General features: G+C 60.5%; 41 protein-coding genes and 2 tRNA genes. 16 read left to right on the forward strand and 27 right to left on the reverse strand.

The annotated features are described in order from the left end of the window. Positions 1–71 precede the first annotated feature (71 nt). The 8 genes from HMPREF2999_RS05460 to HMPREF2999_RS05490 all read right to left on the reverse strand — a co-directional run bounded on the left by HMPREF2999_RS05460 (position 72) and on the right by HMPREF2999_RS05490 (position 10,101). Positions 72–1,013, reverse strand: coding sequence for an inositol monophosphatase family protein (locus tag HMPREF2999_RS05460; protein ID WP_070676822.1), 942 nt, complete (start codon positions 1,011–1,013; stop codon positions 72–74). 80 nt (positions 1,014–1,093) lie between these two features. Then, on the reverse strand, positions 1,094–2,221 hold the full coding sequence (gene rsgA / locus HMPREF2999_RS05465) for a ribosome small subunit-dependent GTPase A (RefSeq protein ID WP_070676820.1): 1,128 nt from the start codon (positions 2,219–2,221) through the stop codon (positions 1,094–1,096). Beyond that, positions 2,222–3,727, reverse strand: coding sequence for a 3-phosphoshikimate 1-carboxyvinyltransferase (gene aroA / locus HMPREF2999_RS05470; RefSeq protein WP_070676818.1), 1,506 nt, complete (start codon positions 3,725–3,727; stop codon positions 2,222–2,224). It lies immediately after the preceding gene. A gap of 260 nt (positions 3,728–3,987) precedes the next feature. After that, the gene (rsrA, locus tag HMPREF2999_RS05475; protein WP_070676817.1) at positions 3,988–4,311 is read right to left on the reverse strand and encodes a mycothiol system anti-sigma-R factor; all 324 of its coding nucleotides are present in this window, start codon (positions 4,309–4,311) and stop codon (positions 3,988–3,990) included. 89 nt (positions 4,312–4,400) lie between these two features. Beyond that, positions 4,401–5,141: a sigma-70 family RNA polymerase sigma factor gene (locus tag HMPREF2999_RS05480; protein ID WP_070676815.1), complete on the reverse strand. Its 741-nt coding sequence runs from the start codon at positions 5,139–5,141 to the stop codon at positions 4,401–4,403. 157 nt (positions 5,142–5,298) lie between these two features. Next, positions 5,299–5,373: a 50S ribosomal protein bL37 gene (locus HMPREF2999_RS09675; RefSeq protein ID WP_095343185.1), complete on the reverse strand. Its 75-nt coding sequence runs from the start codon at positions 5,371–5,373 to the stop codon at positions 5,299–5,301. A 230-nt stretch (positions 5,374–5,603) separates the two neighbouring features. Next, positions 5,604–6,203 (reverse strand): GDSL-type esterase/lipase family protein, encoded by a 600-nt coding sequence (locus HMPREF2999_RS05485; protein ID WP_005505446.1) that lies wholly within the window; start codon positions 6,201–6,203, stop codon positions 5,604–5,606. A gap of 220 nt (positions 6,204–6,423) precedes the next feature. Continuing rightward, on the reverse strand, positions 6,424–10,101 hold the full coding sequence (locus HMPREF2999_RS05490) for a multifunctional oxoglutarate decarboxylase/oxoglutarate dehydrogenase thiamine pyrophosphate-binding subunit/dihydrolipoyllysine-residue succinyltransferase subunit (protein ID WP_070676813.1): 3,678 nt from the start codon (positions 10,099–10,101) through the stop codon (positions 6,424–6,426). A gap of 587 nt (positions 10,102–10,688) precedes the next feature. On the opposite strand from HMPREF2999_RS05490, the gene HMPREF2999_RS05500 reads away from it, so the two are divergent. The 5 genes from HMPREF2999_RS05500 (at position 10,689) to HMPREF2999_RS05520 (ending at position 16,273) form a co-directional block, all read left to right on the forward strand. Beyond that, on the forward strand, positions 10,689–12,023 hold the full coding sequence (locus tag HMPREF2999_RS05500; RefSeq protein ID WP_070676810.1) for a hemolysin family protein: 1,335 nt from the start codon (positions 10,689–10,691) through the stop codon (positions 12,021–12,023). Then, complete coding sequence (locus HMPREF2999_RS05505; protein WP_070676806.1) at positions 12,020–13,102, forward strand: hemolysin family protein; 1,083 nt, start codon at positions 12,020–12,022, stop codon at positions 13,100–13,102. The genes HMPREF2999_RS05500 and HMPREF2999_RS05505 overlap by 4 nt, the downstream gene beginning before the upstream one ends. A gap of 352 nt (positions 13,103–13,454) precedes the next feature. Continuing rightward, on the forward strand, positions 13,455–14,456 hold the full coding sequence (locus tag HMPREF2999_RS05510; protein ID WP_070676805.1) for a metal ABC transporter solute-binding protein, Zn/Mn family: 1,002 nt from the start codon (positions 13,455–13,457) through the stop codon (positions 14,454–14,456). Then, positions 14,457–15,356: a metal ABC transporter ATP-binding protein gene (locus HMPREF2999_RS05515; RefSeq protein ID WP_049327709.1), complete on the forward strand. Its 900-nt coding sequence runs from the start codon at positions 14,457–14,459 to the stop codon at positions 15,354–15,356. After that, positions 15,353–16,273, forward strand: a complete 921-nt coding sequence (locus HMPREF2999_RS05520) for a metal ABC transporter permease (RefSeq protein ID WP_070676803.1) — start codon at positions 15,353–15,355, stop codon at positions 16,271–16,273. The genes HMPREF2999_RS05515 and HMPREF2999_RS05520 overlap by 4 nt, the downstream gene beginning before the upstream one ends. Positions 16,274–16,538: 265 nt before the next feature. Here HMPREF2999_RS05520 and HMPREF2999_RS05525 read toward each other — a convergent pair whose 3' ends face one another. Next, positions 16,539–17,003: a Fur family transcriptional regulator gene (locus HMPREF2999_RS05525; protein WP_049327710.1), complete on the reverse strand. Its 465-nt coding sequence runs from the start codon at positions 17,001–17,003 to the stop codon at positions 16,539–16,541. Positions 17,004–17,160: 157 nt separating this feature from the next. On the opposite strand from HMPREF2999_RS05525, the gene HMPREF2999_RS05530 reads away from it, so the two are divergent. Continuing rightward, the gene (locus HMPREF2999_RS05530) at positions 17,161–17,838 is read left to right on the forward strand and encodes an MBL fold metallo-hydrolase (protein WP_070676801.1); all 678 of its coding nucleotides are present in this window, start codon (positions 17,161–17,163) and stop codon (positions 17,836–17,838) included. A gap of 53 nt (positions 17,839–17,891) precedes the next feature. After that, positions 17,892–18,320: an HIT family protein gene (locus HMPREF2999_RS05535; protein WP_070676800.1), complete on the forward strand. Its 429-nt coding sequence runs from the start codon at positions 17,892–17,894 to the stop codon at positions 18,318–18,320. A gap of 108 nt (positions 18,321–18,428) precedes the next feature. Here the strand turns inward: HMPREF2999_RS05535 and budA are convergent, their stop codons facing one another. Further along, the gene (gene budA, locus HMPREF2999_RS05540; RefSeq protein ID WP_049352570.1) at positions 18,429–19,178 is read right to left on the reverse strand and encodes an acetolactate decarboxylase; all 750 of its coding nucleotides are present in this window, start codon (positions 19,176–19,178) and stop codon (positions 18,429–18,431) included. A 296-nt stretch (positions 19,179–19,474) separates the two neighbouring features. Further along, positions 19,475–19,963 (reverse strand): GNAT family N-acetyltransferase, encoded by a 489-nt coding sequence (locus HMPREF2999_RS05545; RefSeq protein WP_070676799.1) that lies wholly within the window; start codon positions 19,961–19,963, stop codon positions 19,475–19,477. 234 nt (positions 19,964–20,197) lie between these two features. On the opposite strand from HMPREF2999_RS05545, the gene HMPREF2999_RS05550 reads away from it, so the two are divergent. Beyond that, positions 20,198–20,578: a PH domain-containing protein gene (locus HMPREF2999_RS05550; RefSeq protein ID WP_005505460.1), complete on the forward strand. Its 381-nt coding sequence runs from the start codon at positions 20,198–20,200 to the stop codon at positions 20,576–20,578. A gap of 292 nt (positions 20,579–20,870) precedes the next feature. Here HMPREF2999_RS05550 and glnA read toward each other — a convergent pair whose 3' ends face one another. The 4 genes from glnA to lipB form a co-directional block, all read right to left on the reverse strand. Beyond that, the gene (gene glnA / locus HMPREF2999_RS05555) at positions 20,871–22,295 is read right to left on the reverse strand and encodes a type I glutamate--ammonia ligase (RefSeq protein ID WP_060824576.1); all 1,425 of its coding nucleotides are present in this window, start codon (positions 22,293–22,295) and stop codon (positions 20,871–20,873) included. A gap of 349 nt (positions 22,296–22,644) precedes the next feature. Beyond that, complete coding sequence (locus HMPREF2999_RS05560; RefSeq protein ID WP_005505470.1) at positions 22,645–23,361, reverse strand: DUF4191 domain-containing protein; 717 nt, start codon at positions 23,359–23,361, stop codon at positions 22,645–22,647. Positions 23,362–23,570: 209 nt separating this feature from the next. After that, positions 23,571–24,578, reverse strand: a complete 1,008-nt coding sequence (lipA, locus tag HMPREF2999_RS05565) for a lipoyl synthase (RefSeq protein WP_005505472.1) — start codon at positions 24,576–24,578, stop codon at positions 23,571–23,573. A gap of 176 nt (positions 24,579–24,754) precedes the next feature. After that, positions 24,755–25,594 carry a lipoyl(octanoyl) transferase LipB gene (gene lipB, locus HMPREF2999_RS05570; protein ID WP_371325962.1) on the reverse strand — a complete coding sequence of 280 codons (840 nt, stop codon included), beginning with the start codon at positions 25,592–25,594 and terminating at the stop codon, positions 24,755–24,757. Positions 25,595–25,652: 58 nt separating this feature from the next. Here lipB and HMPREF2999_RS05575 point away from each other — a divergent pair, with 58 nt between their 5' ends. Then, on the forward strand, positions 25,653–27,311 hold the full coding sequence (locus tag HMPREF2999_RS05575; protein ID WP_070676794.1) for a peptidase: 1,659 nt from the start codon (positions 25,653–25,655) through the stop codon (positions 27,309–27,311). A gap of 192 nt (positions 27,312–27,503) precedes the next feature. Here HMPREF2999_RS05575 and sucB read toward each other — a convergent pair whose 3' ends face one another. From sucB to HMPREF2999_RS05590, 3 genes are all read right to left on the reverse strand, one after another. Then, positions 27,504–29,165: a 2-oxoglutarate dehydrogenase, E2 component, dihydrolipoamide succinyltransferase gene (gene sucB / locus HMPREF2999_RS05580; protein WP_070697739.1), complete on the reverse strand. Its 1,662-nt coding sequence runs from the start codon at positions 29,163–29,165 to the stop codon at positions 27,504–27,506. A 191-nt stretch (positions 29,166–29,356) separates the two neighbouring features. Then, a complete protein-coding gene (lpdA, locus tag HMPREF2999_RS05585) occupies positions 29,357–30,742 on the reverse strand; it encodes a dihydrolipoyl dehydrogenase (RefSeq protein WP_044145795.1) in 1,386 nt (461 codons plus the stop codon). Between the two features lie 460 nt (positions 30,743–31,202). Further along, positions 31,203–32,699, reverse strand: coding sequence for a leucyl aminopeptidase (locus tag HMPREF2999_RS05590; protein WP_070676790.1), 1,497 nt, complete (start codon positions 32,697–32,699; stop codon positions 31,203–31,205). Between the two features lie 420 nt (positions 32,700–33,119). On the opposite strand from HMPREF2999_RS05590, the gene HMPREF2999_RS05595 reads away from it, so the two are divergent. The 3 genes from HMPREF2999_RS05595 (at position 33,120) to HMPREF2999_RS05605 (ending at position 37,881) form a co-directional block, all read left to right on the forward strand. Then, a complete protein-coding gene (locus tag HMPREF2999_RS05595) occupies positions 33,120–34,025 on the forward strand; it encodes a PAC2 family protein (RefSeq protein ID WP_005508628.1) in 906 nt (301 codons plus the stop codon). Between the two features lie 214 nt (positions 34,026–34,239). Next, on the forward strand, positions 34,240–36,123 hold the full coding sequence (locus tag HMPREF2999_RS05600; RefSeq protein ID WP_070676788.1) for a metal-dependent hydrolase: 1,884 nt from the start codon (positions 34,240–34,242) through the stop codon (positions 36,121–36,123). Between the two features lie 387 nt (positions 36,124–36,510). Continuing rightward, positions 36,511–37,881 carry an RNA polymerase sigma factor gene (locus tag HMPREF2999_RS05605; RefSeq protein WP_070676786.1) on the forward strand — a complete coding sequence of 457 codons (1,371 nt, stop codon included), beginning with the start codon at positions 36,511–36,513 and terminating at the stop codon, positions 37,879–37,881. 493 nt (positions 37,882–38,374) lie between these two features. Here HMPREF2999_RS05605 and HMPREF2999_RS05610 read toward each other — a convergent pair whose 3' ends face one another. Continuing rightward, positions 38,375–39,511 carry an ADP-ribosylglycohydrolase family protein gene (locus tag HMPREF2999_RS05610; RefSeq protein ID WP_070676784.1) on the reverse strand — a complete coding sequence of 379 codons (1,137 nt, stop codon included), beginning with the start codon at positions 39,509–39,511 and terminating at the stop codon, positions 38,375–38,377. A 431-nt stretch (positions 39,512–39,942) separates the two neighbouring features. On the opposite strand from HMPREF2999_RS05610, the gene HMPREF2999_RS05615 reads away from it, so the two are divergent. The 3 genes from HMPREF2999_RS05615 (at position 39,943) to HMPREF2999_RS05625 (ending at position 46,072) form a co-directional block, all read left to right on the forward strand. After that, positions 39,943–41,139: an exonuclease SbcCD subunit D gene (locus tag HMPREF2999_RS05615; RefSeq protein ID WP_070676782.1), complete on the forward strand. Its 1,197-nt coding sequence runs from the start codon at positions 39,943–39,945 to the stop codon at positions 41,137–41,139. After that, positions 41,136–44,417, forward strand: a complete 3,282-nt coding sequence (locus HMPREF2999_RS05620; protein ID WP_070676781.1) for an AAA family ATPase — start codon at positions 41,136–41,138, stop codon at positions 44,415–44,417. The genes HMPREF2999_RS05615 and HMPREF2999_RS05620 overlap by 4 nt, the downstream gene beginning before the upstream one ends. Before the next feature lie 65 nt (positions 44,418–44,482). Continuing rightward, positions 44,483–46,072 (forward strand): MFS transporter, encoded by a 1,590-nt coding sequence (locus tag HMPREF2999_RS05625; RefSeq protein WP_246823090.1) that lies wholly within the window; start codon positions 44,483–44,485, stop codon positions 46,070–46,072. A 165-nt stretch (positions 46,073–46,237) separates the two neighbouring features. Here HMPREF2999_RS05625 and HMPREF2999_RS05630 read toward each other — a convergent pair whose 3' ends face one another. The 8 genes from HMPREF2999_RS05630 to bcp form a co-directional block, all read right to left on the reverse strand. Further along, positions 46,238–46,885 carry an MBL fold metallo-hydrolase gene (locus HMPREF2999_RS05630; RefSeq protein ID WP_005508635.1) on the reverse strand — a complete coding sequence of 216 codons (648 nt, stop codon included), beginning with the start codon at positions 46,883–46,885 and terminating at the stop codon, positions 46,238–46,240. Positions 46,886–46,894: 9 nt separating this feature from the next. Then, positions 46,895–47,986 (reverse strand): S-(hydroxymethyl)mycothiol dehydrogenase, encoded by a 1,092-nt coding sequence (locus HMPREF2999_RS05635; RefSeq protein WP_049354328.1) that lies wholly within the window; start codon positions 47,984–47,986, stop codon positions 46,895–46,897. A gap of 184 nt (positions 47,987–48,170) precedes the next feature. Further along, the gene (locus HMPREF2999_RS05640) at positions 48,171–49,208 is read right to left on the reverse strand and encodes an alpha/beta hydrolase (protein ID WP_070676779.1); all 1,038 of its coding nucleotides are present in this window, start codon (positions 49,206–49,208) and stop codon (positions 48,171–48,173) included. A 100-nt stretch (positions 49,209–49,308) separates the two neighbouring features. Next, entirely contained in the window at positions 49,309–50,700 is a 1,392-nt protein-coding gene (locus tag HMPREF2999_RS05645) for a YihY/virulence factor BrkB family protein (RefSeq protein WP_070676777.1), read from the reverse strand. 262 nt (positions 50,701–50,962) lie between these two features. After that, a complete protein-coding gene (locus HMPREF2999_RS05650) occupies positions 50,963–52,444 on the reverse strand; it encodes a malate:quinone oxidoreductase (RefSeq protein ID WP_070676774.1) in 1,482 nt (493 codons plus the stop codon). Positions 52,445–52,654: 210 nt separating this feature from the next. Beyond that, complete coding sequence (locus HMPREF2999_RS05655; RefSeq protein ID WP_070676772.1) at positions 52,655–54,853, reverse strand: ABC transporter substrate-binding protein; 2,199 nt, start codon at positions 54,851–54,853, stop codon at positions 52,655–52,657. A gap of 149 nt (positions 54,854–55,002) precedes the next feature. Further along, positions 55,003–55,084: transfer RNA gene (locus HMPREF2999_RS05660), tRNA-Leu, on the reverse strand. A 186-nt stretch (positions 55,085–55,270) separates the two neighbouring features. Continuing rightward, positions 55,271–55,747: a thioredoxin-dependent thiol peroxidase gene (bcp, locus tag HMPREF2999_RS05665; protein WP_070676770.1), complete on the reverse strand. Its 477-nt coding sequence runs from the start codon at positions 55,745–55,747 to the stop codon at positions 55,271–55,273. 235 nt (positions 55,748–55,982) lie between these two features. Here bcp and HMPREF2999_RS05670 point away from each other — a divergent pair. Then, a tRNA-Lys gene (locus HMPREF2999_RS05670) sits at positions 55,983–56,055 on the forward strand. The last annotated feature ends 145 nt before the right edge of the window (positions 56,056–56,200 follow it).

Here is a 56,200-nt window from a genome sequence, read left to right on the forward strand (position 1 = left end):
GGCGGCTTTCCACTTACGGGAAAGCCGCCGCCTCGCTATATTGTCACCGTCACAGGGGAGGGGAGTACAGACTAGGATTGGGGCGCGAGCGCCTCCAGCACCTGCTGCTGGACCGCCGCCGTATTACTTGCCACCAGGGACACCGGGTGCACGCCGGAGACTGAAACACCCGCGTGCTCGGGCAGGTCACCCTCCAGGGTGGAGGCGACGCCGCCAGCCTCACGGATCAGCGGCAGAAGCGCCGCCACCTCGTAGAACGACAGAGACGGATCCACGAGGGTATCCACGGCACCCTCAGCGAGCATACACGCCGCCCAGAACGAACCGTACGCACGGGAACGACCCACTGAGCCCAGAAGCTGTACAAGCTCGCCAGAGCGGTCCACAGGGCCTTCAGATGCCTCCTTCCAGGAGGAGAGGTCGGTGTACGCGGCAGATAGCTGATCCAGTTGAGTCAGCGAAGACACCTCAAGACGAGTAGCCTGCGCCAAGGACTTACCCGTGTACGCGCCCGAACCGCGAGCAGCCCACCAGCGGCGGCCCAGCGCGGGTGCAGATACCACACCCACCACCGGCTCACCCTGATCCAGCAGAGCAATCAGTGTCGCCCACACCGGCACGCCGCGGCGAAAATTATCCAGCTCAGCAATCGGCGCAATCACCCACTGGCGCGACGCCTGACCGTTATAGCCGGCATGCTCACCGGCAATACCGTCACGAGTACGCACACGCGACAGCTGCGCACGCAGAAGCTCCTCAACCTCCTGCGCCACACCCGAGGCGTAATCGGCAGGTTCCTGCTCCTGTACCTGCGGTTCTGCGGGCTGCTGAGTAGCCTGCTGCCACGGCGCCAACGTTACCGCGGCGGGTGCCGCCTCCGCGGGCTCTACCGCCTCGGAGATGGGGGAGAAGACCGGGCGATCACGAAAACGCATAGCGCTCACACGATTGACGCTATCGGCAAGAATATGCGCAAGACGCAAATCGTCGGTGTACTGCTGGGGACGGCTCATAGTAATGCTCTTCTTCAGTATCGGTGATGTAGTCAGCAAAAATGTGTGTGCGGGAGGGGCAGAGAACCCTGCAGAGAACCCTAGACGAGAGCGCCCAGTTCCTTCTCCGAATCGCCCTCTTCAGGAGTCAACAGCAGCAGCTTACGCAAGGACTCCAGGCGGTCAGGACCGCTCTGACCGGCGTGACCGGCAGCAACGTACGCCTCCAGACCGCACTCGGGAGCCTGCGCCGCGTGAGTACACGCCTTCGGGCAATCCGCCGCACCGGGTGCCAGATCCACGAACGCCTCCACGACGGTCTCCGGCGGCACATGCGCCAGACCGAAAGAACGAATACCCGGAGTGTCAATAATCCAGGTGCCCGGCTCCATCGGGTCGCCATTCGCATTCACCGGACGCAACGCCAACGCCGACGAGGACGTGTGGCGGCCACGGCCCGTCACCGCGTTCACATGACCGGTCGCACGCTCAGAGCCGGTCAGCGCATTCACCAGGGTCGACTTACCCACACCCGAATGGCCCAGAAGCACCGACACCTGACCCAACAGCTCCTGCAGAAGCTCCTGAACCGGTGCCGACTCCAAACCGGCAGCGCCCTCCTGGCTCGGCGCCAAACCATCCGAAGACGAAGACAGCACAATCTTCAAACCGCTCGCCGCATAGTAATCCAGCAGGTTCTGCGGGTACCGCACATCGGTCTTGGTAATGCACAGAATCGGCTCAATCCCGGCGTCAAATGCCGCCACCACGGCACGGTCAATGAAGCCGGTGCGCGGCTCCGGGTTCGCCGCAGCAACCACAATCACCAGCTGCTGAGCATTCGCCACGACCACACGCTCCGACGGGTCGGTGTCATCGGCGCTACGGCGCAGAATCGAGGTGCGCTCGCCCAGCCGCACAATGCGCGCCAGGGTATCCTTCGCGCCGGAGGTGTCACCCACCAGGTCCACAAAGTCACCGGTCACAATCGCGGTGCGGCGCAGCTCCTTAGCGCGCGCCGCAATGAGGGTACGCTCCTTCTCGGTACCCTCATCCACGACGACCGACCAGCGGCCACGGTCCACCGTAATGACCCTGCCACGAATCGCTTCTTTGAAGGTCGGGCGGTCCTTCGTGCGGGGGCGGGAGCCCTTCTTATTCGGGCGCACGCGCACATCCGACTCATCCCATTCGGAGAAATCGCGCACGTTCATGCGGGAAGAACCCATTTAGAAGACCTCCTGGTCGGCGGTAACGTCAGAGGTGGAAGCGCCGGCCTGCCATTGCGCCAGCATGTCCTCCCACATTGCGGTAAATTCGGGCATGGTCTTAGCCACGGTGGCTACGTTCTGCACCACCACATTGGGGCGGCGCAGACCAATAATCGCCGCGAAGGTTGCCATGCGGTGATCGTCGTAGGTGCGCGCCAGAACTGGCGCAGCCTCAGCGGCAGCGGGGATGGGCGCCTCAATCACCAGCGAATCGGCGGTGTCGCGGGCGGTACCTCCCAGGCGGTTAATCTCAGCGGCGAGCGCTGCGAGGCGGTCCGTCTCATGACCGCGCAGATGCGCAATGCCGGTCAGCTCAACGCGGCCCTTCACGAAAGCGCAGGCAGCTGCCATGGTCGGTGCCAGCTCACCACCGGCAGACAGATCAAAGGAGAAGTCACCCTCGGGAAGCTGCACCGGACCGGTCACTGTCAGACGGCCCTCAGCGTAGCGAACCTGCGCACCCAGCGCGGGCAGAAGCTCACGCCACATATCGCCCACCTGGGTCGTACCCGCCGAAGAATCAGCCGCGGGTGCAGGCCAGTGAGGAATAGTCACCGACTCGCCGGTAACCACGGCGGCAGCAAGGAACGGACCGGCATTCGAAAGGTCCGGCTCAATGGTCATCTCAAAGCCGGGGAAAGAACCGGGGTGAACCGTCCAACGGTACTCGCCGCCCTCTGCTTCATTGCCTTGGTTCGGGTAGTGCTCCTGCACCCGAATACCCATCTGGCGCAGCGCCTCCACGGTCATCTGAATGTGCGGGATGGACGGCACCGAAGAACCCTCGTGCACCAGCACCATACCCTGCGGTAGGCGAGGCGCCATCAGCAACAGAGCCGAAACGAACTGGGACGACGTGGAAGCATCAATACGAACCACGGGCGCCTCAGAAACACCCTCTACGCTCGCCAGACCGGGGGAGCGCAACACGAAGGGCAGAGCGTTCTCGCCCTGCTCACAATCCACCTGCACACCCAGCTGACGCAGACCCTCCAGAACCGGGCCCATCGGACGCTGACGAGCGTGCGGGTCACCGTCAAAAGCGAACTCACCCGGCAGCAGCGCCGCCAGGGCGGGCACAAAACGCATCACGGTACCGGCAAGACCGCACTCAATCGACACCGGCTGAGCGGAATCGGCCTGCGCCTGAGCAGAATGCGTTTCCACAAAGTTCAGGGGAGTGACCTTAACATCTGGACCGAACGGCGAATCGGTCGGAACCAGCTCAATACCCGCACCCAGCTGGCGCAACGCCTCAATCATCAGCGCCGAATCACGCGAATGCAGCGGCGCACGCAAATACGAGGGGGAATCAGCCAGAGCAGCAAGTAACAGATAACGGTTCGTGAGCGACTTAGAACCCGGAATATGCACCAGCGCGTTCTTGCCAGCGGCTTCGCTGGAGGCGGGTGCCAGGGGAGCGGGCCAATCACCGGGGGAAAGCTGCACTGCTGCGTCGCTCATACATCCTCTTCTGGTTCAAATCATGGGGAGGGCGCAGACTCAGAGACGCTGCGCCGGTTGACGTCTACCCCTATTCTACCGGTTGAGGGTTTGCGAGCCGCTGAGGACTCCAGCGGTGAGATAGGCAGCGCGAACCAGGCAACACGAACCAGACAGCGCGAACCAATCAATACGCGTGAAGGCGGCACACCGTCATTGGCGCACCGCCTTCACTCATCATCAGATGTCTATACCCCAGCGGGGCAACAGCTTGAGGCAGCTTAGAGGTTAGCCTCGGCGCAGAACTTCTGCACATCCTGCAACAGACGCGCCTTCAGCTGCTCGGGCGCCTGCTGAGCGCACGAAGAACGCATCTTCTCACGAATCATCAGCTCAAAGTCCTTCACATCCGCGCAGTCGGGGCAGGCATCCAGATGCGCCTGAACCGTGCGCAGCTGCTCGGGACTCAGCTCCCTATCGAGGAATTCGTAGAGGTGCTTGAGAGACGACGAGCAGGGCTGGCCGCCGCAATCCTCCAGCGGCTCAGAAGCCGCAGAGGCATCGGCGGCTTCGGGGACAGAAGAATTCTTGTCTGTGGTTGACATCGGGGTTCCTTTCACACGGAAGGTATAAAGCGTTAGGGGAGTCTAGCCCCAACCTGATGGGAGGCTAGCTCACGTGTAGAAGAGCGAAGCTAAGAATCCGCAGGCGCCTCGGAACGAGAGTCCGCCGGCGGGGACTTTACGCCCCTGGCCGCCTTAGTGCCCTTAGTAGCCTTTGCCGGCTGCCCCTTAGCGCTCGCCTTCGCGGCTGCCTTCGCCTCAGCCTTCGCTTCTACCTTTGCGATGGTCGACGGGCGCAGACCGTTCTCACGCGCATAATCGAGCAGCTTCTCACGCAGAATACGGCGGCCACGATGCAGACGAGACATCACCGTGCCCAGAGGGATATCCAGAATCTCCGCAATATCCTTGTACGCGAACCCCTCCACATCGGAGTAGTACACCACCATGCGGAAATCCTCAGACAGCTCGTTCAGAGCCTCACGAACCTCCGTATTCGGCAGGGCACTCAGCGCCTCCGCCTCAGCAGAACGCAGACCCACCGCATCATGCTCACCCGCCTGAGCCAGCTGCCAATCCTCCACCGTCTCACCCTGAGACTGCTGCGGCTCACGCTGACGCTTACGGTACAAATTGATGTACGTATTCGTCAGGATGCGGTACAGCCACGCCTTCAGGTTCGTACCCTCGGTGAACTGGTGGTACGAAGCAAAAGCCTTCATGTAGGTCTCTTGCACCAAGTCTTCAGCATCGGCAGAGTTGCGGCTCATCCGCAGGGCGGCAGCGTAGAGCTGATCCACGTACTGCATAGCGTCCGCGGTAAAGCGTTCGCGTAGCTCGCGGGTATCTGCCGCGGTGTTGGTTTCAGCCATGTTTCTCCTCTACAGGAACGCGCCAGGCGTTCACTTCCATAACGTAGAATTCTTCTCTTTATTCCGCAGAATGTGCACAAACATCTGCGGGTAAAGCAAAACCCCGGGTCCGAATAATATCCGAAACGCCGGGGTTTTAAAGTGTATGCAAGATACCTTATGCGTTGGGGCGCTTACCGTGGTTTGCGCCGCCCTTACGACGGTCCTTGCGCTTACGACCGCGCTTGCTCATCAGAGCCTCCTTATAGTGTTCATGGATGCACGCCCCACCTTCGCGGTGCGCGCTCCCTATTACCTGCCCTAGCAGAGGCGGTCACCGAAAACCGGTGCTCCACGCTATAAGGGCAACGCCGTCTATTTTTTCATAGAAACGGCATGATTGCATCTTGGAACCGGGATATGAGCTAAAAAACACGAACTTTCTTCGCATCAGCTCACAACCCCAGCGGGGAGAGCGGGCTCTTAGCCGTGCTCAGGAATGTTCAGCCAGTTGTACCAGCCTCGGTGCAGAACCAGCCACGCCATCAGACCGTAACCGGACTGACCCGGGCGACCGTCATTAGCGGCAAGGTCGTTGCGCCACTGCTCGTGGTGAAGCAGCGGGTTGAACGTATCCACGTACACGTGGTTACGGCGGGTCACCACATCTGCGTACGCCGCCGACAGGTCAGCGATACGGCGGTTACGCTCAGCGTCCAGGGTCGGCGGCGGACCAACAACCAGAACCTTAATGTTGTTCTGCGACGCCATGTCCACAATGTTCGCCAGGTTCAAACGCGAACGAGCGCTGGTCAGACCCAAATCAATGTCAAAGGTCGACGGAGCAATAATGAGGCGGTTATCAGCACCGGGAACGAAGCGGCGGCGCGCCTCCTCGAACCAGCGTGCATTCAACTGCTCGCTACCTTCATTGGGGGCGGCAAGGTTATATGCCGCAATGGATGCGGTGGTCTGCGGGGTGCGCGCCATAACACGGCCAAACCAGCCGAGAGTACGGGGATCGCCAACACCGGCGAGCAGGTCATCGCCGACTGCCACAATTCGAATATTGCGTTGCTCCACGGAATTCTTTCTTCTGCAGTATGCGCCCGCCGTGAGAGGCGGCAAGGCACGTGAGTAATAGTCTTTATATCTAGGATAAGCGCTTACCGGCCTCTTTTCGAACTTAATACCCTATCCGGTAAGTATCCGAGACTAAAAAACCCGTCTGCCCGCCAGAAACATCTGACGGGAAGACGGGTTTTGAAGAGCTAAATCATGAGCCAATCAGCTGTAGAAGACCTTAGCCTTCGAAGACCTGCTTGAGCAGAGCCTCAGCCTCAGCTGCGTGCAGCTTACCGGTACCAGCAGCCGGGGAAGCAGCTGCGGAGCGGGAAGCAAGACGCACGCGGCGGTCCAGCAGCGGCAGCAGGTTCACAGCCATGAACGGCCACTGACCCTGGTTAGCAGGCTCGTCCTGAGCCCACACAACGTCGGTAGCGTTCGAGTACAGAGCCAGCTGCTCCTTGATCTCCTGCTCGGGCAACGGGTACAGCTGCTCCACCGAGACAATAGCGGTCTTGGTGTCGCCGCGGCGCTCGCGCTCAGCTTCCAGATCGTAGTAGAGACGACCGGATACGAAGACCACACGCTCAACCTGAGCCGGGTTAATACCCGAACGGTCACCAATCACCGGCTGGAACGAACCCTCGGTGAAGTCCTCGATGGAGGACGCAGCAGCCTTCAGACGCAGCAGCTGCTTGGGGCTGATCACCACGAGCGGCTTGTACGGACGGTGCTGAGAGTGGCGACGCAGCAGGTGGAAGTGCGAAGCCGGAGTCGAGGGGCAAGCAACAGTCATGTTGTTCTCAGCGCACAGCTGCAGGTAACGCTCAACACGAGCCGAGGAGTGGTCAGGCCCCTGACCCTCGTAGCCGTGAGGAAGCAGCATAACCAGCGAGGAACGCTGGCCCCACTTCTGCTCGGAGGAAGACACGAACTCATCAATGATGGTCTGAGCGCCGTTTGCGAAGTCACCGAACTGAGCCTCCCACACCACGAGCGAGTCGGGGCGCTCTACCGAGTAGCCGTACTCGAAGCCGAGAACGCCGTACTCAGAGAGGAAGGAGTTGTAGATACGGAACTTGCCCTGGTCCTCAGAGAGGTGCTCCAGCGGCGACCACTCTTCATCAGTGATGTGGTCGTGCAGAACAGCATGACGCTGAACAAAGGTACCGCGCTGAACATCCTGACCGCTCATACGAACGTCGGTGCCCTCCATCAGCAGCGAACCGAAGGCGAGCAGTTCACCCATACCCCAGTTCACGTTGCCGGTGCGGCCCATCTCAACGCGCTGCTCCATGAGCTTCTTCAGCTTCTTGTGGACGGTGAAGCCCTCGGGCTCCTTACCGAACGCGTCAGCGATGTGCTGCAGAGTCTCACGGGAGATTGCAGTCTTACCGCCGTGAACGACCTCGGTGTTCTGCTGAGATGCGGGCAGTTCCAGACCGGAAACGTGCGCGCCAGCAGGAGCCGGTGCCGAAGACTGAGTCTCGACGAAGATAGCGTCCAGCTTCGAGTGGTAGGAGTCCAGAACTTCGTCTGCCTCTTCCTGAGAGACATCGCCGCGACCGACCAGGTCCTGTGCGTACAGGGTGCGGGTCGAGGGCAGGACGTCAATATCCTGGTACATCTTCGGCTGGGTCATCGACGGATCGTCAGCCTCGTTGTGACCGCGGCGGCGGTAGCAAATCAGGTCAATGACAACGTCGCGACCGAAGCGCTCACGGTACTCGAATGCCAGGCGTGCGGCGCGAACCACTGCATCCGGGTCATCAGCGTTGACGTGGAAGACCGGAGCCTTGGTCATACGCGCGATGTCGGAGGCGTGGGTTGCGGTGCGGCCGTCGTTCGGCAGGGTGGTGAAGCCAATCTGGTTGTTCACCACAACGTGCACGGTGCCGCCGGTGGTGTACGCCTTCAGGTCAGCCATCTGCAGGGTCTCCATGACGATGCCCTGGCCAGCGAATGCTGCGTCACCGTGAATCAGGATCGGCAGGACCGGATGGCCCTCAACGCCCTGCTCGTTGTAGACGTCCTGCTTAGCGCGGACGATACCCTCGAGCACGGTGTTTGCAGCCTCAAGGTGCGAGGGGTTAGCAGCCACGTAAACCTGGGTCTGCTTACCGGAATCGGAGGTGAATACACCCTCGGTACCGAGGTGGTACTTCACGTCACCGGAGCCACCCTCGTAGGGTGCTGCGGTGCCGGAGAACTCACGGAAAATCTGAGCGTAGGACTTGCCAGCAATGTTGGTCAGCACGTTCAGGCGACCGCGGTGTGCCATACCAATGGCAACGCCCTTCAGGTCGTTGTTAGCTGCCTTGTCCAGAACAGCGTCCAGCAGCGGAATCAGGGACTCGCCGCCCTCCAGGGAGAAGCGCTTCTGACCCAGGTACTTGGTCTGCAGGAAGTTCTCGAATGCCTCAGCCTCAACCAGCTTGGAGAGAACACGCAGCTGCTCCTCGCGGGTGGGCTTAGCAACGCCGCGCTCCAGGCGCTCCTGGAACCATGCGCGGACCTCGGGGTCCTCAGAGTACATGTACTCAACGGACAGAGAGCCGGAGTATGCCTCGTGCAGGCGCTCCAGGATGGTGCGCAGCGGCAGACGCTCGGAACCGCCGAAGCCACCGGTCGGGTAGACGCGGTCCAGATCCCACAGGGTCAGGCCGTAGTTCTCCAGCTTCAGGTCCGGGTGCGAACGCATCTTGTAACCAACGGGGTTGGTTGCTGCGGTCAGGTGGCCGTGTACGCGGTACGCGTGAATGAGCTGCTGGATACGTGCAACCTTGGAAATCTCGTGAGCGTCATCGACGTGGTTGTCGCGTGCCCAACGAACCGGCTCGAAAGGAACCTTCAGGTCGCGGAAGATTGCGTCGTAGAAGTCGTCGCCGCCGAGCAGGTAGTGCTCAACCAGCTTCAGGAATTCACCGGAACCTGCACCCTGAATGACGCGGTGGTCGTAGGTGCTGGTCAGGGTGATGATCTTGGACAGGCCCTGCTGGGTGATGAGCTTCTCGGACAGGCCACGGAACTCAGCCGGGTACTCCAGAGCACCCACACCGATGATGGCTGCCTGGCCCTTGGAGAGGCGGGGCACCGAGTGGACGGTACCAATACCACCGGGGTTGGTCAGCGAAACAGTGGTGCCGCGGAAGTCCTCAATGGTCAGCGCGCCGTTACGGCCACGCTTAACGATGTCGTTGTACGCATCCCAGAACTCGCGGAAGCTTAGCTGCTCAGCACCCTTGAGGTTCGGAACGACCAGGTTACGGGAACCATCGGGGCGGGGCAGGTCAATAGCCAGACCAAAGTTCACGTGTGCGTTGTGGATTGCAACGGGCTTGCCCTTCTCGTCCACACCGTAGGTCACGTTCATCGAAGGCATCGCTGCCACTGCACGAATCACAGCGTAACCAATGATGTGGGTGAAGGAGACCTTGCCGCCGCGGGTGCTTGCCAGGTACTTGTTGATGGCAGCACGGTTCTCAATGAGCAGCTTTGCGGGGACCGCACGAACGGTGGTTGCGGTGGGGACAGTCAGCGACTCTTCCATGGTCGTGACAACTGCCTTAGCAGGGCCGCGGAGGGGGACAATCTTGTCTTCAACAGGTTCCACAGGTTCAGCCTTCTTGGTAGCAGCGGGAGGGGTGGGGTTAGCAGGCGCAGCCGCAGGCTTCGGTGCCGCGGGGGCGGGAGTTGCTACAGGTGCGGCAGGTGCAGCCGGTGCGGCGGGTGCCGCAGCAGGAGCTGCACTAGCGGTACCGGCGCCTCCCAGCGCCTTGTCGATGGTCTCAAAAATGGGCCACCATGAAGGGTCCACGAGGTTCTTGTCCTTCTGGTAACGCTCGTACTGTTCTTCAACGAACCATTCGTTACCGGCAAATTCCTCAGGCACCAGATGTTCTGGCAGATTGGGCACGTTAAACGCCTCTTCCAATTAGTGTGAATTTATCCGTCGCGTCCGGGACTCTCCCCGGCATAGACGACCCGCGTCTTCGAGGGGCGAATCATCACGCTGAGCATGTGCGCATCGCCTAAGATGGTGGCCGTATGTGCGGGGTGTGCACCGTACAAACCTGCCTAGCGTGCCGTGAACGTCGGGGTTCATCCGCTTGCTTGGCGGCACACTCATGCTCCTATGTATAAGTGTAAAGAGAAGCACGGTGAACTTTCCAGCTCATCGCGCCATATCCGCAATGCAATTTTTCACTCTTACGGATTAGCAATGAGCCGCGTGCGCAACAAGTGCTGTCTTGCGCTTGTGAGCAGGCACTCTACAGCACCGAGAAGAGACGAAACCTTCGCTAAAATATGGGGTATGGATGACCCTTTGAGTAAGACTCTGACTACTAGCCAGCGCAGAATACTGCCCGCATACTCTGCGCAACACGGCACTGTAACACCCAAAAACACCACCTCCGATGCTCAGCATCTGGACAGCCTGGCTGCGGGGCTACCCCGCCAAGCCCAAGGCGCCGCACACCAGTCGATGGAGGCGGTGGCTGAGTGGATCTGATTCTCCTACTCATCGGCCTGCTCCTCATCCTAGGAACGGGCTTCTTCGTTGCCGTAGAGTTCTCTCTCGTGGCGCTCGAAACCGCCACCGTGCAGCAGGCAAAGGACTCCGGCGATAAAGCCGCCGACGCCGTCCTGCGCTGCCTCAAGACGCTCTCCACTCAGCTGTCCAGTTGCCAGATCGGCATCACCATCACCACGCTGCTGACCGGCTACACTCTCGATTCCGCCATCAAGGCGCTCACCACCGGTGTTATCAACAGCATGGGGCTGCCCAGCAGCGTGACCGACGTGCTCACCCTGCTGCTGGCGATGCTCATCGCAACCCTGCTCTCCATGGTCGTCGGCGAACTGCTGCCCAAGGGCCTCGCCATCGCCGAACCCTACGATGTGGCGCGTCGAGTCGCCCCCGCGCAGCTCGCCTTCACCCGCGTCATGTCCCCGCTCGTGCGCATCATGAACGGCTCCGCCAACTGGATTCTCGGACGGTTCGGCATGGAAGCCAAAGAAGAACTCTCCGCGGCACGCACCCCCGAAGAGCTCTCCTCCATGGTGCGTCGCTCCGCAGAAGAAGGCACCCTCGACTCCGACGCGGCACGCTTCGTGGACCGCACCCTGCGCTTCTCCGAGCTGACCGCCTCCGAAGTCATGACCCCGCGCGGTCAGGTCGCCATGCTCGAAGACACCGCACCCGTTGCCGAAGTCATCAAGCTGGCACGCTCCACCGGCCACTCCCGATTCCCGCTCTACAAGGGCGACCACGACAACATCGTGGGCGTCGTACACGTGAAGAAGGCGGTCGGCGTGCCCCCGGAGGTTCGCGAAACCCTCGAAGCCGGCGCCCTTGCAGAAGACGTGCTGCAGGTCCCCGAAACCCTGCACCTGGACGCACTGCTCACCCAGCTACGCCAGGGCGCCCTGCAGCTCGCCGTGGTCCTCGACGAATACGGCGGAACCGCAGGCATCGCAACCCTCGAAGACCTCGTCGAAGAAATCGTCGGCGAAGTCTCCGACGAACACGACCGCGGCCGCACCGAACGCCCCCTACGCTACGGCAACGGCGACTGGGTGTTCTCCGGACTGCGCCGCCCCGACGAAATCAACGCGCTCATCCCCGGACTCGAGGTTGATGAAAGCCCCGAATACGAAACCGTCGGCGGCTTCATGATGGAACGCCTCGGCCGCATCCCCGAAGTAGGCGACAGCGTCCCCGTACCCGGCGGCACCCTGCGCGTCGACACCCTCGAAGGCCGCCGCGTGGACCGCATCCGATTCACCCCCGCACCTAGCGCACAGGAACAGACCGAGAAGGGAGGCAACGCATGAACGACTGGGTAGCCATCGCACTGCTCGTCATCCTGCTCGCCGGAAACGCCTTCTTCGTCGCCGGTGAATTCGCCATCATGTCCACCCGACGAGCACAAATCGAACCGCTCGCCGAAGAAGGCAATAAGCGAGCACATACCGTCATCTACGCGCTAGAAAACGTCTCACTCATGCTCGCCACCTGCCAGCTGGGCATCACCATCTGCTCCCTGCTGATCCTGAACGTCTCAGAACCGGCACTGCACCACATGCTGGAGGTGCCCCTGCACCTGGTCGGCCTGCCCCACGCGATCGTGGACGTAATCGCCTTCGGTATCACCCTGATCCTGGTCACCTACCTGCACGTGATCTTCGGCGAGATGGTTCCCAAGAACGCCGCCGTGACCCTCGCCGCCCGCGGTGTGGCTCTCTGGATCGTGCCGACCCTGGTGACCTTCTCCAAGATTTTCGCCCCCGTGGTCGCCCTGCTGAACAACCTGTCCAACAAGCTGCTGGCGCTCATGAAGGTCGACGCAAAGGACGAAGTCGCCTCCACCTTCACCCTGGGCGAGCTGCAGACCATCGTGGCAACCTCAACCGCGGAAGGCACCGTGGAAGACGACGCCGGCGTGATTGAAAGCGCCCTCGAATTCACCGAGAAGGACGTCTACGAAATCATGGTGCCCGGCGATAAGCTCGTCACCCTGCCCTTCGGCAGCACCCCCGCCGAACTGGAACGCGCCGTGGCACGCAGCGGCTACTCCCGCTTCGTCATTACCGACAGCGACGGAACCTACATGGGCTACCTGCACGTGAAGGACGCCCTCGCCATCGCCCCCGAGCGGTTCGAAGAGCCCTTCCCCTGGTACAAGCTGCGTTCCCTGGACACGCTCACACCGACCACCGATATTGACGATGCGCTCGCCTCCATGCAGCGCAGCCGAACCCATATCGCACAGGTTATGGATGAACAGGGCATAACCCTCGGCGTGGTCTTCCTCGAAGACGTGCTGGAGGAGCTCGTCGGCGAAATCAACGACACCACCCAGGACGCGGTGCGTGAGCGTGTACGCCGACAGCAGGCGCGCGAAGCCCAGTAATAAGCCCAGTAGCCGCATCGTGAGATATCCCGAATAAAACAGGGAAATCTTGAACACACAGCCCGCCCGGTGCCCTCGTCAAAGAGGGCTAAGGGCGGGCTGTTTTGCGGTCAAAAACGGCTTATGGATGCACCCCAGGGGCACTCTCAGACGGCGGGATGAAGCGGCAGTATAAAGTAGCGGTGGGGGAGCGCAGTAGGCTGAGCTAACTATCCCTGTTGCATAAGCTACTGATAGGGAAAAGGGTTGCCTAACAGCACCCAAATGACACCAATAAAGAGTTGTTTATACGGGTGTGCGCATGATGTAGTTAAGGAACCTACAGACTAGAACGAACCGAAAGAGAGCCCTCATGTCGCACCCGAAGATCACCCGCAAGCACTTCCTCACCGCAATGGGCTCACTCGCCGCGTCCTCCCTGCTGTTGGCAGGCTGCGCAACCGAGAACAAGACCTCCGGTTCGTCCTCCTCGGCTGGCTCCAACGGCAAGGTGAAGGTCGTCGCCTCCACCGACGTCTACGCAGACATCGCCAAGCAGGTCGGCGGCGACTACATTGAGGTCACCGCGCTCATCTCCTCCACCAGCACCGACCCCCACTCCTACGAAGCCACCAGCGCCGACCGCCTCAAGGCAAAGGACGCATCCCTGATCGTCATCAACGGCGCAGGCTACGACCTGTTCCTCGAAGACCTCGCCGGCAAGGACAACACCTCCCAGAAGATCGTGAACGCGGTCAAGGTCAGCGGCAAGCTCACCGACGCCGAATACACCCACCTGGTCGAGGACCACCGCGGCGGCGAACACCACGAAGACGGCGGCGACCACGCCCACGCACACGAGTTCAACGAGCACCTCTGGTACGACTTCGAAACCATGAAGAAGGTCGCCCAGAAGATCGCTGAAAAGCTCGCAGGCCTCGACTCCGCACACGCTGAGGCGTTCCGCACCAACGCATCCACCTTCTCCAAGGAACTGGACGCACTGGACACCACCGCCAAGGCAATCGCCGGTGAAGGTAAGAAGTACCTGTCCACCGAGCCCGTGCCGGACTACCTGATTTCCTCCACCGGCGCAGAGAACGCAACCCCCAGCGAATTCGCTGAGGCGGCAGAAGCCGGCAACGACGTCCCCGCCCTCGTCCTGAAGGAAACCAAGGACATGGTCACCGAGAAGAAGGTCCAGCTGCTCGCCTACAACGAGCAGACCTCCACCTCCCAGACCAACGAGGTGCTGCAGGCAGCTAAGGACGCCTCGGTGAACTACGTATCCTTCACCGAAACCCTGCCGGAAAACACCAACTACCTGGCATGGATGAAGACCAACGTCAGCAACCTCGAAAAGGCGCTCTCCTAAGTGACTGACAACAATAACGGTGCCGCCCCCGCGATTTCCATTCGCGGGGGTAGCCTCGCTTTCGGGGCCCGCACCCTCTGGAAAGATCTAACCCTCGACATCGGCGCAGGCGAATACTTCGCCGTGCTTGGACCCAACGGCTCCGGCAAGTCCACCTTCCTCAAAGTCGTTCTCGGCCTGACCGGACTCAACGCCGGAGAAATCTCCGTGCTCGGCAAACCCGCACGCCTGGGCAACGCCGGCGTCGGCTACGTACCGCAGCAGAAGTCCATCCCCACCTCCACCCCGATGCGCGCCCGCGACCTCGTGGGACTTGGCGTGGACGGGCACCGCTGGGGCATCCGCCTGCACGGCCGCAAATACCGCGCCAAGGTTGATGAGCTCCTCGAAGCCGTCGGCGCGACCGAATACGCGAACGTGCCGGTGGGTCTGCTCTCCGGCGGTGAGCAACAACGCCTGCGTATCGCCCAGGCGCTCGCGAACGACCCGAAGATTCTGCTGGCTGACGAGGCGCTACTCTCCCTGGACCTCAACCACCAGTACGCGGTGGCTGAGCTGATTCACCGGTTCAACCGTGAACGCGGTGTGGCGGTGGTGTTCGTGACCCACGAAATCAACCCCATCATTGAGCATGTGGATCGCGTGCTCTACCTGGCGAACGGTCGTTTCACGGTCGGATCGGTGGAAGAGGTCATGACCAGTGAGACTCTCACCTCCCTGTACGGAACCCCGGTGAGCGTTCTCAAGTCTAATGGCCGTTACGTGGTGGTGGGTGAGACTCACGCCAGCGACCACTGCCATATTGAGGGCACCGACCAGAACATTCACGGCTCCCACCTGAAGTCTGGTCTCTCTGAACCGCAGCGCACTCTACACATTCCGGGAGGAACCACTCGATGACCATTCTTGCTTCCCTCCCTGCTCTGGCACCGGTTGCCGCCGCGCAGAACGATTTGCTTTCTCGTATCTTCGTGTTTGACCGCTACGGCGAGCTGCTGCACATGCTGCAGAACTCCATTTTTGCTGGCGCTGTGCTAGGCCTTATCGGTGGTTTCGTCGGTATTTTTGTGATGATGCGCGACCATGCCTTTGCGGTGCACGGCGTCTCTGAAATGTCTTTCGCGGGTGCCGCCCTTGCCCTGTTGCTCGGCTATGACGTGGTGACCGGCTCCATGGTCGGTTCGATTGCCTCGGCTCTGCTGATTGCCTTTCTGGGCTCTAAGGCGAGTAACTCGAACTCGGTGATTGGTGCGCTCATGCCGTTCGGTCTGGGCTTGGGCATTCTCTTCCTCTCCCTGTACCAGGGCCGTAGCGCGAATAAGTTCGGTCTGCTGACCGGTCAGATCGTGTCCGTGGATGCCGACCAGCTGCACACCATGATTATTGGTGCGGTGGTTATTATTTCCCTGCTGGTGATGGTGTGGCGTCCGCTGAGCTTCGCCTCCCTGGACCCGGAGGTCGCGCGCGCTAAGGGCGTGCCGATGCGCTTTTTGTCCCTGGTGTTCATGGTGATTCTGGGTATTGCTGTGGCGCTGTCGGTGCAGGTGGTCGGTTCGCTGCTGGTGCTGGCGCTGTTGATTACTCCGGCGGCTGCGGCGATGCAGGTGACTGCCTCTCCGGTGCGCACCCTGATCCTGTCGGTGCTGTTCGCGGAGGCTTCCATCGTGGGCGGTATTCTGCTGGCTCTTGCCGGTTCGCTGCCGATTAGCCCCTACGTGACCAGTATTTCCTTCCTGATTTACGTGGTGTGCCGTGTGATTGGTGGCGTGAAGCGCCGCCACAGCGCGTCGGGCCGCCAGCTGGCTGAGAAGGCATAAGACCTATAGAAAGAGCCCCACCTCGGGAATGAGGTGGGGCTCTTTCGTTGTCGTGCTGTGTTAGCGCTACGGGTCATGTACCCGGTGCGCAATGCGGGCTCAACCTGTGTGGCGTTGTGTTGCCCTGTCCAGATGCCCTGTGTGTCGTGCTGTAGTGGCGCCGAAGATCTTTGAAGGCGCCGTATCCTTCGTTGAGAAGGTTTTCCCCGGTGGGGGAGAGCTCCTCAGAATGAGGGGCTTAGAGGTTGCGACTTAGCCTGCAACGTTAGCGTGCAGCGCCGCCCTGCGATTCTTCCTCGCGACGTGCCAAAGTGCAGTCCGGGCAGTAACCGGTCACTTCAACCACGTGCTCCAGCTCCGAGAAGCCGTGCTGCTTACCCATCGCCAGTGCCCAGTCCTCAAGGGCGGGTGCTTCTAGCTCAATGGCGGTGCCGCATCGGCGGCAGAGCAGGTGGTGGTGATGGTCCTTGACCTGGCAGTGGCGGTACAGAGTCTCACCCTCAATGCCCTTGACCGAGTCGAGCTCACCGGCGTTAGCCAGCGACTGCAGCACACGGTAGGTGGTTGCGAGAGAGACCTGTTCCTTGCGGTTCGCGAGGGTCAGGTGCAGATCCTGTGCTGAGATGAAATCGCCGAGTTCTTCCATGGTCGCCTTGATGATGCGACGCTGGCGGGTATTTCGGGCTTCGGCGGGTTTCGTAATTCTCCGTACGGGAATATGAGTGTCCATTGCTGAACCTTTCGGGGTGGAAATCCGCCCCATTGTGTGGTCGATCTTGTCTTACGACTTTACACTAGAGGCGTTCAAAAGGTGGCTGATTTGCGGCTTATCTCAAAAGTTGAAGCCGCCGCCGGGCGGGTGTGGGGGTTCGCGGTAGACTAAAACTATGAAGATGACGAAGTACACCCACTCATGTATCCGCCTTGAGAATGAGGGGCGCACCCTCGTTCTTGACCCCGGCAATTTTGCTGCTGAAGGTGAGCATGCCACCGCGCTGGAAGGCGCCGATTACCTGTTCGTGACCCACGCGCATCCGGATCATTTTGATGGTCCGTCGGTGTTGCCGCTGATTGCTGAGCGTGCCGAGTCGCAGACCCCGTTGAAGATTTGGGCTCCCGAGGCTGTCGCCCAGACCATCAAGGAAGCTGTACCCGCTGCCGAGGTTACCGTTGTTTCCTCTGATTCTGAGTTCAGCATCCCCGGTTTTGAGGTGAAGACCTACGGCGGTCAGCACGCCCTGATTCACCCGCTGATTCAGACCATCGCCAATGTTGGTTACCTGATTAACGGTGCCGTGTACCACCCGGGTGATTCGCTGGTGGTTCCGCACCGCGTGCGTGCGAATACCGTCCTGGTGCCGATTCACGCGCCCTGGTCGAAGGTTCAGGAAGTCATTGATTTTGTGATTGCGACCGGCGCTCAGCGTGTGGTTCCGATTCACAACGGCATGATTAACCAGAACGGCACCGGCATTATTGAGGGCCTGGTGACGAACTTCGGTGCGAAGTACGGCACTGAGCTGAAGCACCTGAACCCCGGTGAGAGCATTGAGGTTGAGGCGTAAGCCTGACCGTTGAGATTCAAACGCGCCGACGACGGCGCATGAAGGAGATTATTGTGAGCACGATTTTTACCAAGATTATTGATGGCGAGCTTCCCGGCCGCTTCGTCTGGAAGGACGAGCACTGCGTGGCGTTCATGGACATCATGCCCCAGTCGGAAGGTCACCTGCTGGTGGTTCCCCGCGCGGAGATTGACCGCTGGCCCGACCTGCCGGCTGAGCTGGCTGCGCACCTGTTCGCTGTGGTGCACAAGATTTCGGGTGCCCTGGATCAGGCGTTTCATAAGGAGCGTGTGGCTCTGATGATTGCGGGCTTCGACGTTCCGCACACCCACATCCACCTGTTCCCGGTTGATAGCATGGCTGATTACGATCCCGCCAACGCGAAGAAGGACGCTACCGCCGAAGAGCTGGATGCGGCGGCTGAGAAGGTGCGTGTTGCCCTGCGCGAGCGCGGCCACGGCGAGTTCGTGCCCGAGGCGTAAGTGCCCTTTACAGCGCGTATAAACACGAAGGAGCCGCCCTCTACACAACAGTAGAGGGCGGCTCCTTCGTTAATATATCCCGTTGCTATATTCCGGCGGGAAAGAAGCTTAGTGCTTCTCAGCCTTGGAGATCTGGTCAGCCAGGTCCTCGGGGGAGAGGTTAGCGGAGGAGAACTCGGGGGTCAGCGGCAGGTGCAGCTGCAGGCCGGTACCGGGGCAAATCTCGACCTTTGCCGAACGCAGCTTGAAGTCGACCACGTGGCCGCCCTGAACGCGCTCATCATCGATAAAGTGGGCGTGGCAGCCGGGCACCGAGATGCCCTGCTCGTAAATCGGGGTGCGGAAGCCAACAATCGTGCCGGTCACGTTATCAAACTGGACAATGTCCTCATTCTCGGTGGCCGCAACCATCTTCGGGTAGGGCTTCTCCTGCTTGATGACGGTGCGGGTGCGGACCCATTCGAACTCGCCGTAAATCTTGATGGCGTACATGTAGTTCTTGGAGACGGTGAAGTCATCCAGAATCTGCGAGGCAGACTTACGGAGCAGGTTCTGCGGCAGTTCGCGCTTAATCATGGGCACGAAGTTGGTGACCACGGCGTAGGGGGTCTGCTGGCGCAGGTCGGGCAGGGACACGGATCCGTCGTGGCGTACCTGGTAGCAGACGCCGTCGAGGACGACCATTTCGCCGTCGAGGCCGTTGAAGGTACCCACACCGAAGTTGCCGTGGCTCAGGAGCTCACCGATGGTCATCTCGCCATCGTAGATGCCGTCCAGCAGCTGGGACATGAGGCCGGTCTGAAAAACTTCGTTACGGAAAACAGTTTCACCGTTTAGGATGGTCGGCTGATATGCCATGAGATTTCTCCTCGTTACAGTGGATGCGGCGTCAGACGGGTCGGTCGGTCATCGGCGATACTCGCCCCAATCTGATGCTAAAAAGGGGAAGGGCGTCGGGGAGAACACGGCGTTTTGGTGTCGTTTCTCGCGGAATTCGTAGGTGCCGCCGGCCGGGCGCACGCACTTTCATTGTACGCCCGTGCAGGAAGAACCCCGGGACTAGCGGGTATGACATCTTATGATGTGACCCTGCACCACCTGCAAACAGAATGCATGAGTCACCGTAGGCTTTCCCGCTAACAGACAGAAATAGTTTAGAAGTTCAGAACCATCTCCACATGCTCAATTCCAACCTCAAGGTACGGCTCTCCCACTTGCACAAACCCCGCCGCACCGTAGTAGCTGTCTTTCAAATATGATTGGGCGCTAATCACCAGCTGACGAGCTTCCGTATTTTCACGGACCCAGCCAATCGCCTCATGCAGTAGGGCGCGCCCCAGGCCGGTGCCACGCGCCTCCTCACGTACCGCTACCCGCCCAAGAGTCCAAGCACCCTGGATGGGGCGATGATAGCCATCATCTACTGTCATAAGATCAAAGATCCGCAAGTACGCTAAGACTCGCCCAGACTCATCCGCGTGGAAGAAATGAACAGACTCGAAATCTGCTTCGTCTGGCTCCTGCGCAAGAATCTGCTGACCCACAGTAAAGACAAGAGAACGGGTGATATGAATCTGCTGTAGTTCTCGTAGAGTCAGCTCGTTGAAGTGCTTTGCCTGAAAATATGCGGAGGAATTTGGCAACGGCGTTTCCTTTCAAATACGTTCTGCGTGATGAAAGAGCATACCTCAGTATTGAAAGCTCTGTACAAAGGTATAGGTATGAACCCGCTCTATGAGATTTACCGGTACAACCCCCCCCACAGGTATTTATTGCTCACAGCGTGTCTGCAAGGATAACCATTTAGAACGCGCATGAATTAACAAAGCTCTTATACTGAGAACGTTATTATCACTCAACACCTTGGAGGTAACTCTATGTCTATCGCCGCTATCATGACCTGGACTCTGCAATCAGAAATTCCTGTACCTCAGGACGCCCAAGCCCTTTTGGGGCCGGGTGAAAGCGCCGTCGCAGCCTTTGCTACTTTCCGCGATTCGGCGATTTTCACGACTCACCGACTCATCATTCGTGACGCCCAAGGCCTGACGGGCAAGAAGGTAGAAATGTATTCGTTGCCTTACTCCTCAATCCATATGTGGTCTTCTGAAAATGCAGGAAACCTGTTCGACGCGAATAGTGAAATCGCTCTATGGACGAAGGTCGGCTACATCAAAATCAAGCTGGGCCGAAAGATTGACGTGCGCAAGCTTGACCGGCTCATCGCTCAGCAGGTTCTAAACGCTCAGCAGCATTAGGGCATAAAAATAGACTGGCGTTCCCTCCGGTTGCACGACAAAAAGGGAGGGAACGCCAGCACCAACAGCTTAGCCCTTAGAGCCACTCTAAGCGCAACTAAGACACATGAGGCTCATCGAGGCAGAAAAATATTAGACACGAACCGTCACCAAAATAGTCCGGTGAGCCTGCACCCTGCAGACACCCAGCAGAATACACAACAACGGCCTATACGCTCCCAAAGGAACGTATAGGCCGTTGCCTGTTCTCCAGAACGCACCCCCTACAAGGGGCACCGTTCAGGAAGAAAGATTAGACGCCGTAGTACAGCTGGTACTCAAGCGGGTGCGGAACCAGCGAGAGCGGCTCCAGCTCGTTCTTACGCTTGTAGTCAATCCACGCCTGAATCAGGTCCTCGGTGAAGACGCCGCCCTCGAGCAGGAAGTCGTGGTCAGCCTCCAGAGCCGCCAGAGCCTCCTCCAGGTTAGCCGGAGCCTTCTTGATGTCCTTAGCCTCTTCAGCGGGCAGCTCGTACAGGTCCTTGTCGATCGGTGCCGGCGGCTCAATACGGTTACGGATACCGTCCAGACCAGCCATCAGCTGAGCAGCAAACGCGAAGTAGGGGTTAGCGGAGGGATCCGGTGCACGGAACTCCAGACGCTTAGCCTTCGGGTTGGTGCCGGTAATCGGGATGCGGATACCAGCGGAACGGTTACCCTGCGAGTACACCATGTTGATGGGAGCCTCGTAGCCGGGAACCAGACGCTTGTAAGAGTTCACGGTCGGGTTGGTGAACGCCAGAACAGCGGAGGAGTGCTCAATCAGACCGCCAATGTACCAGCGTGCGGTGTCAGAGAGGTTAGCGTAGCCGCGCTCGTCGTAGAAGAGGGGCTCGCCGTCCTGCCACAGCGACTGGTGGCAGTGCATACCGGAGCCGTTGTCGCCGAACACGGGCTTGGGCATGAAAGTCACGGACTTGCCCCATGCGTCTGCGGTGCCCTTGATGACGTACTTGAACTTCAGCAGGTCGTCAGCAGCCTTGGTGAGGGTGTCGAACTTGTAGTTGATTTCTGCCTGGCCGGCTGCGCCCACCTCGTGGTGGCTACGCTCAACCTCAAGGCCAACCTCGTCCATTGCTACGCACATTGCGTCACGCAGGTCAGCCTGCTTGTCGACGGGGGAGACGGGGAAGTAGCCGCCCTTGACGGGGGTCTTGTTGCCCAGGTTGCCGCCCTCTTCCTTGCGGCCGGTGTTCCAGGGAGCCTCATCGGAGTCGATCTTGAAGAATACGGAGTTCGGCTCGACCTGGTAGCGAACGTCCTCGAAGACGAAGAATTCAGCCTCGGATGCAAAGAACGCGGTGTCTGCAATGCCGGTGGACTGCAGGTACGCCTCGGCACGCTCAGCGACACCGCGGGGGTCACGGTGGTAGGGCTCGCCGGTGCGGGGGTTCACGATGGAGCAGATGATGACCAGGGTCTTCTCAATGCGGAAGGGATCAACGTACGCAGACTGAACGTCGGGAATCAGCTGCATGTCGGACTCTGCAATGCCCTGGAAGCCGCGAATGGAGGAGCCATCAAAAAGCTGGCCGTTGACGAAGAAATCGTCATCAATCGCCTTAGCGGGCAGGTTGAAGTGCTGCTGCACGCCGGGCATGTCGGTGAATCGGATATCAACGAAGACTACTTCTTCGTTCTTGATAAAGTCGAGAACTTCCTGGGGGCTGGTAAACATGAGGACTGCTCCTTGTTCGACTGACGGTGCAGGAGGGTATCTTCCCTCATCACATTCAGTCTTTGGTTTAGTTTTTGGCCGCGGGCAAAACCCTGTGACATATCAAGCATAGTGGTTATTTTTTGCGCGTGCGTGACTATCGTGTTTCGGTAATGTTACAAATCCTGGAAAGGAGTTACATCTTGGTTGCCTCACGAAACACAGTAGAGATGCTAACGCCCTCTAGTAAAGCTCTAGCAAAGCCAATATCAATGCCAGCAGCAGCGCAATAATCGGGGGTAACAAAAGGCCCCGGCCCTCCCCACACGGGAAGAGCCGGAGCCTTCAAAACCTTATATCAGCGTCTCGCTTAGCGGCCGCGCATCGCACGACGGTCGGGGCGTGCACGCATCGGGTCAACACCCTTCGGCAGACCATTCATCGGGTTACGCATAGTGTTCAAGGTGCTCAGGCGACCAGAAACAACCTGCATCTCCTGCTGGGTCAGAGCCTTCGGAAGCTTGTTCATAGTCTTCACAACGTCTTTGAGCTCAACCTGACCCTCATCGTGACCGGTCTCAATCACATGAACCGGCACACCGGGAGCCACACGAGCCAGGTGCTTCTTCTCAGTGTTCACCAGCGAGTTCACGCGGCTGTGAGGGCCCTCGGTCACCAGCACAATACCGGGACGGCCCAGCGCACGGAACACCAGATCCTGGTTGCGGTTCGCAGCAACGGGCTGCTCCTCAACAATCCAACCGCGGCGCACCGAGTTCATCGCCGCACCACTACGACCGGGCTGGTTCTCAATCTGAGCAAAAGCCGCAGTCTGCGCGCGGCGACCCAGCAGAAGCATCGCCACGATAGCGGCAACGCCCAGACCCAGAATCAGGAAAGTAATCCAGTTACCCAGGGCAATACCGATGAGGAGGAAAACCAAAAGGGTACCCAGAGCCGACAGACTCAGAATCCAACCGATATTCGGGTCGGACTTCTTGGTCATCTGGTAGACCTGCTTCATCTGGGCGAAAGTGCCCGGAGTGCGTTCCTTCTTCTTTTTCTTCTCTTCGCGCTTATCTGCCACGATTCTTCCTCGGCTGGTTCTTCCGCGGCCCCGAGAAGCGCCTCAAACGCTCACGGAACCATAGTGACGTAACGATGCAGTGTATGCCTGCAATTTTTCTAGTTTACCCTACCCGCACAAGGGGCGGGGCATAAGGGGAGGCTCCCCGAACACCGGACGAACACCGGGTTCGAGGAGCCTCAACGCTCTCAGAAAGATTCTGAAAAGGCTTAGTAGCCCGCAGCCACCAGGGAGGAGGCTTCCTGCAGAGCTGCACCCTCACCCTCAATATGGGCAAGGTTCTCAGGGATCGGGTAGCCGTTCTTACGCATTGCACGAGCCCACAGGCGACCTGCACGGTACGAAGAACGAACCATCGGGCCCGCCATAACGCCAGCAAAGCCAATCTCCTCAGCCATGTTCGCGAAATCCACGAACTGCTGCGGCTTCACCCAACGCTCAATCGGGTGGAAGAGCGGGCCGGGGCGCAGGTACTGGGTGAGGGTAATGATGTCACAGCCAGCATCGTGCAGATCGCACAGCGCCTCGTAAATCTCGTCATCGGTCTCGCCCATACCCAGAATCAGGTTGGACTTGGTGACCATGCCGCCTTCCTTAGCCTGGGTAATAACATCCAGGGAACGCTCGTAACGGAACGCCGGGCGAATCTGACGGAAGATACGGGGAACGGTCTCCAGGTTGTGTGCGAACACCTCAGGCTTAGCGTCAATGACCTTCTGAACATGCTCGGGAACACCCTTGAAGTCCGGAACCAGCATCTCAACGCCGGTGTTCGGGCACATCTTGTGAATCTGGCGGGTGGTCTCTGCGTACAGCCACGCACCGCCGTCTTCCAGATCGTCACGAGCAACACCGGTCACGGTAGCGTAACGCAGACCCATGACCTTCACGTTCTTCGCAACCTTGAACGGCTCAGCGTAATCCACAGCAACGGGCTTGCCGGTCGCAATATTGCAGAAGTCGCAACGGCGGGTGCACTCGGAGCCACCAATCAGGTAGGTTGCCTCACGGTCTTCCCAGCATTCGTAAATATTGGGGCAGCCAGCCTCTTCACACACGGTGTGCAGACCCTGACCGCGAGCCAGCTCGCGCATCTCGTTGTATTCGGGGCCAACAATAGCCTTGGTCTTAATCCAGTGAGGCTTCTTCTCAATGGGAACCTCAGCGTTGCGGGCCTCCACACGCAGTAGCTTGCGTCCTTCAGGTGCGGTGCTCAAAAGTCTTCTCCTTGGTCTCGGTGTGCCCTCTGTGCAGGTGGGCCACCTTCTATTTTACGCCCGCTCAGGCGTAGGTGAAACTGATTTTCGTATATGACGAACGAACCCGGATGCGCTACCAGCGCGGCTCGTTCAGCGTCTAGCTCTGCGCTCTAGCCCTGCGGCTGGTCCTGTACTTAGTCCTGCGCCTTATCCTGTGCGGTGACGGGCTCGAAGGACTCCGCCAGGCGGTCCTGGTACTTCACCAGCTCCGCCTCCAACGGCTCCAAAATATCGGCGGGGGTCACGGTGCGACCCAGCTGCTCCGAAATGGAGGTGACACCCGCATCGCTAATACCGCAGGGAATGAACTGTGCGAAAGGCGCCAGGTCGTTGCAACAGTTAATCGCGAAGCCGTGCATGGTGGTGTTACGCGAAACACGCATGCCCAGTGCGGCGATCTTCTTGTCCTGGGTGACACCGTCGCCCAGAATCCACACGCCGCTACGGCCCTCAACACGCTCACCCTTAATGCCCAGACCAGCCAGGACGTTGATGATAATCTCCTCAACGATGCGCACATACGCCACCACGTCAATGGGCTCGGGCAGACGCAGAATCGGGTATGCAGTCAGCTGGCCGGGGCCGTGCCAGGTCAGCTTGCCGCCGCGGTCAATCTTGACGACGGGGGTGGACTTGTCTGTGGGGTATTCGTGGTCTTCGGTGCGTTTACCCGCGGTAATCACTGCCTCATGCTCAAGCAGAAGAATCGTATTCTGGCGGGTGCGGTTAGCCACCTCATCGTGGATGCGGTACTGCTCGTCCAGGCACCCAACATAGTTCACATAGTTCGGGGCGAAGCCCACGCGTTCAATCGTCACAGACATACTTTCTACCTTAGTACTGCTAGTGGAGGGAAGAAAATTAGGGCGCCCTGAATCACGTGATGAGCGAACATGTAGGAATGTTACGGGCGGGTGTGGTGGATAGTGAGGGGTGAATATTCCAGGTGTTGATTTTAGGGTTGCATGGTTTATTTATAGTGTTTTATTGAGTCTAAACATATTATTTGGTGTTATTTGATAACATAATGGTATGAGAAGCAAAGAAGCACACGTTCTGGAAAGCATCGCCAACTCGGCCCTGCCCACCCTGCAGATTGTCGAGTACCGGGGCGGAACCGCCGAGAGCGCACCCTCTGTAACTCCCGTATCCCCGGTAACCTCCGCGCGCCCCGGACGCTACACCCTGCGCACCATTGCTGCACCCGAGAGCTCCGCTCCCTCCGCGCCCACTCTGCGCGCGGCAGCCAACGGGTACGGATTCGAAGAAAGCACGGATGCATCCGCTCACGCCCAGACCCCGCAGGTAGCCGCCGCCCTGCGGAACGCACCCGGAGTCGCCAAACTCCACGCCGTCACCAGCGAGGAGTACGACAGCAAGCTGTGCCTCTGGTACGAGCCCCTCGACGCGGGCACCCTCGACAAGCTCCTGCGTGCTCGCACCCTGAACCCCGCCGAGCTCATGACCCTGGCGCGCACGCTACACCGGGCACTCGGCAGCCTCAAAAAGGTGGGGGAGGGACGCGCCGAACTAAGCGCCGAATACATTGCGCTGAGCGCCGCCGGAGTGCCCAAACTCCTGCTACCTGACGCTGTCTACCGTGAAGCGGCCCCTCAAGACGGAGAACAGCTCACCGCCGCTCAGGGCAACTACGCACGCTCCGCAGCAGCCCTGCTCTGGCAAGCTGCCTGCGGGCACGCGCCGGAACCCTCAGCCGCCCGCGTACCTCTCTCACTGCGCATGGATTCACAGCGCATGGGAGCCGCCGACACCGCAACCGATGGGGCACCCAGTAGCGAGTGGATTGAGCGCCTCGGCAGAGCCCTCGAATACCTGCTGAACGCACCCGCCCAGGAGGCGGCGCTCGCAGGGCTCAGCTCCGTGGTCGCCCTGGCGGAGGAGGTGCCGCCTCGCCCGCTCAATGTCTACCTGAGCTGTTCAGAACGAGCCCGCGCCCTCATTCCCGCAGCTGTGGATCCCGCGCCGGTACAGAAGCTCTCAAAGACGCAGAAGGCGCAACGCTACCTGGCGGAACGTTTGCCTCGCATGAAGAAACCGGGCGTGAAGAAGCCGGCAGCTGCCGCAGGCTCTATGCCGTTGAGCCCTGTGGCGAGCTCCGCATTGAGCCCTGCAAAGAGTGCACCCGCTCCGAAGAATGCAGATGCCGGAAAGAACGCAGAAGCGACAGGCTCATCCCGCCTTGCGGCGCTACGCGGTGCTTTCGCCCGCCCCTCCGCGCGCCTGGGGCTCGCCGCGCTCGCGCTGGGGGTTATTGCGCTGCCTCTCGGGTTCACCCTCTACGGGCAGAACGCCCCGGCAACGGCACAGCCCGTATCCGCTCAATCTGTGAACGTAGCGGGGGAGCAGGCGCCCGGCGGCACGGAAGAACAGAATCAGACTGTGCAGGGCGATCAGATCCTACGCGCACTCATCGACCAGCGAAACCAAGAACGCCGTGCCCGAGGCGGCGCAGAGCTCACTGTCGACACCGCCGAAGAACTCAGCCGCGACAGCGAGAACATCCGCGTTATGGCGGTAGTCTCCGCACCCGGCTACCGCGCCGATAAAACCGAGCAGGAAGCCCGTAAACTCAGCGAAGAAAACGGCGTCACTCGCCAGAAAGTCATCTTCGACCTGCACCGCGGGGAGAAAGGCTGGGAGATAGCCCGCGCCGAACCCGTACCGGCATAGCTGACGCCGAGTAACTAACACTGTGTAACTGACACCGTAGAAACGCGTACACAACAAAAGGCGGCGGCCCCACCCACCGAAGTGGATGGAACCGCCGCCTTTTTGCTCACTGTCCGGGAAAACCCGGAGAGCTACACTCGGTTACCCATCAGGGCACCGCCACAAGGAAACTTCCTTGAATCTATGCAGGTCTTAGAGGCCCAGCTCAGACTCGAAGTTTGCCTCCTCCAGGCGGGTCTTGAGGGTGTGCAGGAAGCGACCAGCGTCCGCACCGTCGACCACGCGGTGATCGTAGGTGAGGGACAGGTAGCACATGGAGCGGATAGCGATAACGTCGTTACCGTCAACATCCTTAACAACCATGGGGCGCTTCACGATGGAACCGGTACCGAGGATTGCAACGTTCGGCTGGTTGATGATCGGGGTGTCGAACAGAGCACCGAAGGAACCAATGTTGGTGATGGTGAAGGTCGAACCCGACAGCTCCTCGGGGGAGATGTCGCCGGTACGTGCGCGGCCACCCAGGTCGCCAATAGCCTTTGCCAGGCCAGCAATGCCCAGGTCAGAAGCGTTCTTGATGACGGGAACCAGCAGACCCTTGGGGGTGTCCACAGCAATAGCGATGTTCTCGGAGCCGTGGTAAGTAATCTGCTTGTAGTCTTCGGTCATGGAAGCGTTCAGAGCGGGGTGCTGCTGCAGAGCCTCAGCGGATGCCTGGACGAAGAAGGGCAGGAAGGTCAGCTTAGCGCCCTCACGAGCAGCGAAGCCGTCCTTAGCCTTTGCACGCAGCTGAACGATGCGGGTCACGTCAACCTCGGTGACCTGGGTCAGCTGGGTGGAGATGTCCAGGGACTCACGCATACGCTTTGCAATAACCTGGCGGATACGTGCGGTCTTCTCGACGGTGCCACGCTTGGGGGAAACCTCGAAGGTGTGCGGTGCCTTTGCGGAACCAGCAGCCGGAGCAGCAGCTGCAGCGGGTGCAGCAGCGGCGGGAGCAGCGGAACCCTTAGCAGCGATAGCAGCCTGAACATCCTGCTTGCGGATGCGGCCACCAACACCGGTGCCCTTGACGGTGGACAGGTCGATGCCGTTGTCCTTAGCGAGCTTACGGACCAGCGGGGTCACGTATGCTTCGCCCTCAGCAGCTGCCGGAGCGGCAGGTGCAGCGGGAGCAGCAGGAGCTGCGGGTGCTGCCGGAGCAGCAGGAGCCTCAGCAACCGGAGCGGGTGCTGCGGGAGCAGCCGGAGCAGCAGCAGCGGAAGCGTCGCCGATGATAGCCAGAACCTGGCCAACCTCTGCGTCCTCATCCTCGGGGATGCGGATCTCGAGCAGGGTACCTGCTACGGGGGAGGGAACCTCGGTGTCAACCTTGTCGGTGGAAACCTCAACCAGGGGCTCGTCAACCTCAACCTGCTCGCCAACTTCCTTCAGCCAGCGGGTAACGGTGCCCTCGGTGACGGACTCGCCCAGTGCGGGCAACACGACCTCGATGCCTGCAGCAGCAACTGCGGGAGCAGCGGCGGGTGCTGCGGGAGCAGCAGGAGCCTCAGCAACCGGAGCGGGAGCTGCGGGAGCCTCAGCAGCTGCGGGAGCAGCCGGAGCAGCAGCGCCGGAACCGTCGCCAATGATAGCCAGAGCAGCGCCGACCTCGACGTCCTCGTCCTCGGGGACGAGAATCTGCTCAACAACGCCTGCTACGGGGGAGGGAACCTCGGTGTCAACCTTGTCGGTGGAAACCTCAACCAGGGGTGCGTCAACCTCAATGGTGTCGCCGACCTCAACGAGCCAGCGGGTAACGGTACCCTCGGTCACGGACTCGCCCAGTGCGGGCAGTACTACGGTGTGGGACATAATCTTTCCCGTTCTCCTTGTGAATGCTTGAACTAGAAAAATGTGAGCGGTGACCCGGATGCGCGCCGCATGCATCGAAGCACGTCGACGCGCATCCGGATAGGGGCGTTGTTCAGCGGATACGCCCGGCAACCGCTAACGACCAACGGTCGTCAATACTAAGCTGACGCGCTAACGCCAGTCAGCAAAATTTATGCGCTGTGCAGCGGGGTGCCGTTCAGGACCATTGCAGCCTCACCCAGGGACTCGTTCTGAGTCGGGTGTGCGTGGATGAACTTAGCGACGTCCTCGGGGAATGCTTCCCAAGCAACCCACATCTGAGCCTCACCAATCTGCTCACCCATGCGCTTACCAATAGCGTGAACACCAACGATGGGGCCGTCCTTCTGGCGGACAACCTTCACGATACCGGTAGCACCGAGGATAGCGGACTTGCCGTTACCAGCCAGGTTGTACTCAGCGGTCTCAACGTTCTCAGCGCCGAACTTCTCCTTAGCCTTGGGCTCGGAGTAGCCAACGGAAGCAATCTCCGGGTCACAGAAGGTGACCTTGGGGATGTTCACGTCTTCAACGATGGAGGGGTTCAGGCCAGCGATTTCCTCAGCAACGAAGATACCCTGCTGGTAACCGCGGTGAGCCAGCTGAACACCGGGGACGATGTCGCCAACAGCGTAGATGTTGCCAACGCCGGTGTGCAGGCGCTCGTTAGCCAGGACGAAGCCGCGATCCATGGGGATGCCCTGCTCCTCGTAGCCCATGTTTGCGGTGTTCGGGCCACGACCAACAGCAACCAGAACAATCTCTGCCTCGAAGACCTTGCCGTCAGCCAGGGTGACCTTAGCACCGTTAGCGTCCTGCTCAACCTTCTCGAAGAGGGTGCCGGTGTTGAACTTGATGCCGCGCTTCTTGAACGCACGCTCCAGAACCTTGATGATTGCCGGGTCCTCGTTGGGAACCAGGTTCGGCAGGCCCTCGATGATGGTGACGTCAACGCCCATAGCGTTCCACATGGATGCGAACTCGCAACCAATCACGCCGCCACCGAGCACGATAGCGCTCTTGGGCAGGTAGTCCATCTCCAGTGCCTCAGTGGAGGTCAGAACGCGACCCTCAATGGGCAGACCGAAGGTCTTGGAGACCGAGCCGGATGCCAGGATAATGTTCTTACCCTTGTACTCAACACCACCGACGGTGATGGTGTCCTGAGCGGTCAGCTTACCCTCGCCGGGGATAACCTCTACGCCCTTCATCTTCAGCAGGCCTGCAAGACCCTTGAACTTACCGGAGACGATGCCGTCCTTGTAATCGCGAACCTTGCCCATTTCGATGGACTGCAGCACAGCGTTAACGCCAACCTTGGACGCCTCGCGTGCCTCTTCAGCCAGCTCAGCAGCGTGCAGGTACGCCTTGGTGGGGATACAGCCGGTGTGCAGGCAGGTGCCGCCGACCTTTTCCTTCTCGATCAGGCCGACGGTGAAGCCTAGCTGGCGTGCGCGAATAGCTGCAGAGTAGCCAGCGGAACCGCCGCCGAGGATGAGGATGTCGAATTCTTGAGCCACGATATTGCTCCCTTGCATAGTTGTTGGGGCTAAAGACCCCTGCAATGAGTTCTTTACCAATTTATTGGTAGGTTTCCCAGCATGCGCGAAAGGCCCGCGAGCTCGAAAAATCGCGCGCCCCTCCGCGTACGCAGAAAAACACTTAATACAACAATACCCCCGTTGACGGTCGTTTAAGTTCACTCAGGGCGGTTTTAGCCGATTAATCACCCAAACACCCCAAATTTTTCACAACTCAAGAAAAGCGGCGCGTCATAGAACAGTCAGATGGCAGGGAACAGTCAGATGGCAGGATCACCACAGCGGTCGCACAGAACCGGTCAAGAACAGAACCAATCAAGAACAGACGCAGAGGAGGGCTCCCCGGTAGAAATACCGGAAAGCCCTCCTCAAATCAGCTCTATGCTGTGCGGCCGCGCACCAGATAAGGGGCGCCAGTTAGGATGCGCCAGTTAGGGTGCGCGCCCAGCGAAGCAGACTACTTAGCGTACGACTGGATGAAGTTCACCAGGGTAGCGGTACCGAAGCCGGTACCTTCCTTCGGGGTGAAGCCGTAGGGTGCCTCCTCGTTGAACGCGGGGCCCGCAATATCCAGGTGAGCCCAGGGGATGCCCTCGCCCACGAACTCCTTCAGGAACAGGCCAGCGGTCAGCGCGCCACCGTAGCGGGAACCAATGTTCTTGATGTCAGCAACGGGGGACTCCAGGCTCTTACGCAGGTAGGACTCCAGCGGCATCGGCCAGTACGCCTCACCCGCAGCAGCACCGGCTGCAATCACGCGGTCACGAATCTCCTCGTCACCGAGCAGAGCCGCGGTGCGCAGACCCAGAGCAGCCATAGCGGCACCGGTCAGGGTAGCGATATCCAAGATGACATCCGGGTTCGACTCAGAAGCCAGAGCGATACCATCAGCCATAACCAGGCGGCCCTCAGCGTCAGTGTTCAGCACCTCAACGGTACGGCCATCACGCATGGTGATAATGTCCTCCGGGCGCAGTGCGTGACCGCCGGGCATGTTCTCAGCCAGGCACAGGTAACCGGTCACAGCAACCGGCACATCCAGCTCAGCGGAAGCAACCACAGCGTTCAGCACGGATGCGGCACCCGCCATATCGCACTTCATGGTCATCATCGAAGCGGCAGGCTTCAGCGAGTTACCACCGGTATCGAAGGTGATGCCCTTACCGACCAGAGCCACGTGAGCCTTCGGGTTCTCCGGGGTGTACTTCACAACGGCAAGAACCGGCTTGCGGGGCGAACCCTGACCAACACCGGAAATGCCGCCGAAGCCCTCCTCAGCCAGGCGGTCGTGGTGGAACAGCTCAATCTCAATGTTTGCGTAATCCTCAGCGACCTCAGCAGCGAACTCTGCGAAAGTCTCCGGGTACAGGTGCGACGGGGGCAGGTTCACCAGGCGGCGAGCATCCTTAGCGGTCTCACCCAGAACCAGGGCGTGCACCAGAGCCTCCTCAGCCTCTTCCTGGTCAATCGAGGAAACAATCAGAATGGAATCGATCTCTTCCTTAATCGAGTCCTGAGTCTTGCCGCGCAGGCCCTCCTCAACGAAGTTACCCAGCACGGCGCCGTGAGCAATAGCCTCAATTTCCTCTACCGAAGAAACACCGAAATCGAAAGCAATCTCCTCAGCGGAACCAACCAGCTGACGAGCCGCAGAACCAGCCGCGTAACGCAGAGCGTCCAGGCGCTCCTGACCCTCAGCGGTATCAGAGCCCAGACCCGCCAGCGCCACAATGCCGGCACCGGTGTCCTCAAGACCGGGCAGACGCAGCAGCTGATCGGGTGCGCCCGAAGCGCCCAGCGCCTCCAGCAACTCGTTAATACCCTCAACAGAGTCCTCAGACAGGGAGCTCGGCGCCAGGTACGGGCCGTCCGAACCCTTCAGAACGCCCAGAACCAGAACGTCAGCTTCGAGCGCTTCAAGGTCGGTGCTGTGAATAGACAGAGACAGAGACATCGTTACTCCTTTGCGTATGTCTTCTCAAATAGTCGGGGCACATCCTCGCGCCCGAAAAACTCAACTGTAGGCCCTCGAAGAGTGAGGATGAATACCGCCGCGCAAAGCCACGCGGACTACTGCTTCTACTCTACACGGATATGTAGGAGGGCGTGAGGTTCAGCTCTCACCCCGAACAGCTGGCAGAACAGAAAAATGCACAAGAAGCCGAGCTGCAGCGCCTTAAGAACGTCGACGAGACACCAAGCAAGTTCACCTACTGCGAGAAAAGCCCGCACACTGTCGAGACAGGGCAGTAGTGGCATAAAATGAAAGACTAAGGAAAACGTCAGATAACAGAAGACGCCCCTTCGCCCCGAGCACAGAACTGCTGAGATACGTTTGTGCGCGGCGCGAACCAGACAGAAGTGAGGAGGCGCAATGCTCAACCCCGAAGATCTCTACTTAGCCAACACCAAAATATTGGACGACCCCAGGATGCACGGGCTGACCCTCGTCATCGCCCTCTCCAGCCCGCAAGACGCAGGCTCCACCGCAGGTCAGCTCGGACAGGTGTTGCTCAGCGAACTCAAAAACATTGAAATCGTCGAGTTCGACAGCGACCAGCTGCACGACTACCGTGCCCGCCGCCCCTTCATCCGCTACGAAAAGGACCACTTCGAAAAGCCGCAATACCCGCAGCTGAAGCTCTACGCCGTAGAAGACAGCCTCGACAAGCCGTTCCTGCTGCTCACCGGTGCCGAACCGGACCTGCAGTGGCAGCGCTTCGAAAAGGCGGTGCTGACCATCGCCCAGCGGGTCAAGCCCTCCCTGGTTGTGCTGGTCTCCGCATTCCCCATGCCGGTGCCGCACACCCGCCCCTTCCCGATTACCGCGCACGGCTCCCGCAAGGACCTGATTCGCGGCATCTCCCCGTGGAAGCCCAGCGCGGACGTGCATGCGACCGTCACCAACCTGCTGGAAGTGCTCTTCACCGAAAACGGAATCGACACCGTCGGCTTCGGCGTGAACATTCCCCAGTACATTTCGGAGGCGGACCTGCCGCAGGGCACCCTCACCGCCCTCGAACACGTGGGCATGGCGGCGCACCTCTCGCTACCCACCGAGAACCTGCGCGAAGCCGCACGCCACGTGCACAGCCAGATTAACGACCAGGTCAAGCAGAACCCCGAAATTGGTCGCATGATTACGACCATGGAGGAGAACTACGACGAGAACTTCCGCACCTCCGACATTGCGGTTCCCCTCTCGCGACGCGACGCGCACAACGTGCCCAGCCGCGACGAGATTGGTGCGCTCTTCGAGCGGTTCCTCGACGAACAATAGGTGCGCGCAGTAGGGGATACCGCCCGCCAGATAGTGCCTGACAGATATTGCGTGACAGATTATGACGCGGTACCCCGCGCCGCTGTGGACAAACCCCGGTAAACAAACGAACAATACGAATAAATCTGTGGAACCAACGGACACATGAACCGAAGTATCCACAGATTTATTTGTATAACCTGAGCACCCGCGCAAACCATGCCACCGTGAAGGCATGAACGCAAACAATACCTTCAACGGCAATATCCCCAACAGCGGCCACAACCACGGCGGCTACAGTAACGACACGCCCCCGCCCATCCGCAACGAATACGACGTGCTCAGCTGCGCCCTCCACCAGCACGGCTACTGGCCCGACCACTCACTCATCATCCTCACCGCAACCGACGACACGCTCGGCCCCAGCCTGCGCGTCAACCTACCCGACGAACCCTGCACCCACACCGAACGCGCCGACTTCCTCCACGAAACCTTCACCAAACTCCCCACCTGCCACAACGGCGAAACCCTCACCCGCTTCTACGCCATCATCATTGACGGCGACAACACCGTACGCCAACGCCAACTGCACCCCAACACCGCGCAACTTGCCGCCATCGAAGAGATCCAACAGGACGTCGACACCCAAATCCCCATCAACGCATGGCTCCACCTGCTCCACGACCCGCGCATCGTCAGCGAACTACGCTGTGAAGACGTCATCTACGCAGGCGGCGCCAGCATCTGGGCGCTCAACCCCGAACAGCAGGCACTCACCCTCCTCGCACCCATCGAAGAAATCCGCCACAGCAGCTACTACACCTGGCTCACCCGCCACGGCGACACCATCGCCGACACCGCCCAACACAACTACGCCCACAGCCCCTGGGACACCGACCCCACAACCAACCCCGAAACCCGCCACGACTGGGAAAACGCCGTAGAACTCTGGGACCACACCCGCACCAACACCACCCGGAATGACGACGCCCGCCGCCAGAACATTCGCACCATCTACCGCCAAGCCCAAGTCGACCTCTGCTACTGGGACGCCGCCATCAACGCCGCCGCGCACCTGCTCACCACCCACCCGGTCGATAACGCAGACACTGACCCTGACTGCCCCACCATCGGCGATGCACTCCGCGAACTCATCCCCGCCGAAGTCGCCGGGCACCTACGCGCCTCCATCGCACCGGTAACCCTCAACCCCATCACCGCCGAAATGCTCACCTACCTCGCCGGCTACGGGCTCAACCACGCTCAACAAGCGCTCGCCCACCTGCACTACTCCGCCCAATACACCTACCACGCCTTCGGGGGCGAATACCCCAGCGCCAGCCCCAACTTCGTGCCGCTCGAACCACCCCACTACGGCACCCGTATCACCCGCAAAACCTACATACCCGCCAACTTCACCCACGCACTCAACGCCGCACCCGGCACCGAACAGGCACACGTACGCGCCGTGCCCAAAAAATGCGTGCAATGGCAAGACTGGATCCGCCGCACCCACCGCACCATTCAGCAGAGCCGCAGCGTCCAACAGAACCGCAGCGTCCAGCACACCAACCTCAACGGCTGGGCACTCGAAAACCTCATCCCCGCCGACCTCGCCAGCGCTGCCGAACTCAATACCATCAGCCGCGACCTGCTCCCACGCATCGAGGAACGCCCCAAAGACCACAACGCCCACAACAAACTCGAAAACCTCCAACAACGAATCGATGAAAGCTGCACCACCAGCGAATACCTCACCAAACACCACGCCGTCTACACCCACTACCTCAACGCCCTCAAAGGAAAACTAGACAGCCCCCACTGGGCACGCCTCAACGCACTCGAACTACTCACCAGCCTGCTCACACCCCACAGCACCGACGGAGAATACGCCGCACTACGCAACACCCAAGCCTGGACCAACTGGTACAAGGGCTACAGCACCTACGCCCGCATGCTCCGCCAAGAAGCCCACCGCCACACATCCGGAAAGGACCTCAACATCCTCGACGTACACCTCAACGCAGGCAACCTACCCGCCTGGATCAAACACACCATCTGCGGCGAACCCGGAACACACCGCGAACCCATCAGCACCCTCAAACCCCGAAAACCCTAAACCCGGCACCTAAAAGCGAAGCACAAACAGGGGAGGGGCGCGCCACCGGGCACGCCCCTCCCACACACAACCGCACACAGCCGCACCCACCCAAAACCAGGCCCACAAGCCCCCAAACAGCGCGTCAAGTTGAAAGCAACCAAAAATCTGCAATACTTATATATTGACCCCGTATAGTCAATGCGCTACAACGCGCCCTCAAACAGCTCAACACAACGAGCAACGGAACCCTGCAAACGACCAACGCACGCGGAATAAAACCCGCCCCCACAGCGTTAAACCGGACAAACGCAGCAAACACCCCGACCGAGGACGCCAGCACAGACTTGACAGGGTCTTAGGTGTTTTGCAAACAAAACACCCCACCACAAGCCAGAAAGGGTTCTAGTGGCACCTGCAACCAGCAAGAAGACCGCGACCGGCGACGCAACCGAAGAAACCGTCGCAAAAACCACCACCAAGACCACCCGCACCAAGAAGGCAACCACCAAAGCCGCAGCAGCAACCGAAGACACCACCGGCGCAACCGCCGAAACCGGTGCCGAAACTACTGCCGAAACCGAGGCAGACAAGCCCAAGCGCACCCGTAAAACCACCACCAAAACCGCAACCAAGCGCAAGACCGGCGGCCGCCGCAAAAAGAACGACGACGACGAATTCGACCTCGGACTCGACGAAGAACTCGAAACCACCGACGCCGAAGACGAAACCGACGAAGAAGACGAAGAAACCGTAGCCAAAAAAGAAGAAAAGAAGGCCGCGGAAGAAGTAGCAGCCAAGGGCTCCGGCTTCGTCCTCACCGCAAACGACGACGACGACGCACCCGCACAGCGCGTCGTCACCCCCGGCGCAACCGCCGACCCCGTCAAGGACTACCTCAAGCAGATTGGCAAAGTCTCCCTGCTCAACGCACAGCAGGAAGTCGACCTCGCCATGCGCATCGAAGCAGGCCTCTACGCCGAACACAAGCTCGCCGAAAATCCCGACATGGACAAAGACCTCAAAAAAGCCCTGCGCTGGGTCATCCACGACGGCAAGCGAGCCAAAAACCACCTGCTCGAAGCCAACCTGCGACTCGTCGTCTCCCTCGCCAAGCGCTACACCGGCCGCGGCATGCTCTTCCTCGACCTCATCCAGGAAGGCAACCTCGGCCTCATCCGCGCCGTCGAAAAGTTCGACTACTCCAAGGGCTTCAAGTTCTCCACCTACGCAACCTGGTGGATCCGCCAGGCCATCACCCGCGCAATGGCAGACCAGGCCCGCACCATCCGCATCCCCGTGCACATGGTAGAAGTCATCAACAAGCTCGCCCGCGTGCAGCGCCAGATGCTCCAGGACCTCGGCCGCGAACCCACCCCCGAAGAACTCGGCAAGGAACTCGACATGACCCCCGAAAAGGTCATCGAAGTCCAGAAGTACGGCCGCGAACCCATCTCCCTGCACACCCCCCTAGGTGAAGACGGCGACTCCGAATTCGGCGACCTCATCGAAGATTCCGAGGCAGTCGTCCCCGCAGACGCGGTGTCCTTCACCCTTCTGCAGGAACAGCTCCACTCCGTGCTCGACACCCTCTCCGAGCGTGAAGCCGGCGTGGTCGCAATGCGCTTCGGCATGACCGACGGCCAGCCCAAGACCCTCGACGAAATCGGCAAGGTCTACGGCGTGACCCGCGAACGTATCCGCCAGATTGAGTCGAAGACCATGTCTAAGCTCCGTCACCCGTCGCGTTCGCAGGTACTGCGAGACTACCTGGACTAAAAGTTCATAGCTAGCGGTTCTAACGTGCTGGCGGATGCTCGTGCAGCTGGTCTGCTGTCCGGCACGCGGACAATGCTCGCGGGGGAGCGCGGGGCCGGACTCCGTGCGCTTGTCCTTACAGACGGCGCACCGGTTCCCGCTCGCGGGGGAGTGCCCCCTCTTCAGCGCCTGGGGGCGCTTCGAGGACGGAGCCCCCGCTCCGCGTGACCGGCTACGCCGTAAGGTTTAGTTGCACATACAGAAAAGGCTCTCCGAGATACCGGAGAGCCTTTTCTGCGTATGTAAACAGTTTGTACTCACGGCTTGCGGACGATGCTCGCGGGGGAGTGCCCCCTCATCGGTGCCTGAGGCACCTCGAGGACGGAGCCCCCGCTACGCATGTCCGCTATGCCGTCAACGTTCAGTTCCACAGAGGCTGAGTATGTCAGGTTGGCTCTGCGGACGGAGTGCCCCCGCTTCGCATCGCCGCTACGCCGCCAGCTATACCGTGCCGCTACAGACCCAGCTGACGCAGATAGCGGTCCGCCACCGCCTCCACCTGATTTAGCCCGCGTACACGACCCAGCGCCTGCGACCACGCATCAGCTTCACCGCCGCCCATCGGGAAACCAGCCGCCGCCCACAACGCCGCCGTCATCGCACCCACCGAATCCGAATCCGAATCCACCGACACCGCACGGCACAACCCCTCAAACAAGGCGCCACGCACCGTCGCCTCATCGGTATCAGCAGACAGGTCCTTCACGGCATCCGCCGCGCACCAGAACGCCACACCCAACAGCTCCGGCGCCGTCCAACCCGTACCAAAATGCTCCGCCACAGCCTGCGGCACCGGCACCACGCCGCGCTCCAGCAGCTCAAGGGCACGGCTCAGCGCCGCAGCCGTACGCGCAGCATCACCCGGAATCGAATCATCCGCGCCGCACCACGACACCACACGGCGGGCAGAATCCAACAACGCATCAAACGAGCCAGCCGGGGACGCCAACAGGTCACGAACCAGCAACGCATACGCCGCCGCCGAAGCCAACGCCTCCGGATGCCCATGCGTCAACGCCGCCGCACGCACCGCCAACAAAACCACCGTACGCTCCTGCGCCACCGGCAAAACACCCAACGCCGCCGAACGCACCAACGCACCACTACCCAAAGCATCAGGATTCAACGACTTCGACACCAACTGCATCTCACCCGAACCCAACGCCCGCAACGTCGCCGCACCTGGACCACGACGAGCCGTCAACTCTGCCGACCCATCGATCTCACGATCCAACGAAAACGGCGCAGACTCCGGCAGAACATCACCAATACCGCGGAACCACCGCAAATACGCCAACCACAAACACGCCAACTCATCCGCCGCCGCGCCCTCATTATTCCACTCCAAAACCTCCGTCAGGCCATCCAGAGTGAAACACATCAGCTGCGTATCATCACTGACCAACAGCTCACCAAACGCCGATTCCCACGGCTTAGGGGTACGCTCCGCAATCTGCTCAGCCGACAACAACTCCAACGGATAACCCAGCGCATCACCCAGCGCAGACGCACACAACAAGCCGCGCACCCTGCCCGCAAACTCAGCCGAAACCTCAGGTGCACGCGTGAACTCAACAGAAGAAAAACTCATAGGGCGATTATCCCACGGGTGGTTAGGATGCGTGGGGGATGTGCCGGGCAGCTTCGTGCTCAGGATGCGCGGGGGTGGGAGTATACCAGGCGGCTTCGTGCTCATGCTCGCGGGGGAGTGCCCCCTCTTCAGCGCCCCGAATTAAATAATCCTGGCGCTTCGAGGACGGAGCCCCCGCTCCGCATGAGCACCTACGCCGCGGTGGGTTGGCTACTCGTCCTCGCCGGGACTGGAAGGGGCTTAGACAAAGACGGCTTTGCACTCACGCTCGCGGGGGAGTGCCCCCTCTGCGGCGCCGGGGCGCCTTGAGGACGGAGCCCCCGCTCCGCATGAGCACTTTCGCCGCGATGGGGTGCCTGAGCTGCGGAAGGTTCCGCCCCTGAATGACGAACTGTGAGGCGCAAAACACGACGCAATGCCATACTGAAACCATGAAGATCCTGCACACCTCCGACTGGCACCTCGGCCGCACCTTCCACCGCAGCCCCCTCACCCGCGAACATCAGCAGTTCATCGACGAACTGCTCAACTACGTGAACGCCGAAGGCATCAACACCCTCCTCATCAGCGGCGATGTCTACGACAGCACCATCCCCACCGCCGAAAGCACCACCCTGCTCGACCAGGCACTCACCCGCCTCATGCGCGCCGGCGTGCAAGTCATCCTCAGCTCCGGCAACCACGACTCCTTCCGCCGCCTCAGCTACGGCGCTGCCTTCTTCGAAGCCTCCGGCGTGCACCTACGCACCACCATCGAAGACGCCACCCGCCCCGTCGAACTCACCGACGGCACCTTGCGCGTACACGTCTACGCCATCCCCTACCTCGCGCCGCGCCTCCACGCCACCGCCCTCGGCGTCGACCCCACCCACCACGCCGTCCTCGGCACCGTCACCGACGCCATCCGCGCCGACGCCGCAGAACGTCACGCCCGCGGCGAAGGCGCCGACCGCATCATCGTCATGAGCCACGCAACCGTCAGCGACACCACCGGCAGTGACATTGCCGCCAGTGCAGACACCACACCCCGCAGCGACTCCGAACGCGACATCAGCGTCGGCGGCATCGACTGGGTACCCGCCTCCCTCTTCGACGGCTTCGACTACGTAGCCCTCGGCCACATCCACAAACGCTACCCCGTCACCCACACCATCCGCTACAGCGGCTCACCCCTCGGCTTCTCATTCAGCGAAGAACACAACCGCAATGGCGCCTACCTCATCGAACTCAACCCCGGCGAGGAACCCACCATCAGCAGCCACGAATGGGCAACCCGCGTACACATGAAAACCCTGCGCGGCACCATGGAGCAGCTGCTCAACAGCCCCGAAAACAGCCCCTACGAGCAGGGCTACTACTGCCGCATCGAACTCACCGACGAAACCCTACCCGTCGGCGCCGTTGACCGCCTGCGCAGCCGCTACGAAACCATCTCCCACTTCAGCTACCGCAGCACCCAACCCGCCACCGACAAACCCGCCGCCGCACCACCCACCCGCGACGCCGACCCCGTCGAAACCTTCGACCAATTCCACCAATACGTACGCAACCGCCCCCTCACCAGCGAAGAACGCGACGTCATCACCACCCTCAGCGACCACATCAAAAGCCACAAGGACAACGCATGATCCTGCACAACCTCGAATTCGAAGCCTTCATGGCATACCCCAAGCGCCAAGAAATCAACTTCGACACACTCAACAACGCCGGCGTATTCCTACTCAACGGACCCACCGGCGCCGGTAAAACCACCATCCTCGACGCCATCTGCTACGCCCTCTACGGCGAAACCAGCAGCGACCGCGAATCCGCCAAACTGCACTCCACCTACGCGGCACACAGCGGCACCAAACCGCGCGTGCTACTCGACGTCACCCTCCACGGCAAGCGCCTGCGCATCGACCGCACCCCCGCCTACAACAAACCCATCACCCGCGGCGCCCGCAAAGGCCAGATGCGCGAAGAAAGCGCCAAAGCAACCCTCGCCGAACTCGCACCCGGCGCCGACCCCACCGACGAAAAGGCATGGACGCCCATCTCCAGCAGCGTCGCCGAAGTCAACCGCACCATCGCCGAACGCACCCACCTGACCAAAGAACAATTCCTCAAAGTCGTACTCCTGCCGCAGGGCCAGTTCGCGCAATTCCTCAAGTCCAAGCCCAAAGAACGCAAAGAACTGCTCAAAAAGATGTTCCCCGTCGAACACTACGAACAGCTCTTCGCCGCACTCACCGAGGAAGCGAAAACCGCCCAGCAGGAAGTCGCCCAGGACGAAAACACCCAGCGCGGCTACCTCGAACGTGCCCGCGCAGAAATGCTCGCCCTGCAGGCACTACTGGACGCTGTAGATACGGATGCTGAGGGCACCGATACCGAGGGCTCTGCTGTTGAAGGGGCTGTGGAGGCGGGGGAGGAGCCGGAAAACCTCACCGCTGAGAGTGTCACCGCCGAAACCCTCGACGCATGGGTCGCCGGCGGAGCAGAACGCGCCCGCGAAACCTCCGCACGCGAAAAGCAGGAACAGCAGCGCCTCACCGACGAAGCCGACCAGAACACCCGCCTGCTCGCCGAACGCGCCCAGCTGCAGGCCGACTGGCGTGAATACGAGCAGCTCTGCGAGCGCCGCACCCGCCTGACCGAACGCGCCGATGAGCACAAGGCGCAGCGTGAAGAGCTGGGGCAGGCGCGTGCCGCCGCGCCCCTGCACGCACAGTACACGCAGGTCCACGCCGAATCGCAGGCGCTCGCCGCCCGCCAACAGGACCAGGCGGCGTGCGCATCCGCGCTGGATGAGACTGGTCGCGCCCTGCTTGCGGCACTGCGCGATGAGGAAACCGCGGAAGAAGTCACCTTCCCCGAGGAGACAACCTTCGCCGCGCTCCCTTCCCTTGAACCCGCCGAGCAGCAAACCCAGCTCGAGGCGCTCCTCGACACCCTGCGCGCCCTGCAGAAGAAGGACGCACAGCTTACCGACGAGGAAGCCGCCGCAGCCACCCTGCTGAAGCAGGCTAACGCCCTCGAACAGGACAAGTCGCGTGCCGAAAAGACCCTGAGCGACCTGACCGCCGCCGCCGAGCAGCTTGCCGAAGAACTCGCCGGCTACAGCACCGCCGACGAGGAACGCACCCTCGCCGCGCACCTGGTCACCGAGGCGCAGCAGAAGCACGATGCCGCCCAGCAGATGCAGCAGAAGCTGGACGCCGCCTCCGCCGCGGTCGCCGCTGCCCAGAAGCAGAGCAAGCGCACCGCCACCGCTGAGCAGAAGGCACAGGAAAAGTGGCAGGCTTCGGCTCAGCAGGCGCTCGCCGCGACGGAGGAGTTCAAGAACCTGCAGGTGCTGCGCCTCGCCCAGGCGTCCTCCCTGCTGGCGCGTGAGCTCAAGGACGGCGAACCCTGCGCGGTCTGCGGCTCGGTCGAGCACCCCGCCCCCGCGCAGATTGCCGAGGGCGAGCAGTTGGTTGAGCGCGCCGACCTGGACGCCGCCAAGGAGCATGAAGACAAGGCTCACAAGCAGGCGCGCACCCACGAACTGGCTAAGGACCGGGCGACCAAGGCGCACCAGGAAGCCTCCGAGGCGCTCGCCGCCGCCCGCACCCAGTACGAGACTCTGACTGCTCAGGGTGAGTGCGACGTTGAGCAGACTGCCGCGCAGCTGCAGCAGGCGCAGACCCGCCTCGCGCAGGCTCAGTCGCGTGTGACGGCGCGTGACGGCGTGCTGGTGAAGGTTGAGCGGGTGCGGGTTGAGCTGCAGAAGGCTCAGGAGGCGCTACGCACCATCGAGGGCGCGGCGGTGGAAGCTCAGACGCGTCACCGTGACGCTGCGGCGCGCTGTGAGGCTACCGCGGCTGATTTGGCGCCTGCTCGTGCGGCGGTGGGTTTTGCGCAGCGTGTTGAGGCTGTGGAGGGCTACCGTGCGGCGCATCAGCGTCTGGCTCGTGCGGTGTTGCTGTTGGGTCAGGCGCGTGAGCGTCATGCTCTGGCGGCGGCGCAGGCGCAGCGCCTGTTGGGCGAGTCAGCGTTTGAGAGCGCGGAGCTGGTTCATGCGGCGGTGCGTACCCCCGAGCGCATCGACGCCCTGGAGCAGGCTGTTGCCGCGTATGAGCTGGAGCATGCCCGCCTCCTTGAGGGCTTTGGTCGTGAGGCGATTGTTGCGGTGGCGGCTCGTGTTGCCGCTGGTGAGCAGGCGCCGGATGACCTGCAGGGTGTGCGTGAGCAGGTTGAGCAGTTGCGTGCGGCAGCGCACCGTTTGGCTCTTCGTGAGGGTGAGCGGGAGAGCGTTCTGCGTTCCCTGCAGGCGCTGCGTGGCGAGTATGCGGTGTTCCGTGCGAAGACGGCGCAGCGTTATGACCGTGCGCAGATGCTGGCGAACCTGGCGGCGGCTGCCCGCGGTGACACGCTGGGCGGTTATGAGCATCAGGTTGACCTGGTGAGTTATGTGCTGGGTGCCGAGTTTGAGCGGATTCTGCATTCGGCGTCACTGCACCTGGATCGTATGAGTGAGGGCCGCTACGGCATGGTGTTCAGTGACCACCGTGCGAAGGGTAGCCGTTCCGGCGGTGGCCTGAACCTGGAGATTACCGACACCTGGACGGGTGAGCCGCGTGAGGCGTCGTCGCTGTCCGGTGGCGAGTCGTTCTTGGCGTCTCTGTCGTTGGCGTTGGGTCTGGCGGAGGTCGTGCAGGCGAATAACGGCGGCATCGAGCTGGACACCCTGTTCATTGATGAGGGCTTCGGCACGTTGGACGCTGAAACTCTGGACATGGTGATGGGCACGATTGAATCTCTGCGTGATAGTGGCCGCACTATTGGCCTGATTTCGCATGTGGAGGAGATGAAGAACCGTATTCCAGCGCAGATTGTGGTGGAAAAGGGTCAGAACGGCTCGTCGGTGAGGGTAAACTCCTAGTAGGCATAAATTCGCTTCCGGGCTGCTGTTATGGCATGTCCGGCGGCTTATTCGTGAAAGAGATGATGACCTCGACACCTCAGGACAGGGCACCGAATTCAACGTATCGTGTGGAACCTTCGGCTGATGCGCGTACTGGCGCATCCGCGCCGGAGGTTCCTCCGCGCACCATGAAGGTGGCACCCGCCTCCGATGCGCTGAATAAAATGCGTGCTTCGGGCACGGGCATTCCGACGGTTCCGGGCACCTCCCTGACGGATGTGGTGCGCAACAACGAGCACGTGTTGCAGGAGTTGCCGCCTCGCCCGATTCCGGCTGCGGATGAGATTAATACGAACGCGTCGGTGCCGGACATTTTGCGTCAGCATTGGGCGTTGTTCCTGCGCAACGGTAAGGAGCAGCGTCGTCACCTGTATGCGGTGCTTCGTGCTGAGGGTTTTGCCCGTAATGTGTTGACGATTCTGTTCCACATTCCGGCGGCTTCTTCGGCGTTTGCGCTGTATATTCTGTTGGCGAGCCACCTGGGTAGTGTGCATGATGGCGGCTACGCGGTGGCGGCGTTTACTGGCGCGTATTCGGTGCAGATTATGCTCGGCCCGATGCTGGTGCGTGCTCTGGGTTTGCGGGCGTTGCTGGCGATTACGTCGATTCTGAACATCGCTGCGGTGCTGAACATGCTGGTGATTGGTTGGCGTTTGACGGTTGACCCGAATAACGTGAGTACGACCTACCATGCGCTCTCGTGTGTTGCGATGGGTTTCACGACTCCGCCGTGGACTCCGTTTGCTCTTGAGTCGCTGTATCGCCGTAACTATCAGTACTGCGATATTCGCTTGTCGACTGCGGTGTCGTGGGGTACCACGGCGAACATGTCGATGCATCCGCTGGCTGCTCTGCTGGTGTGGCTGGGCGATGCGTACATCACCCCGAATAATGAGTACGCGGGCTTCTGGATCACGATTATTCTGGATGCGCTACTGTTCGTCGTGGTGCTGGCGGCGCCGAGGTGGCTACCGGATATTTCGCGTATTCGCATGGCTCCGCCGCAGAATCTCGTGCGTCCGAGCCGTCAGACGGTGGTGCTGATTCTTGGTCTGGTGCTGCTGGGTGCGTGCATGGGTTCGGTTGGTTCTGGTCTGCTGGGCTTCTCACTGATTCACGGTTCGATGAACCTGTTCATGGCTATGGTTGCGACCGGTACCGGCGCGCTCGTGGTGGTGGCTTTCCCCGTGGTTTTGGGTGGCCGCTCGGTGAACCCGTGGCATGGCTGGCTGGCGAGCGGCGTTCTGCTGATTATGGCGGCGCTGTACTTGCCGGCGAGCGATGATACGTCCACGATTTTCTATGCGTTGGCGCTGTGCGGCGCGGTGTTGGGCGTGGCGTTTGGTGGCCATGAGCTGTGGCTGAACCGTTCACTCAAGCATATTCCTGATGCGCAGGCGAGCTTCTTTACCCGCTCGATGCTGGGTATTGGGCTTGCGCTGGGTAGTATGTGGGGCGGCTATATGGGCGACGCCCCGTATTACCGTAATGCGTTTATGGTTCCGGTGATTATTGCGACTCTGTATTTTGCGTTGGGTCATTTGTACGGCTACCTGTGGCGTGAGGAGCATGAGGAACAGTTGGCCCCTTTGGCTGAGACGGAACGCGGCTAGTTTGGGTTGCTGCTAGTTCCTTGCCGGTAGCTTGAGCGTGATGAGCGCGCGATAAAAGGCGGATGCCCCGCCACCTTCTGCAGGTGGTGGGGCATCCGCCTTTTGTGTACCGTGCTCGGTTTGTGGTGAGCCTCGGCCTGAGAACCTCAGCGTGAGGCTGCCGGTTTAGTGACCGCGCTTGATCCATGCCGGAAGCTCGGGTGCTTCCAGGCCGATGCCGGTGCTGTCGCCGTGGCCGGTGAGGACCGCGGTGGACTCGGGCAGGGTCAGCAGGCGGGTCGAGATCGACTCGATGATGGTGTCGAAGTCGCTGTAGGAGCGTCCGGTTGCGCCGGGGCCGCCGTTGAAGAGGGTGTCGCCGGAGAAGACGACGCCTTCGCTGTTCTCCCAGCTGAGGGTGGGTGCGTAGAAGCACACGGAGCCGGGGGAGTGGCCGGGGGTGGCGAGGACCTTCAGCTCGGTGTCGCCGATGCGCAGGACGTCGCCGTCAGCGAGTTCGTGGTCGAAGTCCCAGGAGGGGTACACCATTTCCCAGAGCACGCGGTCTGCGGGGTTCAGGTAGACGGGTGCGCCGAAGCGTTCTGCCGCCTCCTTGGCGCTGCGGATGTGGTCGTCGTGGGCGTGGGTCAGCAGGATCTTCTCCACGGTGCGGCCTGCGACGGTGCGGGAGATTTTGTCGACGTCGTGGGCAGGGTCAATGATGATCACGGAGGAGTCATTGCCGATGATCCAGACGTTGTTGTCGACGTCCCAGCAGCCGCCGTCCAGCGAGAAGGTGCCGGAGGTGACGACTCGTTCAATACGTTCGCTCATCCTGCGCTCCTAGAGTTCCACGACCGAGCGCAGCACGCGGCCGGTCTTCATAGTTTCGAATGCTTCGTTGACGTCTTCGAGGCGGATGCGCTCGGAGACGAAGCCGTCCAGGTCGAGGCGGCCGAGCAGGTACTGATCCACGAATTCGGGGAAGTCGCGGGAGGGCAGGGTGTCGCCGTACCATGCGCTCTTGATGGAGCCGCCGCGGCCGAACACCTCATCCAGCGGGATGTCCCAGGTGGTGCCGGGTGCGGGCACACCCACGAGGACGACGCGGCCAGCCAGGTCGCGTGCCTCGAATGCCTGCTTGAAGGTGGGGGCGATGCCGACAGCGTCGATGACGAGGTCTGCACCGAAGCCGCCGGTGAGTTCCTTGATGGCTTCGACGGGGTCGACCTTGGAGGAGTTCACGGTGTGGGTTGCGCCGTGCTCGCGTGCGCGTGCCAGCTTCTCTTCGTCGATGTCGACGGCGATGATGGTGGTTGCGCCACCGAGCTGTGCGCCTGCGATTGCTGCGGTGCCGACGCCGCCGCAGCCGATGACTGCAACGGACTCGCCGCGCTTGAGCTCACCGGTGTTCAGAACAGCGCCCAGACCTGCGGTGACGCCGCAACCGAGCAGGCCGATTGCTGCGTACTGTTCGGGGCTGATGTCAGCGGTGATCTTGGTGCACTGACCGGCTGCGACGAGGGTCTTCTCAGCGAAGGAACCGATACCCAGTGCGGGGGTGAGTTCGGTGCCGTCCTCGAGGGTCATCTTCTGGGTTGCGTTGTGGGTTGCGAAGCAGTACTGCGGCTGGCCCTTGCGGCATGCGCGGCACTCGCCGCAGACGGCACGCCAGTTGAGGATGACCAGGTCGCCGGGGGCGATGTCGGTGACGTCATCGCCGACAGCCTCAACGATACCTGCGGACTCGTGGCCGAGCAGGTAGGGGAAGTCCTGGCCGACGCCGCCGGTGACGTAGTGGTGGTCGGTCTGGCAGACACCGCAGGTGAGGACCTTGACGAGTGCTTCTCCCTTGCCGGGGTCGGGTACGTTGATGGTGGTGACTGTGACGGGCGCGTCCTGGGAGAGGGCTACGACAGCCTTAACCTTGTGCATGGTGCTCCTTTGCTGAGGCGCGGCTGAGGTTCAACCGCAGATAAAGGTTTTTTGATACGTTCCCATTCTAAGAGCTAAGGCATACCTGATGCACCCCGGGGCTGAGCGTGAAGCCCCCAGGTGAATGTGACGTTTTATGACGTTGTAACTCAACCCGCCCGGAACCCGCGTAGCCTGCGGCTACTTACTCTGCCGCCTCCACCTCTGCCGCAAAGGCGAGCGCACCGCGTCGGAACGCGCCCGAGGTCAGTGCGTTCACGTGGTCGCGGCCGGCCAGGGAGATGAAGCGGTTGAGCGGGTTGTTGCCGCGCACCATGTCGTAGAGTTCGGCACCGTCTGCGGCGATGGTGTCCGCGTCACCGAGCACGACCGCAATGGGTGCGTGCGGATGCGCGCCCGGGTGACCCGCAGGCAAGTCGGGGGATCCGGCACGCAGGGCGGGCACGTCGAAGAACGGGCCGAAGGGAATCCGCACAAACTTCAGCAGCGCGTCGGGCTGAATGGGGGAGCCGTCAATAATCGAGGTGAAGGAAGCAATCGCCTCGTCGGTGGAGTCTGCCGCCGGGGTTTCACTATCCGCCGTGACGCTGGTTCCCTCGTGCGCTTCGAGCATGGCGCGCAGGGTGATGAGGTGGTCGTGTAGGGGCAGGCCGCCCAGGGTGAGGGATGCGACCGCCTCCGGGTGGGTGAGGGCGAGTTCCCAGCCGACGCGGGCTCCAAAGGAGAAGCCAATAACGTGCGCGCGGGGCTCCAGTTCAACGCCGAGGTCGTTCTCGGTGGCGACGGTGCGCAGCAGCTGGGCAAGCATAGTGGTGAATAGGTGCATGGGGGTCAGCGGCCGGCCCGCCGCATCAACGGAGGGCACCGCATCGACAGGGGGCACCGAATCGAACGGAATTGTGCGGCTGCGCACGCTCGTGTTGTTGGGGAGCTTACAGTCGATGGCGTGCATGGATTCGGGGTCTTTGAGGTATTCGTCTGAGTGGTAGGGCAGGGTAACAATCAGCACGGGGTATCCGGCGCGTAGGTATTGGCGGATCCAGCTGGTGCCGCCGTAGAGCTGTTCGCCGCGGGTGGCGAAGCCGTGAATCATGAGGGCGGGGACGCGGCTTTTGAGCTGCTGCGGCTGGTAGAGAGTGTACTCGAGGTCGGGCAGGGTAGTGCCGGGTGCAACAGCATTGGGTACGGCAAAGGGCGCGGGAGAGAATTCTGCACTGGTCATAGTTCTATCTTAGTGACCAGCGCAGGGTTTCTGTCCTGCGCCCTTTTCTGTCTCGCGCCCTTGATGCGTTGAGGCGGTACGCGCTCAGCTGAGCTGCCGCTTAGTTCTTCTGTGCCGCACCGGTTGAGTTATCGGTGCCCAGGTCGAAGAGCGCCTCCTGCTGAGGTTCAGCCTTTGCGCTCGCTTCTGCCTTCGCCGCGGTTGCCTCAGAAGCCTGAGTTTCGGCGGCATCGGCCTTAGCCTGCTTCTGCTGCAGCTGCTCCTTACCGTTTTCGATGCGTTCCTTACCGTCGGCAATGAGCGTGCGAATCATGGTGGTGTTGGTGTCCACCGCCTTCTGCACGCGATCCGCGATGGAGGGGCCCTTCGGCTTGGGGAGCATGCCCTGGCCTGCCGCCTGCTGCTGCAATTCGCGTCCGGCGGACATGAGGCGTTCGCGCTGTTCTTTCATCGCACGGGATGCGGTGGTGCTACGCGGCTGAACCTTCAGGTGTCCGTGGTCGTCTTCGCCGGCGAGTACCTGGCGCATGAGCATGATTTCTGCGTCCAGGTGCGCACCGAAGAGGAGCATATTGTTCATAATCCAGATGAACAGCAGCATCACGATTACACCACCAATGAGGCCGTAGGTGGCGTTGTACTTGCTGAAGTTGTTGGCGTAGAGGGTGAAGCCGAAACCGCCCAGGCCCATGCCAAAGAGTGCCAGTGCCGCACCGGGGGAGAGCTTCCACTGTTTGAAGCGGCGCACGTTCGGGGTGGCGGCGTAGAGCAGAGTGATGAGCCCGATTGCCATGAACAGGATGAGGACCCAGCGGCCGTTGAGCCAGATGAGCTTGATGAGCTCCATATCCACGGTTTCGGGTACATACCGACCGACCATGTCCAGGACGGTTACACCCAGCAGCATCATGAGCATCATGAGTACCACGAGGATGATAATCACGGTGGTGACGAAGACGTTCAGCGGCTTGAGAATCCAGCCGGGGCGGCCTTCACGCACATTGTAGACCGTGTTGAGAGCTCGACCGAAGGATCCGGTGTACCCGGAGGCGGACCAGATCGCACTGAGGATACCGGTCAACAGCACCAGGCCTGCGCCATGGTCGCCGGTAATCTGCTTGATGGGGTCTTCCATAATGGCGTACATCTGGGCGGGCGCGTTGTCCTTGAGGAAGGCGAGGATGACGGCGGCGCTTTCCTCACCGTGACCGAATACGCCCAGTAGGGAGACGATCGCCAGCAGGGCGGGGAAGATGGACAGCACGGTGAAGTAGGTGAGTGCTGCCGCCATGTCGGTGCCGCCGTTTGCGCCGAATTTGTAGATGGCACGGCGCAGAATGTAGAGAATGCTGCCCTTGGGGAAGTCGCGCAGTTTCACGCTTGCGTACTTGGGGGCCGCGGGCTTCTTCTTACGGGAGAAGAGTCCGCGTCGAGCTCCGGCGGGTACCTGGGTTGAGGAGGTGTCCGTGGAAGAGCCGGTGTGTGCAGCCAATGGGGCTCCTTGAATGAGTGGGGTGTACACAGTGGTGCGCCTATGAGCTTCAGCGTGTGGGCGCACAGAAGGGGCGAGGAGAACAATGAGCTGTCCTTCCCGCCCCTGCGGTGACATTATAGGGTTTTCTAACCCTCCCGCATTTTTCTGCGAGTGCAGATAGCTGACCTGTCGGTCAGTTAGAGAGAGTAACCGCCCAGAAAAGCCTCAAAAAAGGCTTGTCAGCTAGGGTTTAAAGCTACCTGCTGAGCCTAACTGAAAACTAGTTGTGAATACCCAGAACCTTAGCGGTGTGAGCCATGACCTCATCAGCCAGGTCGGGGTTATCGTTGAGCTTCACACCGTAACCGGGGATGAGCTCCTTCAAGCGAGGCTCCCAACCGGCAATCTTGGAGGGGAAGCACTTAGCCAGCAGGTTCAGCATAATCGGAGCCGCGGTGGAAGCACCGGGGGATGCACCCAGCAGAGCCGCGATAGAGCCGTCCGCTGCGGAGACAACCTCGGTACCGAACTGCAGGATACCGCCCTTCTTCGCGTCCTTCTTCATAATCTGAACGCGCTGGCCAGCCTCGATGAGCTCCCACTCGCCGCCAACAGCCTCGGGGTAGTACTGGTACAGCGACTCGAGGCGTGCGTTCTTGTCCTTGACCAGCTCGGAGAGCAGGTACTTGACCAAGGACAGGTTGTCGATGCCTGCGCGGGTCATCGGGTAGATGTTGTGCGGGCGCAGGGACAGCGGCAGATCCAGCAGGGAGCCCTGCTTCAGGAAGTTGGTCTTGAAACCTGCGTAGGGGCCGAACATGAGGGCGCGCTTGCCGTCCACGTAGCGGGTGTCCAGGTGGGGGACAGACATGGGAGGAGCGCCCACCGAAGCCTGACCGTACACCTTAGCGTTGTGGTGGTTTGCGGTGGCCTCGTGGGTGTTGCGCAGGAACAGGCCGGAAACGGGGAAGCCGCCGTAGCCCTTACCCTCTTCAATGCCGGACTTCTGCAGCAGGTGCAGGGCGCCACCACCGGCACCGAGGAAGACGAACTTCGCATTGATGGTCAGCGGCTCTTCCTTGTTGATGCGGTTGACGGCGTCAATGGTCCAGGAGCCGTTGGATTCGCGGTTCAGGTTGGTGACCTGGTAGCCGTAGCGAACCTCAACGCCCCTGGTCTGCAGGTGGTCAATCATCTGCTGGGTGAGGGCGCCGAAGTCAACGTCGGTACCTTCGGGGGACCAGGTTGCGGCAATGGGTTCGTTACCCTTGCGGCCGTTGACGGTCAGCGGTGCCCACTCGGCAATCTTCTCGCGCTCGGTGGAGAATTCCATGCGCTCGAAGAGCTTCTCCTTGCGGAAGGAGTCGTAGCGTGCAGCCAGGTACTTGGAGTGGTCTTCACCGAAGACCAGGGACATGTGGGGGACCGGGTTGATGAAGTCGGTGTTGTCCAGGATCTTATCTTCAACCAGGGATGCCCAGAACTGGCGGGAAATCTGGAACTGCTCGTTAATGTTCAGTGCCTTAGCTGCCGAGACGGTGCCGTCGGGGCCAGCGGGGGCGTAGTTGAGTTCGCACAGTGCCGAGTGGCCGGTACCTGCGTTGTTCCAGGGGTTGGAGGATTCCTGAGCGGCCTTGTCGAGGCGTTCGAGCAGGATAATGTTCCAGCTCGGTTCGAGTTCCTTGAGGAACACGCCGAGGGTGGCGCTCATGATGCCGCCGCCGACCAGGACGACGTCGGTTCGTTCAGTACGTGCTACCACTGAATTCTCCCTTAGGGGTGCGGGTGCCCGGCCTGGGCACAGTGAATGTGGGGTACATCATCTAGCCTACTCCTTTTAGTGGGGTTGGCATAGCCAGAATCCACAAAACGAGAGAGAGTGTTGCAGTTCACATGTTAGCTTCCCTGGAAGGTAAAAACCCTCCAGGGCACGCCAAACACACACGCAACGCAACACTCAAACCTGAACTGCCTACAACTTACGTAGCTTACCGAACAGCTCAATCGCATTCTGCTCCGTCTGATAGCCCTGAACCTCACGGCTCACCGCCACCTTCGACGTCACATTCAGCAACGGAACCGCCGGCATGAACTGACCCAACTGAGACACAACCTTCGCATACAACTCGCGCTGCGAATCCACCGAATCGGCAGAGTCCGCGGTACGAATCGCCTCCAAAATCTCAGTAAAACGAGGCGACGGCGCCACCGCCACAGCAGTAGGCGACGGCGAAGGCGACGCCGACGGGCTCGGCGAAGCAGAAGCAGAAGCCGAAGCCTCCTCCTCAGGCATCAACGGGCCCGGCGAATAACTCGGCTGCTGGCTCGGAGTCGCAGAAATCCGCACATTCGAATTCGCACCACCCGACGACGGCACATCAGAACTCTTCTTCGTCAAACCAGTCGTCATATCCGACGGCGCATTAGCAATCAACGAACGCACCTGATGCTCAGCAATCAGCGGCGCCAACACCGGACCGAAGAACGCATACGGGTCACGGTACATGCCGTAGAAACCCGCCAAGGTAATACCGCGCTCAGAAGAAACCTCACGGCTCTTCGACAGATACTCAGACCACGGCAGAGGCACCGGCTTAATATTCAGGCCCACCTCAATCAGCGAAGCCACCATCTCCGAATACACCTTCTGCGGAGTATCCATCCACGGCAGAGACACATCGGCAGGGTAGTAACACTCAATCACCTGATTGTCATACCCAGCAGTCGCCAACAGCGAGCGTGCCATATCCTGATTACGGTCCGTGTAATCCTTCGCATCATCAGCCTTAATACGGAACGACGGCGAAATCAGCGTATGCGCATCCGACGTACCCTGCGGGTAATACTGACGTAGCGCACCGCAATCCACAGCATGCGCAATAGCGCGACGCACCGAAATATTCTTCAACACCGGATGTGCCGTATTCAAACCCAAATACACGAGCGAAAACGGGTCACGGCCAGGAGTCTGATAACCATCACGCGCCAACTGACCCAGATCAGACGAATTCACCTGATCACACGCATCAATATGACCCTCCATCAGCGCAAAATAACGCTTATCCGACGAAGTGAGGGTCGAAATCTGAATCTCATCCAGCTCAGGTGCCTGACCATCAAAATGGGTATTCTTCAGCAGACGCACCGTGCCGGCCTCGAACGACTCCACACGGAACGCACCCGTACCCACCGGGCTACCCGTCAGCTTCTGATCCGCACCAAAAAGCGAAGGATCAATAATGCCAAACGCCTGCTGCGTCAAAATACGCGGGAATGCCAGAGAAGGACGCGACAGCGTCACCACCACAGAGTTACCCTTTGCCACCACCGACGAAACCAACGGCAAGAACGACTGCACCACAGAGGACTGAGCGGAATCCGACTTCTGCGCACCCTTCTTATCGCCCGGATGCGCAGCATCAGAAGCGCTCGCAGAAGCCGATGCAGAAGCAGACGCGCTCGGGGTAGCAGTCTCAGAAACACTCGCGGAAGCACTTGCAGAAGCAGACGCACTCACTGAAGCAGACGGGGTAGCCGCACCTGACGGAGACGCCTGAACAGGCGCAGGCTCCACCGCCGAAGGATCAATAGAACCCGGCTTCGGCACACCAAAACCCCACGCAAACAACGGCTGAGCAGGCACCGCCAAAGCAGCAGTACCCTCACCCGTAGCCAACGCCTGCCACCTCTGGAAATTCTGCACCACAGCATCCGCAGACAACGCAGAACCGTTACTAAAATGCGCCTCACGCAACACAAACGTATGCACCAAACGGTCATCAGAAACCGTCCACTCACTACACAACGAATCCTGAACCTCAGGATCGCCCGTGTAATGATTCGCCACCAACAACGTCTGCAAAACCTGCGCCGTCACCTGATACGTACTCGCCACAGGAAACAACGCCGGATCCAAACCCAGCGGCGCCGCACCCTGCGCAAAACGAAACACACGACGCGCATCAGCAGACGACGCACTCGCACTCGCCGAAGAACCAGCAGACGAACCAGCAGAAGACTGACCAGAACACGCAGAAAGCGCCAAACCAGCACTAAAAAGCGCGCCAAAACGCAAAACGGCGCGTCGACTCAAGCCACTCGAGCCGGCAGTAGCTCGCAGCAGCGCATCAGAACTGCCAACAGCTGACGATGCATAAGGCTGATGCTGCACGGGAGGGTCCTCTCTTCCGTCGCGGATGCTTATCTCTCAGGATAACGGTTCAACACCCAACCGGGCGAGACACACCCACCACGGCAAGGCACATGCAAGAGAACCCGCCGCCACGAAAACCGTGACGGCGGGCCCAATGTGAATGTGTGTGCGCGAGGGGGGACTTGAACCCCCACGCCATAAGGCACAGGAACCTAAATCCTGCGTGTCTGCCAATTTCACCACTCGCGCGTAGCGTCACCCCACATCCGAAGATGCATGCGTCTGAGGCAACAAAAAATTAGTGTACACCAGGAACCAAGGTTCTCCAAGCCTTAAAAGAAGCCCCCATAGGGCAAAAAGTCCGCAAACACGCCGAGCAACAGCCCCCTCAAGAAGCAGTAGAACAGCGATACGCAAACCCCAAAAAACGTGACCCTACTTCGGGTCAATACCCAAATCACGACGCAACTTCGCCACGTGACCCGTCGCACGCACATTGTACTGAGCCACAGAAACAACACCCTGCTCATCAATCACAAACGTCGAACGAATCAGGCCCTCATACACCTTGCCGTAATTCTTCTTCTCACCCCATGCACCATACGCCTCAGCCACCGCATGATCAGCATCAGACAGCAACGGGAACGTCAACGACTCCTTCTCCACAAAACGAGCAATAGCCGCCGGCGAATCCGGAGAAACACCCAACACTACGTAACCCAGCGACTTCAACGACGCCAAATTATCGCGGAAATCGCACGCCTCCTTAGTGCAACCCGGAGTCGACGCCTTCGGATAAAAATACAAAATCACCTTGCTACCCGCATAATCACTCAGACTGTGCTCCTTACCCGACGCATCAGCAAGGGTAAAAGCAGGCGCCGGGGAGCCCGGCTCAAGACGAACGCTCATCAATAACTCCTCAAAACATCAATAGAGAACAGCAGGGGAGCGGCGGATGCGCCCCACACAGTACCAAGGGCGGGCGCGCCCCGTGCAATACACCCCGTGCAATACACACAGTCTAGTGTCCCACACACCCTACCCATACAATGTGTCCAGGCTCACCTCAAATCAACTTGCGTACACCATGAAAACTCGCGTATAGTATTTTTCTGTTGCAAGGGAAACCTTGAAAAACAAATAAGCGCCTCTAGCTCAATTGGCAGAGCAATTGACTCTTAATCAATGGGTTCTGGGTTCGAGTCCCAGGGGGCGCACTTCACAGAAAATCCCGCTGATTCTTCGGAATCGGCGGGATTTTTGCATTCCCCTTGAAAAGCAGTTTTTGGGCTTGAGGAGCTTGTGTTCGGCTTTGTTTCTGATGGTGCGCGCCGCATGTTTCCTCCGCGCCTACGCAGGGGC

It is taken from the genome of Rothia sp. HMSC066H02 (assembly GCF_001814995.1).
GTDB classification, from domain to species: Bacteria; Actinomycetota; Actinomycetes; order Actinomycetales; family Micrococcaceae; genus Rothia; species Rothia mucilaginosa.

Excerpts from the sequence above, each read along its gene's own strand:
- HMPREF2999_RS05460 (WP_070676822.1), bottom strand. The coding sequence starts at position 1,013 with ATGAGCCGTCCCCAGCAGTACACCGACGATTTGCGTCTTGCGCATATT.
- rsgA (WP_070676820.1), bottom strand. The coding sequence starts at position 2,221 with ATGGGTTCTTCCCGCATGAACGTGCGCGATTTCTCCGAATGGGATGAG.
- aroA (WP_070676818.1), bottom strand. The coding sequence starts at position 3,727 with ATGAGCGACGCAGCAGTGCAGCTTTCCCCCGGTGATTGGCCCGCTCCC.
- rsrA (WP_070676817.1), bottom strand. The coding sequence starts at position 4,311 with ATGTCAACCACAGACAAGAATTCTTCTGTCCCCGAAGCCGCCGATGCC.
- HMPREF2999_RS05480 (WP_070676815.1), bottom strand. The coding sequence starts at position 5,141 with ATGGCTGAAACCAACACCGCGGCAGATACCCGCGAGCTACGCGAACGC.
- HMPREF2999_RS05505 (WP_070676806.1), top strand. The coding sequence starts at position 12,020 with ATGAACGACTGGGTAGCCATCGCACTGCTCGTCATCCTGCTCGCCGGA.
- HMPREF2999_RS05510 (WP_070676805.1), top strand. The coding sequence starts at position 13,455 with ATGTCGCACCCGAAGATCACCCGCAAGCACTTCCTCACCGCAATGGGC.
- HMPREF2999_RS05520 (WP_070676803.1), top strand. The coding sequence starts at position 15,353 with ATGACCATTCTTGCTTCCCTCCCTGCTCTGGCACCGGTTGCCGCCGCG.
- HMPREF2999_RS05525 (WP_049327710.1), bottom strand. The coding sequence starts at position 17,003 with ATGGACACTCATATTCCCGTACGGAGAATTACGAAACCCGCCGAAGCC.
- HMPREF2999_RS05530 (WP_070676801.1), top strand. The coding sequence starts at position 17,161 with ATGAAGATGACGAAGTACACCCACTCATGTATCCGCCTTGAGAATGAG.
- budA (WP_049352570.1), bottom strand. The coding sequence starts at position 19,178 with ATGGCATATCAGCCGACCATCCTAAACGGTGAAACTGTTTTCCGTAAC.
- HMPREF2999_RS05550 (WP_005505460.1), top strand. The coding sequence starts at position 20,198 with ATGTCTATCGCCGCTATCATGACCTGGACTCTGCAATCAGAAATTCCT.
- glnA (WP_060824576.1), bottom strand. The coding sequence starts at position 22,295 with ATGTTTACCAGCCCCCAGGAAGTTCTCGACTTTATCAAGAACGAAGAA.
- HMPREF2999_RS05575 (WP_070676794.1), top strand. The coding sequence starts at position 25,653 with ATGAGAAGCAAAGAAGCACACGTTCTGGAAAGCATCGCCAACTCGGCC.
- sucB (WP_070697739.1), bottom strand. The coding sequence starts at position 29,165 with ATGTCCCACACCGTAGTACTGCCCGCACTGGGCGAGTCCGTGACCGAG.
- lpdA (WP_044145795.1), bottom strand. The coding sequence starts at position 30,742 with ATGCAAGGGAGCAATATCGTGGCTCAAGAATTCGACATCCTCATCCTC.
- HMPREF2999_RS05590 (WP_070676790.1), bottom strand. The coding sequence starts at position 32,699 with ATGTCTCTGTCTCTGTCTATTCACAGCACCGACCTTGAAGCGCTCGAA.
- HMPREF2999_RS05595 (WP_005508628.1), top strand. The coding sequence starts at position 33,120 with ATGCTCAACCCCGAAGATCTCTACTTAGCCAACACCAAAATATTGGAC.
- HMPREF2999_RS05600 (WP_070676788.1), top strand. The coding sequence starts at position 34,240 with ATGAACGCAAACAATACCTTCAACGGCAATATCCCCAACAGCGGCCAC.
- HMPREF2999_RS05610 (WP_070676784.1), bottom strand. The coding sequence starts at position 39,511 with ATGAGTTTTTCTTCTGTTGAGTTCACGCGTGCACCTGAGGTTTCGGCT.
- HMPREF2999_RS05615 (WP_070676782.1), top strand. The coding sequence starts at position 39,943 with ATGAAGATCCTGCACACCTCCGACTGGCACCTCGGCCGCACCTTCCAC.
- HMPREF2999_RS05620 (WP_070676781.1), top strand. The coding sequence starts at position 41,136 with ATGATCCTGCACAACCTCGAATTCGAAGCCTTCATGGCATACCCCAAG.
- HMPREF2999_RS05625 (WP_246823090.1), top strand. The coding sequence starts at position 44,483 with ATGACCTCGACACCTCAGGACAGGGCACCGAATTCAACGTATCGTGTG.
- HMPREF2999_RS05630 (WP_005508635.1), bottom strand. The coding sequence starts at position 46,885 with ATGAGCGAACGTATTGAACGAGTCGTCACCTCCGGCACCTTCTCGCTG.
- HMPREF2999_RS05635 (WP_049354328.1), bottom strand. The coding sequence starts at position 47,986 with ATGCACAAGGTTAAGGCTGTCGTAGCCCTCTCCCAGGACGCGCCCGTC.
- HMPREF2999_RS05640 (WP_070676779.1), bottom strand. The coding sequence starts at position 49,208 with ATGACCAGTGCAGAATTCTCTCCCGCGCCCTTTGCCGTACCCAATGCT.
- bcp (WP_070676770.1), bottom strand. The coding sequence starts at position 55,747 with ATGAGCGTTCGTCTTGAGCCGGGCTCCCCGGCGCCTGCTTTTACCCTT.